This is a genomic window from Arcobacter ellisii (assembly GCF_003544915.1).
Taxonomy (GTDB): Bacteria; Campylobacterota; Campylobacteria; order Campylobacterales; family Arcobacteraceae; genus Aliarcobacter; species Aliarcobacter ellisii.
This window is the reverse complement of record NZ_CP032097.1, coordinates 1,903,156-1,960,826: the sequence shown is the minus strand read 5'-3', so window position 1 is coordinate 1,960,826 and position 57,671 is coordinate 1,903,156. Positions and strand designations below refer to the sequence as shown.

Genomic DNA, 57,671 nt, shown 5'->3' with positions numbered 1-57,671 from the left:
AAGGAATAGCAGCAGCTAGAATTTTACCTTATGAAAATGATGAAGATGAATTTTCAACTCAAGTAAAAATTGCTTTTGATGGTGATGCGGTTTTATTTTCAGAAGAATCAGAAATTATTTATAAAACACAAGGATTAAATGCATTTTTAGAATATGAAAAACAAAATGCCTCAAATCCTATGAAAAGTGGTCCTTTTGCACAATTATTAAGAGTTATTTCAAATATTCAAGCAAAATATCATGAAGAACAAACTCCAATTAGAACGGCACTTATAACAGCTAGAAATTCTCCTGCACATGAAAGGGTAATAAGAACCCTTTCTCAATGGGGAGTAAGACTTGATGAAGCTTTCTTTTTAGGAGGAGTGGACAAATATGAAGTAGTAAAAGCTTTTGGTGCAGATATCTTTTTTGATGACCAAGATGTGCATCTTGAAAATACTTCTAAAGTGACTCCAAGTGCTAAAGTACCCTATAAAAAAGAGTCAATTTTAAATAATATTTAGTTTAATTTTTATTAACTAATATTAGCTAAAATCACAAAAAATTTAGGAGAATAAAATGGAGCAAATAAAAACAGTTTTTCTACTTACATTTCTAACCGTATTATTCGTATTTATTGGTTATTCATTTGGTGGAACAAATGGAATGTTAATAGCATTTTTAATAGCTGGTGGTATGAATTTTTATGCTTATTATTATTCAGACCAACAAGTGCTAAAACATTATGATGCTACACCTTTAGAAGATGTTAGACATCCAGTTTATAGAATTACACAAAGATTAACACAAAAAGCTGGGCTTCCTATGCCAAAAGTTTATTTAATACCTGATCATACTCCAAATGCTTTTGCAACAGGAAGAAACCATGAACATGCTGCTGTTGCTGTTACTATGGGATTATATGAGATGTTAAATGAAGAAGAATTAGAAGGTGTAATTGCCCATGAATTATCACATATAAAACATTATGATATTTTAATTGGAACAATTGCAGCAGTTTTTGCAGGAGCAATTGCAATGATTGCAAATATGATGCAATTTGGTGCAATGTTTACTAATAGTAACGATAGACAAAGCTCAAATCCAATTATGATGATAGTTATGGCAATTTTACTTCCAATAGCAGCTTCAATTATTCAAATGACAGTTAGTAGAAGTAGAGAGTTTATGGCTGATGAAGGAGCTGCTAGAATGACAGGAAATCCAGCTGGTCTTCAAAGTGCTTTAGCAAAACTTGAAAATTATGCAAGAAGTGGACATCAAATACATAATGCAACTGAACAAACAGCTCATATGTTTATTATAAATCCATTTTCAGGTTTAAAATCAAATATTGGAAATTTATTTAGAACTCATCCAACAACTGAAGATAGAATTGCAAGACTTGAAGAGTTAAAATTTGAGTTAAAAAGAAGATAAATAAAAAAAGCAACCCTTGACCAAAGAGTTGCTTTTATGTTGAAATTATAATCAAAAGAAATTAAATGCTTCTTTAATTAAGAAGTTCTGGACGATATTCAAAATGCATGGTGTCATAATGATACCATCTCCCTCCCCAAATAAATCCATATTTTTCAAAAATTTCTACAATTTCCAAAGGTATTTTATTTTTATAAGTAAAATCTTTTTTGCCTTTATCCCAAAGCCAGTAATGTGAATCTTTAACATTCAAATCAATTGCAATTCCAAAACTATGAACACTTAATCTGTTTGTTTCACTAATCTTTCGCCAATTAAAAGCTCCACTTGGATATTGGGCAAAAGATTTTATATTATTTGGAAGTTGTTCTATTTCATTTGATATAGATTCTAATTTTTTATCTATGTCATTTATTTTATTAACCCATAATACTTTTTTAGAGCTTTTGGGTAACCATATAATTTTTACAAGATTTTGTTTTACTTCTTTTTGATTTGAACCATACATTTTTTTAAAAAATGGTTCATATCTTATTCTTCCAGCATCTTCATTTTTTGAAGGTATATAATCTTTATTTTCAGATAGTTTTATATATGGAATATCTAGTTGATTTTTTAATGAAGGATTATTTAGTTTTTCTTGAAAAGTTTTATTTTCAATTTTATCATCGAAAATCATTTTCTCATTATCATTCCAAATTAAGTGGTTATTTGAAACTTCTTTTATAAAATCAGGATAAGCTTGAACAAATTTATTAGCATCATTTGCTAATAAATTTGAAGAAAGAATAATAAGAAAAAGAATTTTATTTATTGTAAACTTTTTTAACATTTTCCATTTTTGATGACATATTAAGTAATACCATATCTGCAAGAACTAACGCCATCATAGATTCAGCAACAACACTTCCACGTACAGCAACACAAGGGTCATGTCTTCCTTTTAGTTTACATTCTACTTCATTATCATAAATATCAATTGTTTCTTGTTCTATAAAAATTGATGGAGTTGCTTTGAAATAAACTTTTACATTTATATCATCGCCATTTGAAATACCACCAAGAATTCCACCACTATGATTTGTTTTAAATCCAGATTTTCTTATTTGGTCATTATTATCATAACCTTTTACTCTTGAAGAAAGTGCTCCATCTCCAATTTCAACAGCTTTTACAGCATTTATTCCCATCATTGCATTTGCTATTTGAGAATCTAGTTTAAAATAAAGTGGTTCACCAAGACCAATAGGAGGATTTGTTACATTTATAAGTGCAACTCCACCAACACTATTATGTGAATTTTTAGCTTCTAAAATAGCATTTTTTTGAGCTTCTTCAACATTTTTATCTAAAGCAAATATTTCAGAATTAGAAACATTCTCAAAATCAAATGTTGAAGCTTGAATTCCATCTATTTCACAAATTCCACTTTTGATATCTATATTTAATTCTTTTAATAAAAGTTTAGCAATAGCACCAGCAGCAACTCTAGCAGCTGTTTCTCTAGCACTACTTCTTCCTCCACCTCTATAATCTCTTGTTCCATATTTATTAAAATATGTAAAATCAGCATGTCCTGGACGGAATAAATCTTTTACATTTGAATAATCACTACTTTTTTGATTTTCATTAAAAATTACCATAGAGATTGGAGTTCCAGTTGTTATTCCTTCAAAAACACCACTTAAAATTTCTACAACATCACCTTCTTTTCTAGCTGTTGCAAATTTATTTTGACCAGGTTTTCTTCTATCCATTTCGCTTTGGATAAACTCTTCATCTATTTTTATTCCAGCTGGAACTCCATCAACAATACATCCAAGAGCTTTTCCATGAGATTCACCAAAAGTTGTAAACCTAAATCTATGACCAAATGTATTCATATTGGTTATTCTCCTTTTAGTTTTTCTATAGCAATTTTTGCTGCTGCTTGTTGAGCTAGTTTTTTACTTTTCCCACTTGCATAACCATAATTTGTTCCATCAATCCAAATTGATACTTCAAACTCTTTTTTGTGGTCTGGTCCATAAGAACCTTCGATTTTATATTCTGGAATTGAAGCAAATTTAGCTTGAGTTATCTCTTGAAGAGCTGTTTTATAATCACTAAATAATACATCAAGATTAATTTTGTCATAAGATTTTTCTAATAATCTTAAAATAATAGGTTTTAAAGTATTAAGTCCTGATTCTAAATAAATTGCACCCATAATTGCTTCAAAGGCATCTGATAAAATAGAAGCTTTTGTTCTTCCTTTGTTTCTTTCTTCAGCTGTTGAAATAAAAATATAATCACCTAATCTTATTTCATTTGCAAGTCTTGTAAAACCTGTTTCATTTACTAAAGAAGCTCTAATCTTAGATAATTCACCTTCATTTGATTTTGGGAATTTTAAATATAAATATTCTCCAACAATTAGATTTAAAACAGCATCACCTAAAAACTCTAAACGTTCATTATTGTAAGGTTTTTTGTAACTTTTATGGGTAAGTGCTTCGATTATCAGATTTTTATTTTTAAACTGATAATCCAAACACTTTTCCAATTTCGAATAATCACTCATTTGTGTCCTTTGTTAAAATTTATGGAAGTATAGCACATCTTTTATTATGTTATATATTGTTATTTTTTTATTTTAAATCTTTTTTTATTGTAAAGATTGATATGGTTCATAAAAAGATTTTGTTAAATGATGTTTTACATTAAATGTTAGTATATTATGACAATGTGGACATCTTGTATCAAAAACAGGATGAGAGTGTTTACATGAACTACAAATAAATTCAAAATCTAATGTTGCATTAATTTTATGTTCATGTCTATTTATAAGCATCAAAATATCTAAATCAAAATCATGACTATGTTCTAAATTTTTTAAATGACCTTTTGCGTTATAAACTTCCAATAAAAAAGAGTTATCAAGAACTTTATTAAAATCTATATCATCAAAGTTTAAGTACCACATAATATCAATAAATTTTGAACAATCGAACTCTTTTATATGTTCCCAAAAAAATGGTTTGTTAAATTGAATTAGAAAACTTACAAATATTCTTTCAATGATTTTGTGTTCTTTAAAAATTTCATATAGAAGTTCAGTTCTTCTTTCAAATGATAAAATTGAATCATTTAAAATTATTAAAGCATCAAGATATATTTTATCGATTTTCATATCTATATCTAACTCTTCTAAACAAGAGGCAATCTCTTTTGCTTTTTTAAAGTCTTTTAGTTTTTCACTTACAAGTAATAGATATTTTAAAGCATTTTTGTTATGTGGAGAGAATTTTAGAATTCTTAAAAATATCTCTTTTGACCTTTGTAAAAAACCACCTTTAAAGTAAGTTGTTCCTAAAAGTTCTAATAACTCCTCTTTTTTTACTCTATCATTTACATGTTCAAGTAGAGTCAAATAAACAGAAATGGCTTTATTATAATCACCTTTATGTAAAAAAGATGAAGCTAAAAGTAAAATAGAGTCAAAAGGAAGATTATAAGTTTTATATAAATGTACATAATCTTCTTCTTTTAATTTTCCAAGCTCAAATCTTAAAGAGAGTTTTCTATAATCTTTTCTTGCATTTCTCTCTTTATAAATACCGTAAGAGTATGTTATAAAAGATATTATAAAAATTAGAGCAACAATAATTATTATTCCAAGTAGAGGGTCTCTATACTCTAAAACTATATTATCCACAGATAAAACCTTTATTAATTGTTTTAAAAAGTGTTGCATATTAACATAAAAGTTCATATAAACGAATAAAAGAGTATAATCCTTTTTATGATAAAAAAAGAGTCAATAGAAAATTTAAAAAATCATCTTGATGTTGTAGATGTAATTTCTCAATTTATAGAATTAAAAAAATCTGGAGCAAATTTTAAGGCTTGTTGTCCTTTTCATGGAGAAAGTACTCCATCTTTTGTAGTTAGTCCAGCAAAACAAATATATCACTGTTTTGGATGTGGGGCAGGTGGTGACTCTATAAAATTTGTAATGGAATATGAAAAAACAACATATCCAGAAACAATAGAAAAATTAGCTTCGATGTATAATTTTACATTGGATTATGAAAATACAACTGAAAAAAAACAAGATATAAGAATCTTAGAAGAAGTTAATAAATATTATCAAAAGCTTTTTGTAAATAATTCTGTAGCAAAAGAGTATATAAAAGATAGAGGAATTTCTGATTTTTCTATAGAAAAATTTGAAATAGGATATGCTCCTGTTTCTCTTGATACAATAAATTTTTTAAAATCAAATCATTTTAATTTAACAGAAGCCATAGAATTAGGTGTTATTGATACTGGAACAAATGGTTTATATTCAAGATTTATAGAAAGAATTACTTTTCCCATTTATTCAATAAATGGAAAACTAGTAGGTTTTGGTGGAAGAACAATAACTGGACATAATGCAAAATATGTAAATTCCCCTCAAACTAAACTTTTTAATAAATCAAGACTTTTATATGGTTATCATTTAGCAAAAGAGAAAATTTATAAAAATAAACAAATAATTGTTTGTGAAGGTTACTTAGATGTAATAATGCTTCATCAAGCAGGATTTAATACAGCAGTTGCAACACTTGGAACTGCCCTTACTCTTGAGCATTTACCACTTCTAAGACGAGGTGAACCAAAAGTAGTACTTGCATATGATGGTGATAAAGCTGGACTTGCAGCTGCTTTTAAAGCTTCAGTAATGCTTAGTCAAAGTGATTTTGAAGGTGGAGTTGTAATTTTTAGTGATGGACAAGACCCTGCTGATATGGTAAAAGGTAAAAAAATTGAAGAATTAAATAATATTTTTTTAAATCCAATTCCTTTTATTCCTTATGCAATTGATTATATTATTTCAAAGTACGATATAAATGAACCTAATCAAAAACAAAAAGCTTTAAATGAAGCAAATGATTATTTAAAAAGTTTAAGTTTATTAAATCAAGATGAATATAAAAGATATCTAGCTCAAAAATTAAATGTAAGAGAGAATTTAGTAAAAATTAGTTCAGATAAACAAAGAATTAATGATGTTAATTTATCAAAAATTGATATTGCAGAACTTTGTATTATAAAATCAATTCTTGAAAAACCAAAAAGGTTAGATGCTGTTTTAGATATAGTAGATGCTTCAATGTTTGAATTTCATAGAAATGAATTTGAATTAGTTTTAACAGATATAGAAAATCCATCTTTAAATTCAATTATTTTAAATGAAAAACTTGAAAATTATGATGATGAAAGACTTAATCAAGAACTTCTTACATTAGTATATAAATTTTATACAAATAAATTAACAGCAATTTCATATGATAAAAGTCTGGATTTTAAACAAAAAGCAAATTTAATTAGAAAAATTAAAGATAATATTTATCAATTAAAACAAGGAAAACTTGTAAGTTATAATCTATAAAAATTAATTTTCAAAATTTATTTTATTAGTAGTTTATTTTTTGTAGAATTCCAAAAAGTTATTTAAACTTAAGGAAAATCCAATGAAATTTATTGAAAGTGATAATTTACCTTTAGCAATAGGTCCTTATTCTCCTGCTGTTAAAGTACATGGTATGATTTATACATCTGCACAAGTTCCAGTAACTTTAGATGGTACAATGATAGAAAGAGATATTAAAATTCAAACAAGACAAGTATTGTCAAATCTTAGAACACTTTTAGAAGATGCTGATAGTGGACTAGAAAAAGTTGTTAAAGTATCAGTTTATTTAGAAAATATTGAAGATTTTGGTGTAGTTAATGTTTTATTTGCAGAAGCATTTGGGGATCATAAACCTGCTCGCACAACAATTTCAGTAAAAGGGTTACCTAAAAATGCTCTAATTATGGTTGATGCAATTGCATTAGCAAATGATTACCATTAAAATAATAGACTTAAAGAAAGTTTAAACTAAATTAAGATACTATTCCGGTTCGAAAAATAGAGTTAATATGAACGAGTATCGACTTATGCATATAGAATTGAATTAGAGGAAAAAAGATGTACGCAATTATCAAGTGTGGTGGAAAACAGTATAAAGTTTCTGAGGGAGATATCTTAGACGTAGATTATACTGGTTTAGCTGCTAAAGAAACTTTAGAAATTACTGATGTTTTAGCTGTAAACAACGGTGAGTTAAAAACTGGTGATGCAGTTGCAAACGCAAAAGTTGAAGCAGTTGTAGTATTAGATGGTACTGGTGTAAATAGAGCTAAAAAAGTAATCATTTACAAAAAAAGAAGAAGAAAAGATTCTAAATTAAAAAGAGGTTTCAGAAAAAGCTTCACAAAAATTAGAATTACTAAAATCGCTGCATAAGCATAACAAAAGTTAAGGAGAACAATTATGGCTCACAAAAAAGGTCAGGGAAGTACACAGAATAATAGAGATTCAGCTGGTAGAAGACTTGGTGTTAAAAAATTTGGTGGTGAAGTTGTAAGAGCTGGAAATATTATCATTAGACAAAGAGGTACTAAAGTACATTTAGGTCAAAATGTTGGTATGGGTAAAGATCATACAATATATTCTTTAATTGACGGTGTTGTTAAATTTGAAATTAAAGATAAAAAAAGAAAAAAAGTTTCAGTTTACGCAGCATCGTAATTCTGAATCAAATTTAGTTTCTTTAAAGGGTGTATGGCTTTTGCCTACACCCTTTTTTTATTTAAAAATCAACATAACTAATTAAAAGTTAACAGTGAAATAAGATTTTACTTTTAGTTTTTAATTATTTATTAAAAGGAAAGTTATTATGTTTATAGATAGCGCTAGATTTTCAGTTACATCTGGAAAGGGTGGACAGGGATGTGCAGCTTTTAGACGAGAAAAATTTGTTGTTAAAGGTGGACCTGATGGTGGAGATGGAGGAAGAGGTGGAGATGTTTATTTTTTAGTAGACAACAATACTGATACTTTATCAAATTACAAAGGAAGAAAATTCTTTAAAGCTGAAAATGGGAAACAAGGTTTAGGTGGAAGTATGACAGGAAAGTCAGGTGAAGCACTTGTTTTAATTGTACCTCCAGGAACTCAAGTAATTGATGATGAGACAAATGAAGTTATTTTTGATTTATTAGAAGTTGGGAAAAAAGTTCTATTTTTAGAAGGTGGAAAAGGTGGATTAGGAAATGTTCACTTTAAAAATTCAAGAAATCAAAGACCAACATATTTTCAACCAGGACTTCCAGGAACTACTAGAAAAATTAGATTAGAGTTAAAATTAATTGCAGATGTTGGACTTGTTGGTTATCCAAACGTAGGAAAATCAACTTTAATTTCAGTAACATCAAACGCAACTCCTGAAATTGCAAATTATGAGTTTACAACATTAACTCCAAAACTAGGTGTTGTTGGAGTTGGTGATTATAACTCTTTTGTGATGGCTGATATTCCAGGAATTATTGATGGAGCAAGTGAAGGAAGAGGTTTAGGTTTAGAGTTTTTAAAACATATAGAAAGAACAAAAACTCTACTTTTTGTAATTGATGTTGCAAATTATAGAACTATGATTGACCAATACAATGTTTTAAAACAAGAAGTTGCTAAGTTCTCTACTGAGTTATCAAAAAGAAATTTTGCAATAGTTTTAAGTAAAATTGATGGATATTTTGGTGAAGATTTAGAAGGTGATATTAAAAAGTTTATTAATGAAATTGGTTTAGAAGTGACTACTTCAAATGAGTTTAAATTTGAAGCTGATTATCCTTACTATATTCAAGATTTAATTTATTCAAGATTTGATGAAACTAAACCATATTTTGTTTTACCAATCTCTTCTTTAACGAAATTAAATATTAAACAATTAGGCTTTGCTTTATATAATTTATTAGAACAAGGTAAATGATGGAACATAATGTAATTTTACCTGCAAATAAAAGATTAGTAATAAAAGTTGGAACTGCTGTTTTAACTCAAGATGGTCAATTAGCTCTTGAGAGAATGAACAATTTAGTAAATTTAATCGCAAAATTAAAAAATGAAAAAAATCTTGAAGTTATTTTAGTATCTTCTGGTGCTGTTGGTGCTGGATATACTTCTTTAAAACTTGATAAAAAGATAGTTGCAAATAAACAAGCATTAGCTGCGATTGGGCAACCTTTATTACTTAAAAATTATAAAAAAAGATTTAAAGAACATAATATAACTTGTGCTCAAATGCTTTTTATTGCAGATGATTTTGATTCAAGAAAAAGATCAAAAAATGCACAAAATGTGATGGAAATTTTACTTGAAAATAATATTCTTCCAATCATAAATGAAAATGATGTAATTGCTACTGATGAGTTGGTTTTTGGAGATAATGACCAATTAGCTGCTCATGTAGCTTATTATTTTAAAGCTGATATGTTAGCAATTTTATCAGATATAGATGGATATTATAATAAAAATCCAAGAGAGTTTTCAGATGCAGTTTTACAAAAAAATGTTTATGAAATAAAAGAAGAAGAGTTAGAAATGAAACATAGTGCAAATTCTGAATTTGCAACAGGTGGAATTGTAACAAAACTTAAAGCTGCAAGTTTTTTAATGCAAAGAGGAATTCCTATGTATCTTACATCTGGATTTGATTTAAAAAATGCTTATGATTTTTTAGTTGATGGAAATCATAATAGTGGAACAATTTTCCAAACAAAAAAATAAAAAAGGATAGTTTTTGAGTAAAAGAATTCTATTTATGGGAACACCAGATTATGCTACGACAATATTTAAAGAGTTAATAAATAGCAAATATGAAGTAATAGGATTATTTACTCAACCTGATAAACCAGTTGGGCGAAAACAAGTTTTGACTCCTCCTCATATAAAACAATATTGTTTAGATGAAAATCTAAATCTTCCAATTTTTCAACCTATTAAATTAAGAGGAAATGAAGAAGCTAAAAAACAAATAGAAGATTTAAAACCTGATTTTATAATAGTTGCTGCTTATGGACAGATTTTACCAAAAGAGATTTTAGATATCGCCCCTTGTATAAACCTTCATGCCTCACTTTTACCAAAATATAGAGGTGCTAGTCCTATTCAAGAATCATTATTAAATGATGATTATTTTACAGGTGTTACATCAATGCTTATGGAAGAAGGTCTTGATAGTGGAGATATTTTAGGTTTACAATATTTAAAAATAACTTCAACTATGGAAGTATCAGAAGCTTTTGAAAAATTATCAATTATTGCAGCAACTTTAACAATAACTACGTTAGATAATTTTGAAAATATAAAACCTATAAAACAAAATGAAGCAGAAGTTAGTTTTTGCAAAAAAATTAAAAAAGAAGATGGTTTAGTAAATTTTTTAGATGCAAAAAAATTATATTTAAAATATAAAGCATACTCTTATTGGCCAGGTATTTTTTTAGAGTCAGAGCTAAAATTAAAAGATATTGAATTAGTTGAAGAAAATTCAATAAATAAAGAGGGAGAAATTTTAGAAATCTCTAAAGATTTTATTGTTATTGGATGTAAAAAAGGAAGTTTAAAAATAAAAACTTTACAAGCTCCTTCAAAAAAAGCTATTAGTTCAGTTGATTTTATAAGAGGGCAAAGACTTGAAGTAGGGAATATTTTACTATAAATCTAGCGTAAAAAATTACGCTAAATATGTAGTATACATTGTTATTGTAAATAGACTTAATAAAACACCTAATACAAGAGAATTAATTGCAATTTTCTCATCTAAACCACCTTTTATAGCTAAAACTGTTGCCATAGTCATAGGTGGCATTGCAACTTCAATTATAGTTACTTTTACCCAAGTTTGGTCTATTCCATAGAAGTATTTGAATCCAATTAATATAATTATTGGCACAACAATCATTTTTAAAATCATTGCAACTGAAACTATATGTAATCTTGCAAAAATATTCTTTAGTTCTAATTTCATACCAATAGCAATCATAGCAAGTGGCACTAAAGTTGAACCAAGTGTTTGAGTAGTCAACAATAAAAAGTTTGGTATTTCAAAATTTTTTGCAACAAGTGTAACAAAAAACATAATTGCAGGTGGGAATAAGAAAATTGATTTTGAAATAGATTTCACACTGTTTTTTTTGCCATTTCCCCACGTAATAATAAACATACCAACTGAAACTAAAAGTAGAAATGAACCAAAAATATCATAAATTAGTCCATACACAATATAATCTTGTCCATAAAATGCATCTATATATGAAAATCCTATAAATGATGTATTCCCAAATGTTGCCATAATCATAAATGTAGCAAAATATGTTCTATTTAATCTCATTAATTTACCTACAAGATATGCTAATGTTAGGTTGAATAAAATAAAACACATAAACATTAAAATTAATCCAACAATTCTTTGGTCAAGAATTAAAGGATAAATTTTTGAAAAAACAATTGAGGGAAGTGAAAAGTAGATGATAAATTCTATTAATTGTTTCGAATTATCATGCAAAAATACTTTAAATAAATATCCTATAGCTAAATATATTGCAATAGGTAAAACGGGATCTAACATAATAAACTAACACCTTTTTTTGCAAAGATTATAATTAATAAAATCTTCTATTTTAATTATGTATAATCGAAAAATGAAAATTATAAGATTAAATGAAGTTAATTCAACTCACACATATTTAAAAGAATATATTCAAACTAATGGTTATGTTGAACCATTATGTATTGTAACTGATTATCAAACAAATGGAATAGGAAGTCGTGGAAATTCTTGGACTGGGAAAAAAGGTAACCTTTTTTTCTCTTTTGTTATTTCAATAGATGAACTACCAGAGGATTTGCCTCTACAAACAATTTCCATTTATGTTTCATATATATTAAAATCTATTTTAAAAAATTTAGGTTCTAATGTATGGATTAAATGGCCAAATGATTTTTATATTAATAATAAAAAAATTGGTGGAACAATTACTAATATGTCAAAGAATTTAGTCTATTGTGGAATAGGGTTAAATTTGTTAGAAGTAGAAGAAGATTTTGGAAAACTCGATATAAAAGTAGATATAGATAATTTGTTACAAAATTATTTTTTAGAGTTAGAAAAAAAGATTTCATGGAAGCAAATATTTAGTGATTTTAAGATAGAATTTCAACTTAGCAAAAAGTTCCAAACGACCATAGATAATCAAAAAGTTTCATTAGAACACGCGATATTAAATGAAGATGGTTCAATTCAAGTAAACAATAAAAAGGTATTTAGTTTAAGATGACAGAAATTATTTCAATAGCTAATCAAAAAGGTGGAGTAGGTAAAACTACTACAGCTGTAAACTTAAGCGCAGCACTTGCCTTAGAAGGTAAAAAAGTCTTATTAATTGATGCAGATCCTCAAGCAAATGCAACTACATCTTTAGGATTTCATAGAGATACTTATGAATATAACATTTATCATGTAATGTTAGGAACAAAAGAATTAAGTGAAATTATTTTAGATTCAGAGATTGAGAATCTAAAAGTTGCACCTTCAAATATTGGACTTGTAGGTATAGAAAAAGAGTTCTATAAAAATACTAAAGAGAGAGAATTAGTATTAAAAAGAAAAATTGATCCAATAAAAAAAGATTTTGATTATATTATAATAGATTCGCCTCCAGCACTTGGACCAATCACAATAAATACTTTAAGTGCATCATCATCAGTATTAATTCCAATTCAATGTGAGTTTTTTGCACTAGAAGGTTTAGCACAGTTATTAAATACTATAAAATTAGTAAAACAAACAATAAATCAATCTTTACAAATTAGAGGTTTTTTACCTACAATGTATAGTGCACAAAATAATCTTTCAAAACAAGTATTTGCAGATTTAGCACAACATTTTGAAAATAAATTATTTAAAGTTGATGATAATTCATATGTAGTTATTCCAAGAAATGTAAAATTAGCAGAAAGTCCAAGTTTTGGTAAACCAATTATGCTTTATGATACAAATTCAAGTGGAACAAAAGCTTATACAAATTTAGCAAGAGCAATTGCAGGATAATTTTATTTTATAGGATATAGTATGGCATTAGGAAGAGGATTAGGGGAATTATTAGGTGAAGTTGAATCTGCTTATGAAAATTCAACAGGAAATAATAAATCGGGTGTAAGAAAACTAGATGTTTCGTTAATTAAAGCTAATCCTAATCAACCAAGAAAAATATTTGATGAAGAAAAATTAAGTGAATTAAGTGAATCAATTAAAGAACATGGATTATTGCAACCAATAGTTGTAGTAGAAAATGAAGATAATAGTTACACTTTAATTGCAGGAGAGAGAAGATTAAGAGCTCATAAACTTGCAAAAATTGATCAAATAAAAGCAATTATTGTTGATGCTGACGAATTAAAATTAAGAGAATTAGCTTTAATTGAAAATATTCAAAGAGATGACTTAAATATTATTGAATTAGCATACTGTTACGCACAGTTACTAAATGAACATAACATTACTCATGAAGAGCTATCAAAAAAAGTGTTTAAAAGTAGAACTTCTATTACAAATACATTAAGACTGTTACAATTAAACTCATATGTACAACAATTTTTAGCAACGGACAAAATTAGTGCAGGACATGCAAAAGTTATGCTTGGATTAAGTTCTGATGAACAAAAAATGGTTGCTGATTCAATTGTTGGTCAAAAACTTTCAGTTAGAGAAACAGAAAAATTAGTTAAAGAATTGAAAGAAAAAAATAGCGATAAACCTAAAAAAGAGAAGAGTTCTGTTGATTATAACGTAGCTCCTTTAAAAAATCTAATGACGAAATTACAAGAGAATAATCTGAAAGTTAAAGTAGAAAAAAACTATTTTAAAATTGAATTTAATTCTCAAGAAGAAATCGACAAAATATCTAGTTACTTTAATATACAATTGTAACAAAATCTAAAAATTTACAATCTAATTTTTTCATTTAATATATTTTTATACTTAGTTTTGCTAAAATATTTGAGTTTTAGTTAAACTAAACTGTAAAAAATATGGAGGAATGAATGTTAGACATAAGTCCTGTATTATTGCTTAGCTCTGGTATCATCTTTCTTTTAGTTGTTGCTAGACTAAACAGTTGTCTTTTCAAGCCATTATTAAAGCACATGGATGATAGAACAGCTTCTATAAAAAAAGATTTAGAAGATGCGAAATCAAATGGTGCTGATGTTGATGGTTTATTAGCAGAAGCAAATGAAATCATTTCTAAAGCTAAAAAAGAAGCAGCTGCAATTAGAGAACAAGCTTATAAGGAAGCAAAGGATAGTGCTGATGCAAAACTTGCAAGTGCTAAATCTAATTTAGAAGCAAAATCTGCGGAGTTTGCTAAAAACTTACAAGATGAGACTAAAGCTCTAAGAGATTCTTTAGTATCTTCAATGCCTCAATTTAATGAGAGCCTAAAAGCTAAGCTTAGCTCTATTTAATAAGGGGATTAGAGAATATGAAAAGAATTTTATTACTTGGGTTAGCTTTAGCTCCTGTTGCATTATTTGCAAGCGAAGGTGCGGTAGAAACTGATATAGTACAAAGAACCGTTAACTTTATTATATTTGCTGGAATTTTATGGTATTTACTTGCTGATAAAATTAAAGCATTTTTTGCCAATAGAACTTTATCTATTCAAGCAGAACTTGACAAAGTTCAAGAGACTTTAAAAGCTTCTCAAGATAAAGTTTCAGATGCACAAAAAAAACTTGAAGAAGCAAAAAAACTTGCTACTGAAATTATTGAAGGTGCAAAAGCTGATATTGATTCAGTTAAACAAAAAGTTGCAACTGCTGTTGATGCAGATATCGCTAATCTAAATAAAAATTTAGATGAAATGATGAAAGTAGAAACATCAAAAGCTAAAAGAAAAGTTGTTACTGAGGTTCTTGAAGAGCTATTAAGTTCTGAAAATATTCAATTAACTCAAAGTGAGTTAGCAAATATTGTTCTTAAGAAGGTAGCGTAATGAAAGATTTAGTAGCAAAAAGATATGTAAAAGCTTTAATTGATGGTAGAGATAGCCTTACTATAAATACTATTAGTGATAAGTTAAATGAAATTTCAACAGCATTTGCTGATGAAAAATTTAATTCTATTATTTCTTCACCAGAAATTTCATCAACTGTAAAAGTTAATTTAGTAACTTCGTTTGTTGATGGTATAGATAATGCTTTAAGCAATTTTATTAAAATTTTAGGTGAAAAAAGAAGATTAACTTTATTACCATATATTGCAGCAGAGTTAAGTGCTCAACTTGCAAAAAATAATAATAGTTATGTAGGTGTTGTTTATACTAATCAGGAATTATCAAGCGATTATGTATCTTCAATAGAAGAACAATTTAGTAAAAAATTTGATGTTAAATTATCATTATCGCAAAATGTTTGTGACTATGATGGTATTAAAGTAGATATTGACGGACTTGGGGTTGAAATATCTTTTTCAAAAGATAGATTAAAATCACAGTTAATTGATCATATTTTAAAAGCAGTTTAGAACTTATAAAGGAGAAATTGAATGGGTGCAAAAATTCAAGCTGATGAAATCAGTTCTATAATAAAAGAAAGAATTGATAACTTTGAATTAAGTGTAGATGTAAATGAAACAGGTAAAATTATCTCTTATGCAGATGGTATTGCTCAAGTTTACGGATTAAAAAATGTTATGGCTGGGGAACTAGTTGAGTTTGAAAATGGTGAAAGAGGTCTTGCTTCAAATTTAGAAGAGTCTTCAGTTGGTATCGTTATCCTTGGAAAAGGTGAAGGTCTAAGAGAAGGTACATCTTGTAAAAGACTTGGAAAATTATTAGAAACACCAGTTGGTGATGCTATGGTTGGAAGAGTTGTAAATGCATTAGGTGAGCCAATTGATGGTAAAGGTCCTATTGCAGCAGCTGAACATAGATTTGTTGAAGAAAAAGCTCCTGGAATTATGGCTAGAAAATCTGTACATGAGCCATTAACAACTGGTATTAAAGCAATTGATGCATTAGTTCCAATTGGAAGAGGGCAAAGAGAGCTTATCATTGGTGATAGACAAACTGGTAAAACTACAGTTGCAATCGATACAATTTTAAATCAAAAAGGTGAAAACGTTATTTGTATTTATGTTGCTATTGGACAAAAAGCATCTTCAGTTGCTGCAGTTGTAAGAACTTTAGAAGAGTCTGGTGCAATGGATTACACAATTGTTGTTAATGCTGGTGCTGCTGATTCATCTGCATTACAATTCTTAGCTCCATATACAGGTGTTACAATTGGTGAATACTTCAGAGATAATGGTAAACATGCATTAATCGTTTATGATGATTTATCAAAACATGCAGTTGCATATAGAGAAATGTCATTAATTTTAAGAAGACCTCCAGGAAGAGAAGCTTACCCAGGAGATGTATTCTATCTACACTCAAGATTATTAGAAAGAGCTGCAAAAATGTCAGATGAAAAAGGTGCTGGTTCTATGACTGCGTTACCTATCATTGAAACACAAGCTGGAGACGTTGCTGCATATATTCCAACAAACGTAATTTCTATTACTGATGGACAAATTTTCTTAGAAACTAATTTATTTAACTCAGGTATTAGACCTGCAATTAATGTTGGTTTATCTGTTTCTAGGGTTGGAGGAGCTGCTCAAATTAAAGCTACTAAACAAGTTGCAGGTACTTTAAAATTATCTTTAGCACAATATAGAGAGCTTGAAGCGTTTGCTCAATTTGCATCAGATTTAGATGAAGCAACAAGAAGAGAATTAGAACTTGGTCAAAGAATGGTTGAAGTTTTAAAACAAGGTGTTAATAAACCACTTGTTATTGAAAAACAAATCGTTATTATTTATGCAGGTACTAAAGGTTATTTAAATGATATCGCAGTTAAAGATGTTGTAAGATTTGAAAATGAATTACATGCATTCTTTGAGCAAAAATATTCAAATATTTTAGAATCAATCAAAACTAAACAAAAATTAGATGATGATAATGAAGCTGAATTAAAAGCTGCATTAGAAGAGTTCAAAACTGTATTTAATGCAAAATAAGGATTAGCAAATGGCTAATTTAAAAGAGATAAAATTAAAAATAGGTAGTGTTAAAAATACTCAGAAGACAACAAAAGCTATGAAGCTAGTTTCTTCTGCTAAACTTACTAGAACTAGACAATTGTCAGAACAAGCTAGAAGTTATGCAGCGAAAATTAATGATGTTCTTTCTGATATTGCTGCTAGAGTGAGCACTGCTCATGAAGGTGGAAACATTAGTAGAGCTTTTGTTAGCAATGATAATCCAAAAACAGTTGATATTGTTTTTGTAACTGCTGATAAAGGTCTTTGCGGTGGATTTAATATGTCAACAATTAAAACTGTAAGTAGATTAATTGCTGAATATAAATCTAAAGGAATTAATGTAAGATTGAGAGCAGCTGGTAAAAAAGGTGTTGAATATTTTACATTCCAAAAGTTTAGTTTAGAACAAAAAGTAAGTGATTTAAGTTCTGCTCCTGATTATGATAGAGCTGCAGATTTTATAAATGCTGTTGTAGAAGATTTCAGAAATGAAGTTACTGATAAAGTAGTTTTAGTTTACAATGGATTTTTAAATATGCTATCTCAAGAAATTAGAGTTAGAGAATTATTACCAATTGGTTTAGACAATATTGAAGCTAAAAAAAGTGATTCAATGTTAGAAATTGAACCAGATGATGATGAAGAAGTATTAAATGAATTAACTGATAAATATATTGATTTCAATATGTATTATGCATTAATTGACTCTTTAGCTGCTGAGCATTCTGCAAGAATGCAAGCAATGGAAGCTGCAACTAAAAATGCAAAAGAAAAAGTTAATAGTTTAACTGTTGAATATAATAAAGCTAGACAAGCTGCAATTACAACTGAGCTGATAGAAATTATCAGTGGTGTTGAAGCATTAAAATAATTTAAAGGAGCTGCCCGTATGAAAGGTAAAATTATTCAGGTAATGGGTCCTGTTGTTGACGTAGAGTTCGACGGATACTTACCAGAAATTAACGAAGCTATTGAAGTTGTATTAGCTGATGCTAATAAAGATAGATTAGTATTAGAAGTTGCTGCTCACATTGGTGATAGTAGAGTTAGAACTATTGCAATGGACATGACAGAAGGTTTAATTAGAGGTCAAGAGTGTAACGCTACTGGTGGACCAATTAAAGTTCCTGTTGGTGAAGCAGTTTTAGGAAGAATTTTCAACGTTATTGGTGATCCAATTGACGAAGGTGACGCAATTGCTGCTGATGCACCAAAATGGTCAATTCACAGATCTGCTCCTTCATTTGAAGAGCAATCAACAAAAACTGAAATGTTCGAAACAGGTATCAAAGTTGTTGACCTTTTAGCTCCTTATTCAAAAGGGGGAAAAGTTGGACTATTCGGTGGTGCTGGAGTTGGAAAAACAGTTATTATTATGGAATTAATCCACAACGTTGCATTTAAACACTCTGGATACTCTGTATTTGCTGGTGTTGGTGAAAGAACAAGAGAAGGAAATGACCTTTACCATGAGATGAAAGACTCAAACGTTCTTGATAAAGTTGCATTATGCTACGGACAAATGAGTGAACCACCAGGTGCAAGAAATAGAATTGCATTAACAGGTCTTACAATGGCTGAGTACTTTAGAGATGAAAAAGGTCTAGACGTTTTAATGTTTATCGACAACATCTTTAGATTTGCACAATCAGGATCTGAAATGTCAGCATTATTAGGAAGAATTCCTTCAGCTGTTGGATACCAACCAACACTTGCTTCAGAAATGGGTAAATTACAAGAAAGAATTACTTCAACTAATAAAGGTTCTATTACTTCTGTTCAAGCTGTTTACGTACCAGCGGATGACTTAACTGACCCAGCTCCTGCTTCAGTTTTTGCTCACTTAGATGCTACAACAGTTTTAAATAGAAAAATTGCTGAAAAAGGTATTTATCCTGCAGTTGATCCACTAGATTCAACTTCAAGAATTTTAAGTGCTGATATCATCGGTTTAGAACATTATGATGTTGCAAGAGGTGTTCAATCTGTATTACAAAAATATAAAGATTTACAAGATATTATTGCAATTCTTGGTATGGATGAGTTATCAGAAGCTGACAAACTTGTAGTTGCAAGAGCTAGAAAAATCGAAAGATTCTTATCTCAACCATTCTTCGTTGCAGAAGTATTTACAGGATCTCCAGGTAAATATGTTGAATTAAAAGATACTATTGCTGGATTCAAAGGAATCTTAGATGGTAAATATGACAACATTCCTGAAATGGCATTCTATATGGTTGGTGGAATCGACGAGGTTCTAGCTAAAGCTGAGAAAATGAAATAACAAAAAACCATAAGGCATAACATGGATACAATTAGATTATCAATCGTTACACCTAATGGAGAAATATTTAATGATGATGTGAAAACTGTAACTCTTCCTGGAAAAGAGGGAGAGTTCGGTGTTCTACCAGGACATTCATCATTAGTTTCTTCATTAACTGTTGGTGTTATCGTTATTGAAAAAGCAAACTCTACTGAAGCTGTTGCTATTAACTGGGGACATGTTAAAGTAGATGAAAAATCAGTTGATGTATTAGCAGATGGAGCTATTGCATTAACAGCTGGAAAAGATTCTGAAATTGCTAAAAATATTGAGGCTGCAAAGGTATTAGTTAACTCTGTAAAAGATTCTAATATTTCTTTAGCATCAGTTGAAGCAAAAATTAACTCATTTGCATAAAAGCGCATGATTACTACATTACTAAATTATTTGGCAAATAGTAGTGCTATAACTTATATAGTTTTAGCACTATTGTCAATATATATAATTATCACTTTTTGGGTTTTCTTTTATAGAAGAGGTATTCTTAATACACTAATTAACAACGAAAAAAAATCATTAGAAGCATTAACTTCAAGAGAAACAAGATTTTCACCATTATCCGCACTTAATAAATGCTCAAATAATATAACTTCAAAAGAGTTATTACATGCTTGTGAAATTAATATTATGAAAGATGCAAGTTCTGGTTTATCATGGTTGGCAATAATTTCTTCAACTTCTCCATTCATTGGTCTTTTTGGTACAGTTGTTGGTATATTAGAATCTTTTGCAAAATTTGCAAATCAGTCAAAAGTTGCGTTTTCAATAATTGCTCCAGCTATTAGTGAAGCGTTAGTTGCAACAGCAGCAGGTATATTAGTGGCAATTTTTGCCTATACTTTCCATCAAATTCTTACAAGAAAAGTTTATGAATTAAATGTTTTTCTTAAGGCACAATCGCAAATTTTAATTGCTAAAGGGTAATAGAGTGTATGATTTTAATCAAAAACCAGATCTGAATATTACTCCTTTAGTAGATATTATGCTAGTATTACTAGCAATACTTATGGTAACTGCTCCAGTTATCGAATTTGAAGAGCCAATAACACTTCCAACAGGAAGTAGATCTCAACAAACACAAGATGTTCAAAAAATTGATATTATTATTACAAAAGATAGAATCGTAACATTAAATAAAAATAAAGTTGAAATAGGAAATTTTGCGGATAGTTTTTTACAATTCGTAAATGGTAAAGATCAAAATACACCCGTTTATATACGTGCAGATAAAAGTTTAAAATATGATGATATTATTTTTGTTTTAAAATCAGTAAAAGAGGCTGGTTTTTTCAAAGTGGCATTAGTAACAGATGGATAATAAATGCAAAATAATTCTTCATTTATAGTTTCAGGTATAATTGCATTTTCTTTATATCTCTGTTTATGCTTTTCTGTACTTTTTTATATTATGAGTCCAGAGCAAAATATGATTAATATTACTCCAACTTCAACTTCAATTGAACTTGATATGATAGTAGAAAAAGCAGAAAAGAAAATGGTCGAAAGAAAGGTTGAAAAAATCATTGAAGAAAAAGAGGTTGTTGAAAAACAGACTTCAGCTCAACAAGAAAAAAAACCAGATTTAAAATCTTTATTTGCAAATGTTAAAGAAACTGCTAAAACAGTTACAAAAGAAGAAGTTAATAATATTCAAAAATCAATTGATCCTAAAAGATTTAAGTCTAAATTTGAGAAAGAGAAAAAATCTTCAAATATTAAGATTGATAGATTGTTAGAAGATGAAAAAACTGCTAGCAATACTAAAAGTACTAATGCAGCTAAAGGTGTTGAAACAGATGAATACTTTTCACAAATTAGTGAAATGTTATCTGCTTGGGTACCAGTTGGTTCTGGACTTAAAGCAGTTGTTTTAATTATGATTGATTTAGAAGGTAGATTTGATTATAGTTTCGTAAAAAAATCAGGTGATAGTACTTTTGATACATCACTAGAAGCTTTTTTAAATGAGCAAAAAAATATTGCTTATCCTAAGCCAACAAAGGGTAAAGCAGTGAAAATAAATGTTGATTTCAAATCAGAAGGATAAAATTATGTTTAGAATATTTTTGTTAATATCAATGATATTAAGTTCAGTTTTTGCAGAAGTTGATGCAAATTTAGAAATTATTAAAAAAGCAAATTCTGTACCTAAAATCTTAGTATCAGTTGCAACTGACACAATGGAAGTTGAAACTCTTAACAAGATAAAAAAAGGTATAGCAGATGACTTAAATGTTAGTGGTCATTTTGAAATAGCAAATGTTAATAGTCAAACAGCTTATGATAGTATACCTGATATTTTGAGTTTGTCTAATCAAGGTGTTGGATTATACTTAAATATATCAGCAAAAAAAGAAGCTTCAGGTGATTTTACACTTATGACAAAACTTTATAATGTAGGTGCAAGAGCTTTAATTTTAGAAAAAAATTTTACTACTTCTCAAGAAGATAGATATATATTTTTAGCTCATAAAGCTGCTATTTCAATAAATGATTTTTTCAAAGCACCAAGTATTGCATGGATGGATAAATTTGTTGTTTTCTCTACATATAAAGGGGCTGGTAAAGCTGATATTATGATTGGAGATTATACTCTAACTTATAAAAAAACTGTTGTTACTGGTGGTTTAAACATTTTCCCAAAATGGGCTGATAAAGAACAAAAAACAATTTATTATACTTCTTACAACTATAAAAAACCTACTTTAGTAAAGTTGAATATTTATAACAGAAGTAAAGACATAATAATGGATTCTGATGGAATGTTAGCTTGTTCAGATGTAAATGAAGATGGTACTAAACTTTTAGTTACAGCTTCTCCAACAGGGCAACCTGATATTTTCTTATATGACACAAGAACTAGACAAAAAAGTCAAGTTACAAGATATAGTGGAATTGATGTTGGTGGACAGTTTATTGAAAATGGTTCAAGAATAGTTTTCGTATCTGATAGATTAGGAAATCCAAATATTTTTGCTCAAGGGATTAACTCTACAGCTGTTGAAAGATTAGTATATCATAGTAATAATAATTCATCAGCTACGGCACATGAAAATAATATTGTTTACAGTAGTAAAGATTCAGATAATGAATTAGGTGGAAAAAGTTTCAATTTATATTTAGTTTCTACTAAAACAGATAGTTTAAAAAGATTAACTTCAAGTGGTGTTAATCAATTTCCAAAATTCTCTACTGATGGTGAAACATTATTATTTATAAAAACATATGCAGGAGAGAGTTCTGTTGGTATAATTAGATTAAATTATAACAAATCATTTCTATTCCCTTTAACAGGTGGAAGAATTCAATCTATTGATTGGTAATTTTTTAAAGTATGGTTTTACCCATACTTTAATTTAAGTTTTTCTTTAAATCTGTAATAAATTCTGTAATATCATCGTGAAGAGTTTGTAAATCTTCTTCATGTTCAACTTCATCTGCTAATATTTGACTTACAATATCATATGTAACAATATCTTTATTTCTTGTTATTTCAACAATTGTTGAATATGTATTAATTGCACATTGTTCACCTTTTATAGCATCTTTTAATATTGCAACTACATCAAAATTATTTGGTGCATCATAACCACAATTAGTATTTTTTATCCAATCATTCGGATGAAGTAAAGGAGTTCCTCCTAGTTGAAGAATTCTATCTGCTAACATATTTGCATGTCTTAATTCATCTGTAGCATGTTGTGTTAATTCAACAATTGCAGCATCTTTCATAATACCTTTAACAACTTTTGCTTCAATAAAGTACTGATAGTATGCTAACCACTCATCTGCATATGCTTTATTTAGAAGTTTAATGATTTCATTAATTTCAATACCTTTTATGATTGAATTGCCTATTCTAGCCATTTTTTCTCCTTTATTTTGATCTAAATTTAATATTACAAGGAAAATTCTTAATTTAAAATTACAATTGATAATAAGATTTTTAAAATATAAACAATAATTAAGGTTCAATTTAATATTATTTCAGGAAATTTTATTTCAAGGAAAAAATATGAAAAAGTTAGGTATTTACTCGGTTTTAGTTGCAGCATTATTATTCACTACTGGTTGTAGCGAAAAAAATGTTGATATGAATGTTGATAACGGTGCTACTGCAGATGTTGCTCCAGCTACTGATACAAATTTAGCTGATGGAAGCTTTTCTGCATTAGAAAAAGCTGGAAACGGTAACTGGTATATGATCAATGGTCAAAAAGTTTTAATTGAGCACGTTTACTTCGGATTTGATAAATACGATTTAACTGCTGAAAACAAAGAAAAAGCTACTTCAAATGCTTCTAAATTATCACCATTAACTGCTGATACAACTGTAAAAGTATTCGGTAACACAGACGAATGGGGAACTGATGAGTATAACTACGCATTAGGTTTAAAAAGAGCTAACTCAGTTAAAGACGTTTTAGTTGCAAACGGTGTTTCAGCTAACATTTCTTTAGTATCTTTAGGTGAAAGTAACCCAGTTTGTACTGAAAAAACTAAAGATTGTTGGGCAAAAAACAGAAGAGTTGAACACGAATTAAGTAAATAATTCTGATGAATAAGTATCTTCTACCTCTATTAGTAGTAACTTCATTAACCGTAGCCGAAGAGGTTTCGGTTTATGGAGCTGGTGGTTCTTCTGATAGTCCTTATGGACTAAGTTCATCAGAAAAACATATTTTAAAAAACCAGACAAATATAAGTAATTTATCTTCAAAAATTGGAGATATAAATACTTTAGTGGAGTCTATTAACAGAAGGTTAGAAGGCTTAGAATCTACATATGAAGGTGATTCTGCAAAATTAAATTCAACTTCAAGAAAAGTTGATGAATTAATGCAAAAAATCGGTGGATCTTCAGATTTAGCTTCTAACAATAACACATCTTCTACAAATCAATCATCAGATCCTCAATTAGCAGAAACTGTTAATAATCTGAAAACAGCCCTTACTAAGTTAACTACATTAGTTAATAAAATAAATTCAGAATATGTTTCTTCTACAGAACTTGAAAAAAACATGCAACAGTTTATTACAAGAGAAGAGTTTGAGGCCTTGAAAAAAGCAATGGGTGTTAAAACATCACAAGTAAATCCTACAAAAACAACTGAAAAGAAATCTGCTGATGTAGAAGGTAGTGCTGAAATAAAAAAAACTTTAACAGCTGAGGATAAGCCAAAATTATTATCTGAAGCAAAAAAAGATTTCGACGCAAAAAAATATGATAGTGCTATACCTAAATATGAAAAATTAGTTGAAGTTAATTATAAACCTGCTGAAAGTAATTATTATCTAGGTGAAATGTGGTATATAAGAAAAAAATATGATGTTGCAATAAGTCATTTTAAAAAGTCTGCAATTCTAAATGATAAAGCAGCTTATATGCCAACTTTATTATTGCATAGTGCTATTTCATTTGAAAATATAAAAGATAAAGATAATGCAAAAAGTTTTTACTCTACTTTAATAGACCTTTATCCTGATTCAAATGAAGCAAAAGTAGCCAAAAAAAATTTAGCTAAGTTATAATATATAATATAAAATAAGGAAAAATAATGTCAAATAAAGTAATAGGTATAGAATATACATTAAAAGATGCAAAAACAGGTGAACAATTAGATTCAAATGTTGGTCAAGCGCCATTAGAATTTATTTCTGGAAAAGGACAAATTATTCCTGGTTTAGAAGTTAAATTAGTAGAAATGTCTGCAAATGAAGAAGCAGATGTATTAGTTGAAGCTAAAGATGCTTATGGTGAATATAATGAAGAAGCTGTACAAACTTTACCAAAAGAGCAATTTGCTGGTATTGAATTAGTTGAAGGTATGTCATTATATGGAACAGGTGAGCATGGTGAAACTGTACAAGTTGTAGTTAAATCTTTTACTGATTCTGATGTAACAATTGATTACAATCATCCAATGGCTGGTAGAACATTAATGTTTACAGTTTCTATTTTATCTTTAAGAGATGCAACTGATGAAGAAGTTCAAACAGGTGTTGTTGGTGGAATGGCTGCTATGGGTGGTGGTTGTTGTGGTGGCGGAAGTCACTCTCATGGTGGAGGTTCTTGTGGAACTGGTCATGACCATGGACACGGACATTCTCACGGTGGTTGTGGTTGTCACTAATCTTTTTTATATAAAAAGTTTTTTTCTTTGCCCAGATGTATTTATACATTTGGGCAAAATTATTTTTTAGGGTTATGAAATTTAACTTTAAAAAATGATTTTAATAAATTTGAAACTTATATAATAAAGAGGTATTTAAAATGAAAAAAGTTGCTTTTATATTTCCAGGACAAGGTAGTCAAACAGTTGGAATGGGAAAAGATTTTTTTGAAAATAGTGAAATTGCAAAAGATATGATTTCAAAAGCAAGTGATAGATTAGGTATTGATTTTGAAAAACTTTTATTTGAAGAAAATGAAAATTTAGGAAAAACTGAATTTACTCAACCTGCAATTTTACTTGTAAGTTCTATTGCAAATGCAATTTTTAAAGAAAAATTAAATATTACACCTGAATTTGTTTTAGGTCACTCTTTAGGAGAATTTTCAGCTCTTGTTGCGGCTGGTGCTATTAATTATTTAGATGCTGTTGAATTAGTTCATAAAAGAGGTTTATTTATGACTGAGGCTTGTGCTGGTGGAAATGCTGGTATGATGGCTTTAGTTGGAATCGATGATGCAACAGTTGAAAAAGTATGTGCTGAGCAAAGAGAACTTGGTAAAAAAGTATGGCCAGCAAATTACAATATAGATGGTCAACTTGTACTTGCAGGTATTAAAGCTGATTTAGAATCTTTAGTTGATGTATTTAAATCTGCCGGTGCAAAAAGAGCAATTGTTTTAGATATGTCAGTTGCATCTCATTGTGAATTATTAAAAAGTGCAGTTGAGAATTTAAAACCTTATTTACAAGAGTTTTTAAAAGATGAATTTTTACCTGTGATTTCAAATGTAAGTACTCAAGCTTATACAACAAAAGATGAAGCAATTGAATTATTAGCTTCTCAACTTACAAGTCCAGTAAAATATAAACAATCAATTACAGCTTGCGAAGATAAAGTTGATTTATTTATTGAATTTGGAAATGGAATAGTTTTAAAAGGTTTAAATAAAAAAATCACAGAAAAACCAACTTTAAATGTTTCTGATATGAAAACATTAGAAACAGTAATAGGTGAATTAAATGACTAAATTAGCAATTATGGGAGCAATGGAAGAGGAGATAGAACCTCTTTTAGCTCATTTTGAAAATGTAAATGTTGTTGAATTTGCGAACAATAAATATTATGAAGTAAATTATAATGGTTTAGAAATTGTAATTGCCTATTCAAAAATTGGAAAAGTTTTTGCAAGTTTAACAGCTGCAACTATGATAGAAAAATTTGGTTGCGATACACTTTTATTTTCTGGAGTTGCAGGTGGAATAAATCCTGAACTTAAAATTGGTGATTTAATTGTTGCAGACAAATTATGCCAACATGATTTAGATATTACAGCATTTGGTCATCCAAATGGATATGTTCCAGGTGGAAAAGTTTTTGTTGAAACTACAAAAAGCTTAAGAGAAATTGCAATTAAAGTTGCAAATGAAAATAATCTTAAAGTGATTGAAGGAACAATTGCAACTGGAGATCAGTTTGTTCATTCAACTGAAAGAAAAGATTTTATTCAATCTACTTTTAATGCAGATGCTTTAGAAATGGAAGGTGCAAGTGTTGCTGTTGTTTGTGATGCTTTAAATGTTCCATTCTTTATATTAAGAGCTATTTCTGATACTGCTGATATGGATGCAGGATTTGATTTTGATGAATTTTTAAAATCAAGTGCTAAAAATTCTGCTGATTATTTAATTAAGATTGTAAAAGAATTAATTAAATAAAATTTTAAAAAAATAGAGTTGAAATTAAATAAATATTTCAACTTTATCTTTTTTGTCTATTTTTTCTCATTTAAAACCCTCTTTTAACACTCTTAGCAATGATAAAGTTTTCTAATATAAAAAGGAGACAAGATGTTAGCTGAAATAAATACATTTTTAAGTGATCTGATTTGGGGTTCTATATTAATTTATTTACTACCAATATTAGGATTGTTTTTTACAATTAGTTCTAGATTTGTACAATTTAGATATTTTTTTAAGATGTTTCATATTTTAAGAGAAACAGTTAGAGATAAAGAGGGACATATCTCTTCTTTTCAAGCTTTAATGCTTAGTGTTGCTGGACGTGTTGGTGGTGGAAATATTGCCGGTGTTGCAGTTGCTATAACACTAGGTGGTCCAGGTGCTGTTTTTTGGATGTGGGTTATTGCTCTTGTAGGAATGGCAACAAGTTTCTTTGAATGTTCTTTAGCTCAATTATATAAAGAAAAAGATGGTATAGATTCTTGTGTTTATAGAGGTGGACCAGCATATTATGCAACAAAAGCATTAAAACAAAGATGGTTAGGTGTTGTTATTTCTGTTTTATTAATGTTTACTTTTGGTTTTGCCTTTAATGCGACTCAATCATTTATTATTTCAACTTCTTTTGAAGCTTCATTTAATCTTCCAACTTGGATAACTGGATTAGCATTAACTTTAGTTTTTGGTGTTACTATTTTTGGTGGAGTAAGAAGAATTGCAAGAATGTCTGAGGTTATTGTTCCAATTATGGCTTTAGGATATTTACTTATTGCTTTAGTTGTTATAGTTTTAAATCTTGATAAAATCCCTTCTTTAATCGTTATGATTATAACTGAAGCATTTAATCCAAGTTCTGCAATTGGTGGAGGAATTGGTGCTGTTATTATTCAAGGTGCAAAAAGAGGAATGTTTTCAAATGAAGCAGGTCTTGGAAGTGCACCAAATGTTGCAGCAGTTGCTTATGTAGCTCATCCTGTTCAACAAGGAATAGTACAATCTTTTTCTGTATTTATTGATACAATAATTTTATGTTCTTGTACAGCATTTATTATTCTTTTATCTGGTGCTTATACTCCAGGAATTAGTGGTGTTCAAGGGGTTTTATTAACTCAAAATGCTTTAATTGAACATATTGGACCATTTGGTGGAGTTTTTGTAACTCTTGCATTATTCTTATTTGGTTTCTCATCTATGATTTATAACTATTATTTAGCTGAAAATAGTTTAAATTTCTTTAGCAAAGGAAATGTAACAGTATTTAATATTTTTAGAACATTATGTATTTTACTTGTTATTTGGGGTTCATTCCAAGATTTAAGTTCTATTTTCGCATTCTCTGACTTATCTATGGGATTATTAGCAATCATCAATATGATAGTTATTGCAATATTATATAAACCAGTACTTCAATTAATTAGAGGTTATGAAAGACAGTTAAAAGAAGGAAAAGTTCCAGTTCTTAGATACAATGATTATACAGAATTTAATTTTGACAAAGAAACATGGAAAGAGATTGTTGATAATATCAACGATAAAAAAGATTAAGAGTTAACTCTTAATCTTTTAAGCAATTTTTAGACATCATACAGACTAAAAGATATAAGCAAAGGTTTTTTATGTTTAATAAAGAAGGAATACCATTTTTTATTATAGTTATACCTTTTTTATCAATATTATTTGTATCTTTTCTTTCAATCTCATACTATTTAAAACTATCAAATGAAACTTATCAAACTGAAATAAATGAGTATAAAAGACTTCATTTAGAAAAATTAAGTGATACTCAAATTATTAATAAATTTTTAGAAATAAAGATAAAAGAGCATGAAGAAGAGGAAAAAAAATTTAAAAGATTTTTACTTACAGCAACAGCAGTAATTTTAGTTTTTATGATACTTTTCACTTTTTTGATGTTGTCAATTATAAAAGATGTTATAAAAAAATATAAGTTACAAGTTCAAAATAGAGAAAATGCCCTTGAAAGTTTGAATGAAAATTTATCTTTAAAAGTAAAACAAGGAATTGAAGAAGCAAAACAAAAAGATAGAAAAATTTTAGAACAAGCTAAGTTAGCAAGAATTGGTTCTATGATTAGTATAATTGCTCATCAATGGAGACAACCTTTAAGTCAATTATCTGGAATTTTAATGGAGTTGGAAACTACAACAAGATTTAAAAAAGTAGATAATGATTATATTTTAAATGCTATTGATAAAAGTGATAAGATGATTGAATTTATGTCAAATACAATAGATGATTTTAGAAATTTCTATAAACCAGATAAGAAAAAAGAGGATTTTTATGTTTCTGATGCTTGTAAAAAAGCGATAAATATTATAGATGCAACTTTAGAAAATCTTGGAATAAATCTTATTTTGGATATAAAAGAGGATAAAAAGATTTTTGGTTATCCAACAGAATTTTCTCAAGTTATCTTAAATATTATAAGTAATGCAAAAGATGTTTTAATTGAAAAAAATATAAAAAATCCAAAGATTGAAATAAATATAGAATCAAAAGGTATTTTATCAATTATCACTATAAAAGATAATGCAGGCGGGATTGAAGAGAAAAATTTAGAACAGATTTTCGACCCATATTACAGCACTAAAGATTCATCAAAAGGAACAGGTCTTGGTCTTTATATCTCAAAACTAATAATTGAGAGAAATATGGGTGGAGAGTTAAGTGTATCAAATGACAGTGAAGGTGCTGTTTTTAAAATAGTTGTAGCAGGATAAAAAATGAAACCAGAATTAATTGAAGAGTTAAAAAATATATCCGTTTTATGTGTTGAAGATGAAGATGGAATAAGACAAACAATTGTAAATACTTTAAATTACTATTTTAAAGATGTTTATGAAGCAACAAGTGGAAATGAAGGATTTGAACTTTACGAGTATTATAAACCAAAAATTGTAATAACAGATATTCAAATGAGAGATGGAAATGGTGTTGAATTAGTTAAAAGAATTAGAGAAAATGATTTTGAAACGATGATTATTATGTTAACTGCTCACTCAAATGAAGAGTATTTGATGGATTTAATAAATCTAAATATAAATCACTATATTTTGAAACCTTTAAATCTAAAAAAATTATCACAAGCTTTAGAAAAATATCTTGTAAAATCTTCAAAACCAGTTATGTTAAGTGATGACTTACTTTTTGATTTACAAAAAAGAGAGTTGATTTATAAAGGTAGTGAAATTATACCTTTGCGAAAGAGAGAAAAGGATTTTTTATATCTTTTATATGAAAAAAAAGGTTCTATTTTAAAATATGAAGAGATAGAGTTTGAACTTTGGAATGACAAAGAGATGACAACCCATGCTTTAAAATCATTTATAAAAGAGTTAAGGAATAAATTGCCAGTAAATGTAATTAAAAATGTACCTCAAGAAGGGTATACTTTACAAAAATAATAAAAGACACTTTTTGCATACTTTTATTTTATAAGATTTTAAAAATAATTAATCATAAGGATTTTTATGGAAAAGCAATACAGAATTGAAAAAGATTTTTTAGGTGAAAAAGAGATAGAAACAAGTAAATATTATGGAATTCAGACTTTAAGAGCAAAAGAGAATTTTGATATTACAAAAACAAGTTTATCTTTATTTCCAAATTTTATAAAATCCCTAGCAAAAGTTAAAAAAGCTTGTGCTTTAACTAACTATGAACTAGGAGATTTAACTGATGTTCAAAAAGATGCAATTATTCAAGCTTGTAATGAAATAATTGATGGAAAATTTAGAGACCAATTTATAGTAGACCCTATTCAAGGTGGAGCAGGAACTTCAACAAATATGAATGTAAATGAAGTTATAGCTAATCGTGCTTTAGAAATTCTTGGAAAACCAAAAAGTTCTTATGATATCATTCATCCAAATAATCATATAAATATGAGTCAATCTACAAATGATGTTTATCCAACAGCGATTAAACTTACTTTACATGAATTAATTTTTAAATTAAAAGATAGTTTGAGATTTTTAAGAGATTGTTTTGAAGAAAAATCTATTGAATTTAAAGATATTCTAAAAATGGGAAGAACTCAGCTTCAAGATGCTGTTCCTATGACTTTAGGACAAGAGTTTAAAACTTTTGCTGTAATGATTGATGAAGATATTTTTAGATTAAGAGAGTGTCAAGCACTTTTAAAAGAGGTAAATTTGGGAGCTACTGCTATTGGTACTGGAATTAACACAAAAGCTGCATATCAAAGAAAAGTAATCTCAAATCTTAGAGAAGTTACGGGTGTTGATTATATAAGTGCTGGAGACTTAATCGAAGCAACTCAAGATACTGGAGCTTTTGTTCATATTTCTGGTGTTTTAAAAAGAGTTGCTATTAAAATTTCAAAAATTTGTAATGACTTAAGACTTTTGAGTTCAGGACCAAGAGCTGGATTAAATGAGATTAATTTACCACCATTACAACCAGGAAGTTCAATCATGCCTGGAAAAGTAAATCCTGTTATTCCAGAAGTTGTAAATCAAGTTGCTTTTGATGTGATTGGTGCAGATACTACTATTTCAATAGCTAGTGAACATGGACAATTACAATTAAATGTATTTGAGCCATTAATTGCATATAAACTATTTAACTCGATAAATATGATGAGAAGAGCATTTTACTCTTTAGGTGAAAAATGTGTAAAAGGAATAACTGCAAACGAAGAGGTTTGTATGAATAATATTTTAAATTCTGTGACACTTGTTACTTGTTTAAATCCAATTTTAGGATATGAAAAAAGCTCTGCAATAGCAAAAGAGGCTTTAAAAACAAACAAAAGAGTTTATGACATCATATTAGAACAAGAATTATTCACAAAAGAAGAGTTAGATGAACTATTACAACCTAAAAATATGGTTCACAATTATGATAAAGGGATAAAATGAAAATAACAGTTTTAAATACAGGTGGAACTTTTAATAAAAGATATAATCCACTAAAAGGAGAACTTGAAGTTCCAACAGATAATATTGCTTTAAATGAGATAATTGAAAGTTGTTTTAATATTGATTTTGAAATTAAAAATGTAATTTCAAAAGATAGTTTAGAAATAGATAACGATGATAGAGATTATCTTGTAAAAATTATAAATGAAAGTAGTGAAAATATTATCATTGTTCATGGAACAGATACTATTGATATTACTTCAAAATATATTGATGAAAGAGTAAAAAATAAAAAGATTGTTTTAACAGGAGCAATGGTTCCAATGAGTATAAAAAAAGTTGAAGCAACACTAAATTTTGCACAGGCAATTGGATTTTTAAATGCACCAATATCAAATGGAGTATATATTTCAATGCATGGTTGTGTTACAAATTATGATAAACTTTTGAAAAATAGAACTTTAGGACAATTTTTAGTTTCAAAGGAATAAAAATGAAAGAGCTTTTAGAAGTTTTGAAATCATGTGGTCATGAAGCCTTTTTTGTAAAAGATAAAAAAGAGGCTTTAGAGTTAGCAAAAACGTATATTAAACCAAATATGAGTGTTGGACTTGGTGGAAGTGAAAGCGTAAAAGAGATAGGTTTACTTGACTTTTTACTAAATAACAAAGAGATTACTTTATACAATCAATATGAAGCTGGTATTTCTATGGAAGAGAATATCAAGAGAAGAAAAATGGGTTTGATAAGTGATATTTTTGTTACAAGTACAAATGCTTTGACACATGATGGAAAACTTGTAAATGCTGATGGAAGTGGAAATAGGGTGGCTGCTTTTTGTTATGGTCCAACAAATGTTTTAGTAATTGTTGGAATTAATAAAATAGTTGAAGATGTGGAAGCTGGATTCAAAAGAGTTATGGAAGTTGCTGCTCCTAAAAATATAAATAGAATAAATAATAAAGCAATAGAGATGGGAAAAGAGCCAAGATATAACCTAGATAATATTGCAAATAAATTCTCTTGGATTAAAGGTGATGATGAAAAAGGAAGAATAATCATCATTTTAGTTGATGAAGAGTTGGGATATTAAGAGTAATTTTTTTATTTAAAAGTAACATAACTTCTTTTTAGATAAAATGCCCAAAAATAAAAAATAGGACTTTATAAAATGGCATTATATACATGTGGACATATTATTCCAGATTCTGACTCAATTTGTTCAGCAATCTCTTTAGCTTACCTTTTAAATAAAATTGGACGACCAGCAATTCCAGCAAGACAAGGTGAACCAAATCCTGAAACAAAATTTATTTTAGAAAAATTTGGATTTGAATTACCAGTTTTAAAAACTTCTTTTGCAGGTGATGAACTGTTTATCACTGATTATTCAGATGTTGCTCAAGCTCCTCAAGAACTTGACAAAACTACAATCGTTGGAATCGTTGACCACCACAAACTTGGTGACATCACAACTTCTGCTCCGTTAGAGTGTTGGATTAGACCTGTTGGTTGTACAAATACAATCGTAAAAGAGATGTATGATTTCCATAAAGTTGAAATTCCTGCAAATATTGCTGGAATTATGATGTGTGCAATTTTATCTGATACAGTTATTTTTAAATCACCAACTTGTACTGAAACAGATATTAAAGCTGTTAGAGAATTAGCAGCTATTTGTGGAATTGAAGATTTTGGAGCTTTAGGTATGGAAATGTTTAGAGTAAAATCAGCAGTTGCTGGAACACCAGTTAGAGAACTTGTAATGAGAGATTACAAAAACTTTGATATGCACGGAAAAAAAGTAGGTGTTGGACAACTTGAAGTTGTTGATGGAAGTGTTTTTGATGCAATCAAAGATGAATTAATGGCTGATATCAAAAAAGTAAAAGAAGAGCAAGGATTACATACAGTTGCTTTACTTTTAACTGATATTATGAAAGAAGGAAGTGAAGTATTAGTTACTTCTGATGATGCAACAATCTTTGAAAAAGCATTTAACTGTAAACTTGAAGATGGAAAAGTTTGGTTAGATGGTTGTTTATCAAGAAAAAAACAAATTATTCCTTTCTTAGAACCTGCATTCGCTTAAAAATTAAAAGATAGCTTTTAGGCTATCTTTTTAACGAAACTTCAATTGCACCTATAAAAAATAGGAGCAAAAATGAACCAAATAATCAATCAACAAAATATAAAATTAGATAACAAACTTTTAGCATCTAGTTTAAATCATATAATAAACGAATTTTTTGAGGAGTCTTATACTTCAAAACTGAAAGAGAAAATATTAATAAAACTATAAAAGTAAGAGCTAATTTTCTGTGGTGTTGATATTTTTACCTTTGAAAATGAGTTATAACTAAAATCTACAAATAAGCCTAAAATGGATAAAATCCCATTTCAAAATTTATCAAGTGAATTTTTTATTCATGGGAAATAGGTGAAAATCCTATACTGCCCCCGCAACGGTAATCGCATATATAATAAAATTTTTATTATGCCAATTTTTTTAAACCACTGTCATTTTGATGGGAAGGTAAAAATTGGTTTGAAAAAGTATGCTAAGTCCGGAGACCGACTTGATAGATAAAATGCAAATCAGGCGGGGTGACCTGAAAAAAGCCATAAATTTATTATTAGTTTATTCTTCAAACCCTAAATGATTCTTGTATTAATTTTTATTAATAGGGAGTTTCATGCTTTTATTTCGACATTTTTTAGTGTTGTTTTTTATGTTTTTATTTAGTACAAATTTAATTGCAAAAGAAAATAAAACAATCTTTTCAATAGTTTCAGATAGGTCAGCAACAACCTTAAATAGTGGTGCAAATACATATCTAAAAAATTCAAATGATAAAATAATCATAAGAACAGTAAGTCAAGTATCTTTGATGAAAGATGATGAGTTGGATAACTATTTGAAAAATTCAGATGTAGTTCTTTTATGTGCTGTATTTGGTGATGTTGTTGATAGATTATTATCAAAAAAATATCTAGCTTCACAACTTAGAATTTCAATTCAAGGAGATAGAAGACTTCTTAGTTTAAATAATGATTTTTTAGGAAATTCTTATGATAATAACATAGATACTATTCTTGAAAAAGATAAAGAAAATCTAGGTTATATAAATTTTTTAGAGAAAAAACAAAAAGAGTTTTCTTCTTATGCTTTTTATCTACAAGCAAGAGCTTATTGGGATAATAGAGGAAATGAAAATATCTCAAATCTTTTCTCTTTTTTATCAAATCCAAATTTACAAAAAAACTCATGGCCAAAAGTTGTTGAATTAAAATCTGTAAGATATTTTTTAGATGCAGATGATTCAAAAACATATTTTGGTGCAGATGAAGTAATCAAAAAAATAGATTCTTCAAAAGATATTTTATTTGTTTTAGATAATGATAGAGCAGATAGTTTAAATGAGTGGAAAATACATCAAGAGTTAGTAAAAAAATCAAACTTTCAAGTAATATCTATCTTATCTTCTTGGGGAAAATCAAGTTTTGAAGCAGTAAAAAGTGTTGAAGATATTGTTTTAAAATTAGATAAAAATCAAGCTTATTCAATAATCTCATTACATGATTTTGTAATTGGAAGTGGTTTAGGTAAAGATGAAGTAAGTAGTGTATTAGAAAGATTAAATGTACCAGTTTTAAAAGCTCTTAGAGTTTTAGATTTATCATATTTAAACTACTCTTTATCAAGTGAAGGTTTACAAAAAAATTCCGTTCATTATAGAGTTTCAATGCCAGAACTTCAAGGAATAGGGCAAGTTCATATTCTCTCTTTAAATGAGGATTATATAACTGATGAAAAAACAGGAGTAACTCTTTTTTCTGTGAAAATTTTAGATGATGAGATAAAAAATATTATTGAAAAAGCAAATAATTGGATAAAACTAAAAAAGAAAAATAATAAAGATAAAAAAATTGCTATCATTTACTATAACCATCCTCCAGGACGACATAATATTGGAGCTGATAATCTAAATGTGCCAAAATCACTTTTTAATATTTTAACTTCTTTAAAAGCTCAAGGTTATGATGTTGGAACTTTACCTGCTAATGATGAAGAGTTATTAAAAATTCTTCAAGAAAAAGCTGTAAATTTGCCCAATGATAAAAAAGCATTAAAACAAATGAGCCCAAATATAAACAAAGTTGATGGAACTGAGTATAAAAATTGGTTTAAAACTTTGCCAAATTATATTCAAGAAGAGATGCAAGATGGACCATTGGCTTTACTTCATGTTGAGATTAGAAATTTTTTAACAGATGAAATTAAAACAATATCTCCAACAAACAAAGCTTTAGCTTATGGTTCAATGAAAGATTATATGCATAAAACTATGGATAATCTTCACCATGCAATGGATGGAGTAAGAAGTGAAAGTAGACAAAGAGCTGTAAATCTATTAGCACAATTAAAAGAAGAATATGAAAATATTTTAACTCTATCTCAAGAAGAAAAAGAGTTTTCATTTGAGACTATGGAATCTTTAAAAAAAGCTGTTATTGATTTAGGAATTGAAGGGATAAAAGGTTGGGGTGAAGCACCTGGAAATGTGATGGTTTATGAAGATAAACTTTTACTTCCAAGTGTGGAGTTTGGAAATATTCTTTTAGCTCCACAACCACCTCGTGGTTGGGAATTAAATGAAGAGTTACTTCATGCAAACTTATCATTTCCTCCAACTCATCAATATTTAGCTTTTTATCATTTTATAAAAGATAGTTTTAAAGCTGATGCTGTTGTTCACGTGGGAAGACACTCAACCTATGAGTTTTTACCAAGAAAAAGTGTAGGGCTTACTTCAAAAGATTATCCATATTTGATGATTGGAAATATGCCAAGTATTTATCCATATATTGTTGATGGAGTTGGTGAAGGAATTCAAGCAAAAAGAAGAGGTCAGGCTATTATGATTGACCATTTAACACCACCTTTATCAATTACAAAACTTTATGATGATTTATTACAAATTAGACAGTTAATTGAGAGTGCTGAATCTGCAACAGATGAAATAGTTAGAAAAAACTCTATTAAAAAGATAAAAGAATCAATAGATAAAGCAAACCTAAAAGATGAACTTATTAAAAGTATGGATGAAGAGTTAAAAATTCGTGGTATTGGATTTGATGAGGTTGATGATGAGTTTTTACTTCATGAAGTTGGGCATTATTTAACTCATTTACAAGAAGAGTTTATGCCTTTAGGACTTCATACTTTTGGGCAAGATTGGAATAATGAAGCAGTAAATATCATGCTTAAATCAATGGGTGAAGAGAACAATGAAGAAGTAAAAGCAAATCTTATAAAATCTCCAAAAAATGAGATGACTTCTTTACTAAATGCGTTAAATGGTGGATATATAATTGCAGGAAAAGGAAATGACCCAATTAGAACTAAAGAGGCACTTCCAACTGGAAAAAACTTTTATGCCCTTGATGGAAGTTTGATACCAAGTAGTATTGGATATGAGATTGGTGTTAAGTTAGCTCAAAAGGTTCGTGAAAATAAAAATTATGATATTAGGAAAAAAGAAGCGATAATCTTATGGGCATCTGATACAGTAAGAGATGAAGGTGCGATGATAGCTTTTGGACTTGATTTATTAGGTTTAAAACCTGTGTGGAATAGTAGAGGAATTTTACAAGGGTTAGAACTTTTACCTTTAGATGAAAAAAGAGTAAGAAGATATGATGTAATTTTCACTGGTTCTGGATTGTTTAGGGATTTATACTCTTCACAATTGGCTTTACTAGATAAGGCAGTTTTATTGACTTTAGATGCTAGTTATAATGACATAGTTTCAAAATATCCAGCTTTAACCCTTGCATTAAATAAAGCATTAGAACCATTGGGAGATTTGAAAAAAGGTGGAAATGAAGCACTTGAGACAAATAGTGTTGCTTTAAATTGGGTAGATGAAGCAAGGGAAATTTTAAAACAAAATCCAAATATAGATGCAAATGAATTAGGAAAAATATCAAGTAAAAGAGTTTTTGCAACTGCACCTGGTGCTTATGGAGCAGGAATAAATAGATTAGCAGAGCGTTCAAGTGCATGGAATGATAGAAAAGAGTTAGCTGATGTTTTCATAAAAAGAATGGGATATTCATATTCAGAAGATGGTTATGCACAGTTATCAGTTGATAGTTTTAAAAGACAACTTCAAAAAGTTGAAAATACATATTTAGGAAGAGCTAGTAATTTATATGGATTAATGGATAATAACGATACTTTTGATTATCTTGGAGGATTGAATTTAGCTATTGAAAAAGTAACTGGAAAACAGCCAAATAGTTTTGTAATAGATAATTCAAATACAAGTAACCTAAAAATCACACCACTTGAAACTGCACTTTTAACTGAGTTAAGGGGAAGATTTTTAAATCCACAATGGATAAAACCACTTATGAATGAAGGATATAGTGGTGCAAGAACTATGGGAAGTGAGTTTGTAGAGTATTTATGGGGATGGCAAGTAACAAGTCCTGAGATTATAAAAGATTGGGTTTGGGAAGAGGTTAAAGCTGTTTATATTGATGATAAGTTAAATCTAAAACTTGATGAGTTTTTATCTTCAAACTATCAAGTTCAAGTTCAGACAAATATGTTAGCTGTGATGCTTGTAGCAATTCAAAAAGATTTTTGGAAAGCAGATGAAAAAACACAAAAAGAGCTTTCAGAAAAATTTGCAAAAAATATAATAGAACATGGAATTCCAGGAAGTGGGCATAGCCATGCAAATCATCCGATATATGATTTTGTAAAATCAAAAATATCTAAAGAAGAAGCTAATAAATTAGAAGAAGTTTTAAGTGAAAGTAGAATAGAAAAAGAGAAGAAAAATGATAATGTAACTTCTATCCAAGAGATAAAACTAGAAAATCAAAAAAATAAAAATGAAGAAAAAACAGAAGAGTTAAGTGAAAATAAAAATAGTAATAAAGATGATTCTTATATGAAATATTTATTGGGTATTGCTTTTTTAATTTTGTTTGTTGGTTTAGGTAAATCAATATTTTTTAATAAGATAAAAGGATAAAAATGTTTTCATCAATTTCAGTTGGTTTGATGCACCAAATCTCATCACTTCTTTTAGAACCAGTCTCTTGGGCTTTGATTTTTTTTGTGGTTTTTTCACTTTATGAAATAGGAATAACAATAGGTGAAAGAGTTATCGAAATCAAAAGATTGACAAATACAAAAGATAAAACTTTGGTTTTAAATGTTGCAAAAAAAAGAATAGAAAGAGCAGATTTTATCACAAGACTAGCTCCAATGCTTGGACTTATGGGAACTTTGATTCCTTTGGGTCCTGGGCTTGCTGCACTTGGTGATGGTGATGTAAAAATACTAAGCACTGCAATGAGTGTTGCTTTTGATACAACAGTTTTAGGATTACTTTGTGGAATGGTAGGTTTTGTAATAGCAAGACTAAGAAGAAGATGGTATGACAAAGCTTTAAGCATAATGGAGAGTGAAGATGAAAAATAGATTTTCAAGTGAACATTTTTCAAAAGAAGATGATGAACCACTTGGTCCTTTAGCAAATTTAGTTGATATTATTTTAGTTTTTGCTTGTGGTTTAATAGCTGCTTTAGTTGCTCTTAGTCCTAATTTACAAGAGCATTTTAAAGTGTCAACAGATACAAAAGTTATAACTCAAGGAAAAGAGTTGGTTGAAATTCCAAAAGAAATAAAAGAAAATATGGAAACAAAAGAGGGATATAAATCTTTAGGACAAGTTTATAAAGACCCAAAAACTGGGAAATTGATATTAATTTCTGAATAATTTCAAAGTTATATTAAAAAAATAACAAAATTAGATTATAATGAACTTGTTAAGATTTAAACTAATAAAGGATATAAAATGAAACATGAATTAATGACTTTACCTTATGCTTTAGATGCCTTAGAACCGCTTATGTCAAAAGAGACTTTAGAGTTTCATTATGGAAAACATCACCAAACTTATGTAAATAACTTAAATAATTTAATTGCTGGTACAAAATTTGAAGATTTATCTTTAGTAAATATAATTTTAGAATCAGATGCTGGTATTTTTAATAATGCTGCACAAGTATATAACCATGACTTTTTTTGGAATGGTTTAACTCCAACTCAAGGTGAAATTCCAGCTTCTGTAGAAGAATCTTTAACAAAAGCTTTTGGAAGTGTTGATAAATTTAAAGAGGAGTTTACAGCAAAAGCTGTTGGACATTTTGGTTCTGGTTGGGCTTGGTTAGTTCAAGACGAAAATCAAGATTTAAAAATCGTAACAACAATAAATGCACAAAATCCTCTAACAAATAATCTAAAACCTATTTTAGTATGTGACGTTTGGGAACATGCTTATTATATTGATGTAAGAAATGCAAGACCTAAGTTTTTAGAAAACTTTTGGAAACTTGTAAATTGGGATTTTGTAGCTAAAAATCTAGGATAAAAGAGTTAAAAGTAAGTTTTAAAACTTACTTTTAATTTTATTTGTATTCGATTTTTCCTTGACTTGCAAGTAATGCACCACATAATTGGTATAAAACTCTTGAGCCAACATTTGCATCCCAACCATCAGCACTATCACCAACTTCACAAAGGTCAAATCCTATGATATTTTTACCACTTTTTACAATCATAAAAATAAGATGTTCAAGTTCTCCATATCTTAATCCACCTGGAACTGGAGTTCCTGTATTTGGACAGTTTAATGGCTCTAATCCATCAATATCTATTGATAAATAAACATTTTGTGGAAGTTGATTTATATAAGTAGCAAAAACTTCTTCAAGTGATTTTCCACTAGCAAGCTCTGATTGCATTAACGTATCATATAAACATGCACCTTTTACCCCATAATCAATCATTCTTGTAGCTTCTTCTTTACTATAATCTCTAATACCTACTTGAACTAGATTTGAAACTTTGTCACACTCTTTCATAACGTTATAAAAAATTGAAGCGTGAGAGTAAGTAAAACCTTCATAAGCTTCTCTTAAATCATGATGAGCATCAACGTGTAAAATTCCAAAAGATTCAGTTTGAGTATCGCTTAAAGCTTTGATTAGTCCAAGTGGGCAAGAGTGGTCACCACCAACAACAGCTACGAATTTCCCTTTATTTAATTGCTCAAGAGATTTTTCATAAACTGATGAGTTTAATATAGCTGAAGCTTCATTTACATATTTTAGGGCTTTTTTATTTGTTTTTCCATCTTCAAGAGCTTCGATTACTTTTAAAGCTTTTTTTCTAGCTTTGTTGCTTAGTTTATGTAAACTTTTATCAGTTTCAAGCATAGCAATACCAGCAGTATATGGCTTGATATAGTGATAATTTTCCACATCTAATTGGTGGCTTGAAGTTCTAATCGCATCAGGAGCATTTGCAGTTCCTTGCCCAAATGAAACTGTTGCTTCCCAAGGAACTGGAACTAAAACTAAACTTGCTTCTTCAGGATTTAGTCTTCCACCAATAAAACCATCTCCCTCTTGTGGAGGAAGTCCAAGTTCTAATACTTTTATCTCTTCTTCTAAAGTTCTGTATGACATGGCTTTTCCTATTATTTTAATATATTTTTTGATTCTGAATTATAGAATAATTAAGGAAATAATAAAGTTAATTTTAATTATAAATATAAAATTGTGATAATATTAAAAGATTAAAATAGAAAGTAGAAATATGAGTAAATGTAGTTGTGAAAATTGTAATTTAGAAGTTTTTGAAAATAGTGATAAATGTATTTTACATTGTGATAAAACAAAATATCATAAAAAAGAAAACACAATTTTGGGTTTAATTGAAAAGTGTGAAGATTCAGTGTATTATAAATTTTATGAAACTTTAATTCAAAGATATAAAATTTTTAATAAAAAATTATTGCAATTAATAGATATACATTTCCCTTCAAATATTTTAGAATTTAAATTTTCTGAATTTATATCTCAGGTTATGCCAAATGAAATTTCTATAATAGGTGGAAAATTTTATGGTAGAGAAATATTTAATGTTGGTGATAAAAATTATGTAAAGTTTGATAAATTGAATTTTTTTAAAGTTGAAACAAAATACGAATTTAATATTTTTAATTCAAGTATAAAAGAAGTTAAATTATCTTGTTGTTCATTTGAATTATTTAAGATACAAAATTCATATATTGAAAATTTGAATATTTTTGGAAGTTTATCAGTAATAGATTATTGGAATACTAAAAATGTATTTTTGTTTGATTCAAATATAAATTATTTTAAAATAACTAATTTAAATATGAATGTAATGAGTATTAAATTAGGAGAAATAAAGAATGCAATTTTTAAAGATTTAATTATTAATAATGCTAACTTTGAACAAAATGTATTTTTAGATAAATTAGATTTTTTAGATATAAAAATAAAAAATAAAATAGATTTACAAAATGCAATTATTCCTGAAATTAGTACCTTCTTGGGTCTAGAATTTGAAAATGATAGTGGAGTGTCAAATAGAGAAACAGCAAGAAAGATAAAAAACTCTTTTGAACAACAAAATAATATTATCGAGGCAAATAAATTTTATGCTTTAGAGATGAAAAAAAGAGAAGAAGAACTTGAAGAGGATATTAAAAAGGGCAAAAACTTTTTTGAATGGTTAGTTTTTAAAATTCATGGAATATCTTCAAATCACTCTCAAGATTGGACTTTAGCTCTATTTTGGATTATTTCACTAACTTTTCTAACATCATTTATAAAAACAATAGATAGTAACTTTTCTCAAACTATTGAGAAAATAGGTTTATCGTTTATTTTAATTTCAATAATCTTTTTTATTAATATCAATATCTCAAATTCAAAAAAATTATATTATCTAATTTGTGGTTTAGTTTACTATTTAATATATGCAGTATTTACAAAAGATTTTTCACTTACAATTTTTTCAAATCTAATTAATCCATTTTCGATAATGACAGGAAAAGAAGAGCTAAATTTTGGAATATTACTTTATAAAATAACAATTGCATATCTAATCTATCAATTGATTATTTCAATACGTCAAAATACAAGAAGAAAATAAATGATAATAAAATCTTTCAAAATGAAATATATTTTATTTGAAAAACTATTTTATACTACAATAAAATAAATTTAAAAAGGAAAAATTATGTTCGGAGTAATATTTGAAGTTGAAATTAAAGAAGATAAAAAAAATGAATATTTACAAATTGCAGCTATTTTAAAAGAGCAGTTAATAAATGAAAAAGGTTTTATAAGTATAGAGAGGTTTCAATCATTAGTAAATGAAAATAAGCTTTTATCTTTATCTTTTTGGGAAGATGAAAAATCTATTTTAAATTGGAAGAAAAATCTTGACCATTTTGCTGCACAAAAAAAAGGTAGAGAGTCGATATTTGAAGATTATAGAATAAGAGTTGTTGAGGTAAAAAGAGATTACACTTTACAATCAAGTGATTTTGAAGATAGATAGAAAAATATGGCAGAACAATTAAAAAATTTATATTCAAAAAAGTTTATTGAAAAACTTGCAAATAAAATAGTTTTCATTTATTCAGATTTTCAAAAAAAAGATTTTATAAACTCTATTTTTGATAATACTTGGCAAGATTTAGAACTAAAAGCAAGGATGAGACATATAGCTTTTACTTTGCATAAATTTTTACCTTTTTCATACGATAAACAAATTGAAATCTTAAAAGAAGTAAAAGAGGATTTTGGTGGACTTGAGGCTATGATTTTTCAAGATTTTGTAGAAGTTTTTGGACTTGAGGATTTTAAAGAGTCATTAAAAGCTTTGGAAGTTTTTACTATAAATTCAAGTAGTGAATTTGCAATTAGACAGTTTATTTTGAAATATGAAGATGAAACTATGAAGCATATGAAAATTTGGGCAAAATCATCAAATGAACATATAAGAAGATTAGCAAGTGAAGGGTGTCGTCCAAGACTTCCTTGGGCTGTTGCTTTACCAAAATTTAAACAAAATCCAACAAAAGTGCTTGAAATAATTGAACTTTTGAAAAATGACAAATCAAAATATGTTCAAAAATCTGTAGCAAATAATCTAAATGATATTTCAAAAGATAATCCACAAATAGTGATAGATTTTGTAAAACAAAATCTAGGAAAAACAAAAGAGTTAGATTGGATTTGTAAACATGGAAGTAGAACTTTGCTTAAAAAGGCAGATAGAAATATTTTAAAACTTTTTGAGTTTGAAAAATCACATCATATAAATCTCACAAATTTTTGTTACGATGAAACTCTTAATTTGGGAGATGATTTTAATTTCTCTTTTGAATTAAATTCTGATGAAATATTGGGAAATATAAGAGTTGAATATGTTATTCATTATCTAAAATCAAATAAAAGTCATACAAAAAAAGTTTTTATGGTAAGTCAAAATGAGATAAAATCAAGTTCTAAAAAATTTATCAAAAAACATAAATTTAAAGATATGACAACAAGAAAACATTATATTGGAATTCATTATATATCTTTGATGATAAATGGTGAAGAGTTTATAAAAAAGGAGTTTTTCTTAAATGACACCAGCAATTAATTTGCTTAAAAAAAATAAGTGTGATTTCAAAATACACAAATATGACCATGACCCTGAGTGTACGAATTTTGGAGAAGAGGCTGCTTTGAAATTGGGTTTAGATGAAAATCAAGTATATAAAACTTTACTTGTAGAATTAACTCCAAAAGAGTTGGTTGTTTGTGTTTTGCCTGTTGCAAATCAGCTTTCATTAAAAGAAGTAGCATCTGCTTTTGATGTTAAAAAAGCTGTTATGGCAAACAAAGATGAAGCACAAAAAGTAACTGGTTATTTACTTGGTGGAATTTCTCCATTAGGGCAAAAAAAATTACTTCGAACAGTTTTAGATGAAAGTGTAAATAAGTTTGAAACTATATTTGTAAGTGGTGGGAAAAGAGGGCTTGATATAGAGGTTATTCCAAAAGATTTACAAAATCTATTAAAAGCAAAAATTCAAAGAATTACATCTTAAAAACATAAATAATTTACAAATTATTTTTTAACAAAAATTTAAGATATAAAAGGTAGTATCATATATAAAATCATTTTAAGGACTTATATATGGCTATACCTGATATTAATGCAATTTGTTCACAAATTCTGACATCTGATGATTTAATAGTTGAAGAAGAGCTTTTTCAACAAGTTCTAAAAGATAAAATCGTAACTAAACTTTTAGATAATAAAGGTTCAAAATATATTAAAATTTTTTCAAAAGAACAACTTTTTTTATCTCATATAACACCTCTTTTACATAATATTGGTTTTGAAATTATTGATGAAGTGACATATAATGTTATGAGTCAAAAAGAGCTTATTTATATTTCACGATTTAACTTAAATAATCCAAATTTAGAAAAAATAAATATTGCAAAAAATAATATTGAAGATATCATAACTTATACTTTACAAGATTGCTCTGTAAAACACTCAAAAGCTTTTTCTTTAGTTTATGAAGAAAATTTCAACCTAAAAAAAATAAATATTTTAAGAGCATTTATTGAATATATTGGGCAAGCTGTTTTGACAATAAATACAGGTGCGATTTTAAATACTTTAACAATTCACCACGAAATTACGGCACTTTTTGTTGATTATTTTTTGACTAAATTTAACCCAAAAATAAAAGATAGAGAAACTCAACTTGAAAAAACAGAAGAAAAAATCAAAGAGAAAATCAAACTTGTACCACAAATTTTAGATGACAGAATTTTAAATATTATGATGACATTTTTAAAATCACTGTTAAGAACAAACTATTTTTTAGATAAAGAGACAATTTCTTTTAAAATTGATACAAAAAATTTCTCAAAAGATTTAAAAGGTTTACAACCAAATATTGAAAACTTTATTTATCATAGTGATTTTTATGGAGTTCATTTAAGAATGACAAAAGTTTCAAGGGGAGGTCTTAGATGGTCTGATAGACATGATGACTATAGACAAGAGATAAAATCACTAATGATTACACAAGAGGGGAAAAACTCTATAATTATCCCTGATGGAGCAAAAGGTGGTTTTGTAATAAATAAAGATTCAAGTGAAGTTACAAAAGAGTATTTTAAAGAGATTTATTCACTTTTTATAAATGCAAATCTTGATTTAGTTGATAATATGATAGATGGAAAAGTTGTAAAAAATCCAGAAATGGTTTGTTATGATGGAGATGATGCTTATTTTGTAGTTGCTGCTGATAAAGGAACAGCTGCTATGAGTGATGTAGCAAATGAGATAGCAAAACAAAGAAATTTTTGGTTAGGAGATGCCTTTGCTAGTGGTGGAAGTAATGGTTTTGGACATAAAGATTTAGGAATTACTGCACGAGGTGCAATGGTTTCAACTCAAAGATTTTTTATTGAAGAGGGAATTGATATTCATAAACAAGAAATAACAGTTGTTGGAATTGGTTCTATGAGTGGAGATGTTTTTGGAAATGGAATGATGGAATCAGAAAAATTCAAACTTCTTGCTGCTATTTCTCAAAAAGAGATTTTTATCGACCCAAATCCAGATGTGAAAATTGCATATAAAGAGAGAAAAAGACTTTTTGAATCAAGAGATGGTGGTTGGGCAAATTATGATTTATCACTTATTTCAAAAGGTGGTGGAGTTTTTAAAAGAAGTGATAAACAAATAGAGTTAAGTAGCGAAATTCAAAAGCTAATAAAATGTAGTAGAAAAACAATTTCGGGAGAGGAATTATGTAAAAAACTTCTAACTTTAGATGTTGATTTATTGTTTAATGGTGGAGTTGGAACTTATGTAAAAGCAAGTGATGAAAATAATCTTGATTTAGGTGATAAACAAAATGAAGCAGTTAGAGTTGATGCAAGTGAATTAAAAGCAAAAATTGTTTGTGAGGGTGGAAATCTTGGATTCACTCAAAAAGCAAGAATTGAATATGCTTTAAATGGTGGAAGAATAAATCAAGATGCTATAGATAATGCAGCGGGGGTTAATACTTCAGACCATGAAGTTAACTTAAAAATTTTATTAAATATCATAAAAAATCAAGGTATTTTAAATGAGAAACAAGCAAATGAAACACTTCATTCATTAAAAGAACAAGTAGTTCAACTTGTATTAAAAAGTAATTATGACCAAGCTTGTGTAATTTCAATTGATGAGCAGTTTTCAAGAAAATATCCAAATGATTATATAAAATCAATTGAAGTTTTAGAAAATAATATTGAGGCTTTTAACAGAAGAGATTTTTATATTCCAAAAAATGAAAATATAAGTGATATAGTAGATATAAATGGTTCAATTGTAAGACCTGTTTTAGGTTCACTTTTATCTTATAGTAAAATTTTTATCAAAAAAATTATACTTGATTCATCATTGGTTGATGAACAATTCTCTTTACAATATCTATTTAGATATTTCCCTCAATCATTTGTGGGAGCATATGAACAACAAATTGTAAATCATCCTTTAAAAAGAGAAATTATTGCAACAATGATGGCTGATATTGTAATAAATCATCAAGGTATAACTTTCCTTTCAGATTATGCAAAACTTGGAAATGAGAAATTTTTATTAAAAATAAAATCATATTTAGTTGCAAAACTTCTATTTGGTTCAAGAGAAATTAGAGAAAAAATTTATGCTCAAGATTCAAAAATGAGAGTAGAACAACAATATAAACTAATAAATAAATTAGAGTATATTTTATATGCAAGTACAAAATGGATGGTGAAATATCTTCAAAAAAATCAATTAGATTCAGTTCATATTTTAGACCATAAAGCAGAACTTTTTGCATTGCTTTCTGAAGTTCATAAACAAAAAGTAGAGATATTAATCGAAAATGATGATGAATTTAATAAATTTTATAGTGTAATAGATTATCTAAGATTTGCAATTGCTGCAATCATCATAAAAGAAAACACTCCTCACTCATTTAAAGATGTAATAGTTTTATTTTATTCATTAATTCACGAATTTAATATTTTAGAGATAATTGTTGAATTAAATAGAGTAACAATAATAAATTCAACTGATATGGCTTTAAGAAATCAGATATTACAGTTTATTGAATATATTGTAGTACACTATACAAAGAAGATTTTAGAGTTCCAAAGGGTAAATGAAGCCCCAGATTTAGCCTTTTCAAATTATATTGCAAATGAAAAAGATAAGTTTTATAAAATAAGAGATCATTTAGATGTATTTATGGTAAAAGAGAACAAAGATATTAAAGATATAGCTATTACAGTAAATCAGTTAATGGTCTCTTTAATATAAGTTGAAGTTATGATTTGTATATTAAATTTTTATTAGATATACTTATCAAAATATTACAAAGGAGTTTATTATGAGTAAATTAAATAATGGTGAACCAAGTTTAGATAAAATTGATGATTATAATGGAAATGAATCAAAACAAAAAAGAAATACTGTAAGGCTAGTAATAATTTTTTGTTTAGTTGTTGGAGCTTTAATAGCTTATTTCAAAGCTACGTCTGTGCCAGATGATTATGTTGGAACAAAAGAGCAGCCAGGAATTTCAACTACAAAATAATATTTAAGTTATGATTATATATACTGCTGAAATTTTTATAGAAATATAAAGGAAAAAAATAATGAAAAAAAGATATTTAGCCCTTTCTTTAGTGGCTAGTTTTGTTACTTTATTAAATGCAAATGACTTTGATACAAAAGTATCAGTTGGTGCAACTTCAGCAAAACTTGATGGTGAAACTTATACACAATATGGTTTAGGATATACAGCAAATACAGCCTTAAATAATGGAATTATTTTAGGTTTTGGAAATAGTTTATATTATGGAAATGTAGATAGTGGAAGAGAAGTTACAACACTTGATTTAGATTTAAGAGCTGGTTATGAGATTTATCAAGATTTAACAGCTTTTGGATTAGGAACAGGAGTATATCAATACTTTGATGATAACTCTGCAACAGGAGTTGGTTATGGTGCTTCTTTAGAGTATAAAATTAATCAAAATGTTGCTGTTGAAGGAACTTATAAAACAACTAACATGAGATATAAAACAGATGATTATGATTATAGTACATCAAATGTTGCAATAAAGTTCAATTACTAAGATTTAGTTTTTATCTTTATAAAATTTTTATATTTATATTTCAATATTGATAAATTATTGATTTATTTTGGTTTAGAATAGGGCAAATTAAAACAAAGGATTATTTTGCCTTATTCTACTATTACGATGTTAATAATTTTAGCGGTTTTAGTCATCATACTTATTTTAAAAATGATTGATTATAATAGTGATGAGTCATAATTATTATTTAATCAATTTTTGAACTAACATTCTTCCTGCAATTTTTTCAGGGTAAATCACTTTAAAAGCTCCAATTTTAGAAAGTATTTCTCCATGGGTAGAGGTAATTGCTTTTGCTATAATATTTTTATTATTCAAATCTTTTAGTGCCATAACAGTTAAGATACTAGCTTCAATATTTTCTCCAATACTTACTATTACTGTTTCAAGATTATAAATTCCAACTTCTTCAAGTGCTTGTTTATTTGTACTATCTATTACAAAAGCATCATCAACAAATTCACTTATTTCTTGAACTTTTTTTTCATCATTATCAACAGCAATTACTCTTGTATCAAGTCTTGATAAACTTTTTGCTATATAAAATCCAAATTTTCCTAAACCAATAACGGCGATAGTTTTCATATAATAATCCTTCCTACTGGGTATTTAAAATGTCTTGTTTTTGCTTTTCCAATAAGTATTAAACCAAATGCAAAAACTCCTAATCTTCCTGCAATCATTAATACAATGATTAAACTTTTTCCAAAATTATCAAATTGAGCTGAAAAACTTAAAATATCTCCATTTCCTGTTGAAACTCCAACTGTTCCAAATGCAGAAACCACTTCGAATAAAATTTTTATGAAAGGTAAATTTTGTGTTTCGACTAAAAGTAAAATTGCACAAAGAACAAAAAATGATGAAGAAATAATTATTGCAAGGGCTTTATTTATAACTTTTTGTTCAATTGTTCTTTTAAAAATATTTGGTTGTTGATTTGATTCTTTTAATATATAAATTACTGTAATAATCAAAATTGCAACAGTTGTTATTTTCATACCTCCTGCTGTACTTCCTTGTCCAGCTCCTGTCATCATAAACAGAGTTGAAAAGAATAAAGAAGACTCTTTTAATGAAGCAATATCTATGCTATTAAATCCACTTGTTCTAAAGTTTATTGATAAAAAAAAGGCATTTAAAAATTTTTCATAAAGATTTAATTCACCAAAAGTTTTTGGATTATTCCACTCAATTGATAAAAATAGAATCATTCCACCTACTATTAAAATAAGTGTTCCATAAAGCATAATTCTTGTATGAATTGTAAAACGTTTTGAGAACTTTCTATTTTCATAAATTTCTATTAAAACAAAATAACCAAGTCCTCCTAAAATAACTAAAAAACTAATAGTAAATAAAGATATAGAATCACTTTGATAAGACATCAAACTATCTGTAAAAAGTGAAAAACCAGCATTATTAAAAGCACTAATACTATGAAAAATTCCAAACCAAATAGCATCTAAAAAAGAGTATTTATCTAAAAATTGATAAGTTAAAATGATTGCACCTATTAACTCTATACTCAATACAAAAAATAAAATTCTTTTAGTAAAGACTCCAACATGAAGTGTTGGTAATTCAAGGGATTGTTTCATAGCTCTTTTTTCATCAATACTTAATTTTTGTCTAACAAAAAGAAAAAAGATAATTACTAAAGACATATAACCAATTCCACCTATTTGAATGAGTGTTAAAATAATAAATTCTCCCCAAAAAGTGAAATTTTCAGAAGTACTTGTAACAATCAATCCAGTTACACAAGTAGCACTAGCTGAGGTAAATAGTGCATCAATAAATTTTAATTCTTTAATATGACAAATTGGTAAAGATAAAAGTATTGCACCAATAAAAATAATTAATACATAGCCTAAAAATATAGACCTTACATATTTGTGTTGCATCTATTTTATTCCTAATTTTGATTGCAAGAGAATCTATAACCAATTCCAGATTGGGTTTTGATATATTTTGGTCGTGTAGAATTTTTTTCAATTTTTTTTCTTAAAGTATTTACATAAGTTCTTAAATATTGCATTTCTTTTTGATATCCAGTTCCCCAAACTTCTTGCAGAATCTGATTATGAGTTAGGGTTTTATTTGTATTTAACATAAAATATTTAAGTAATTCATACTCAATTGGAGTAAGTTTTAGTTTTTCATTTTTTAAAGTTATATCCCTTGAAACAATATTTAGTTCTAGTTCATCACAAATAATAGATGAAGTAATATTTTCAGGTTCTATTTTTCTTCTTAAATTTGCTCTTATTCTTGCAAGTAATTCATTTACAGAAAAGGGTTTTGTAATATAATCATCAGCTCCTGCATCTAAAGCAGCAACAATCTCTTTTTCATCATGACGTGCTGTTAAAACAATAATTGGGACTTTTGATATTTCTCTAATTTGTTTTATAAAATCTTTTCCATCTCCATCAGGAAGACCTAAATCTACTATTAATAAATCAGGATTATGACTTAAAAACATCATCATTGCATTTTTTTTGCTATCACTTGAAATAGAGTTAAATTCATACTCTTTAAAAGTTATTTCTAAAAGTTTTTTTACTGATAAATCATCTTCGATTATATGTATCAATTTTTTCATTTAATATCAATCCTTTTTATTATTGGTAGCTCAATTTCAATAGTTATTCCATCATTTTGAGCAATAGCTTTTATCTCTCCATGGTGTAATTTGACAATACTTTTACAAATAGCCAAACCAATTCCACTTCCAGAAATATCATTTGTATCTTCAAATCTATAAAATTTATCAAAGATATTTTTTAGTTTTTGTTTATCTATATATTCAGTTTCATTGAAAATTTTAATTTTTGTATAGTTGTTTAAATTATCTATTTCTAAATGAATTTTTGTATTTGGTTTTGAATATTTAAAAGCATTATCTAAAAGATTTATAATTAGTTGAGTTAAAAGTGTATTGTCTCCCCAAAATAGAGCTAATTCATCAATTTTTATATCTAACTTTTCATCATTTTGTGTTTGAGAAAATTCATTTAAAGCAACACCAACAATATCTTCAAAATCACACCATTCAAGTTTTAAATCAAGATTTCCACTTGAGAGTCTTGTACTATCTAATAGATTTGTGATTAATCTTTTCATTCTAAGTGAAGCGTAGTTTATATCTTCTAAAAGATTATTTTTATTTTTTTCATCTAAATTATTGTTTGATAAAATCAGGTTTATACTTCCATGAATTGTAGAAAGAGGTGTTCTTAAATCATGGGAAATTATATGTAATAAACTCTCTCTTAATTCGTTTTGTTTTGTTTGAGTGTTTAGATTTTTGGCTTGAATTGTAATTATCCAACCAACAATCCCAAATATTAAAAAACTCCAGATATAAAGTTCATTATGAACTGAAAAACTATAAACAGGTGGAATGTATAAAAAATTTAAAAATACAACACTAAGCAATGTTATAAATATTGTTGCTTTGATATTTCCATAAATTGCAATAATAACAACAGGTATTATATGAATTAATGATATATTTATAATATCAAGATTCTCTTTGAATAGATGACTTATTATAGTAATAATAAATAAAATAATTAAAGCTTTTAAAATGTAACTATACTCTTTGTATTTGATTAATAAATTTTTCATTTTAAGCTTTTGGTAGTTTGAATAATAGAATTAAGGTTAAAATATCTAAAATTGAAAGCATTAAAATATTGGAAATAGACATAATATTTTCCTTGTAAGTTTGTTATGTCATTATATTTCATATCTTGTAAAGAGAGAATCAAAATTTTTAAGAAAAAATCAAAATTTTATAAAAATGAATAGGAAGATTAGATGTTATATGAATTAAACCAATACCATCAAAACACAAAACACTCATACCTTTCAGTAAGAAACAATCCAAATAGAGTTGATTGGAATAATCCTCCAAATAGATTTAAAAATTATCCAGATAGTTATAAACGAATAGCTTTAGATTCTTCAAATGAAAATTACAATTTTTTATATCTAATCTCTGGAATAACAGCAAAAAAAACCTATCCAGGAATTGAATACTATTTAAGAGTAAATCCAAGTGCAGGAGCTTTGTATCCAAATGAAGTATATTTTCAAGCAAGAAATGTAGATGGTTTTGAAGATGGAATTTATCATTTGGAAGTAGCAACTTCAAGTGCTGTAAAACTTCAAAAAATTGAATCAAATCAAGGGGTGGAAACTCTTTTAGGTTTAGATTTTAGTGTTGATGGTTTTATCTTTTTTATCTCTTCTTTGTATTTTAGGTCTTCATGGAAATATAAAAATAGAGCTTTTAGATACTGTTTACTTGATGCTGGACATTTGCTTGGAAGTATGGAAGCTAGTTCATATTTGTTTGATAAAGAGTTTGAGATTTTGTATGATTTTCCAAAACAAAAATTAAATGATTTTTTTTGTTTTGATGAAAAAGAGTTTTTTACTGCTGTTTGTTTAGTTGGAACAAAAAAAGATGATAAAAAAGAGAGTTTTTCTTTAACTCTTTCTACTCTAGATGGAAGTTCATATGAAGAAGGGAAAATCTCATTTTTTGTAAAAAATGAACTAATCGAAAAAGCTTATGAAGATACGTTAGAGATAAAAAACAAAAATAATGAAACAAAAAAAGCTCTATTTAATTTTCAAAAACAAAGATTTAAAGATGTGATTTTTAAAAGAAGGTCAATAAGAGAGTTTACAAAACAAAGTATCTCAAAAGTTCAATTTGAAGCAATATTAAATGTATTAAATCAACCAATAACAAATGATTGTGATGAACAAGTTGATATTTTTTACACTATAAATAGAGTAGAAGGTTTACAAATAGGACTATATAAAAATGGAGAACTTTTAAGAAATGGAGATTTTTCATCAAAAGCTGGATATTTATGTTTAGAGCAAGAGTTAGGAAAAGATAGTGCTGTTACATTTTTTTTAACAACAAAAAGTAAAAACTATCAAGAAGCTTATCAAAAGGCTGGAATAATTGGTCATAGATTGTATTTGGCTTCAAACTATTTAGATATTGGTTGTAGTGGAATAGGGGCTTATTATGATGATGAGGTTTGTGAGTTTTTACAAGAGCAAACAATGGTTTTATATGCTTTGGCTATTGGAAACTAAGTCTCTTATTTAAAAGAGACAAAGTTTTGCGATGGTTTTCCTATGTGGTAACCTTGATAGTAATCTATTTCTAATTCATCAAGAACTTTTACAATCTCTTCATTTTCTACAAACTCTGCGATTGCTTGAACTTCTAACTCTTTAGCAAGAGTAACAATACTATTTACAAAGGCTTTATCTTTTGCGTCTTTGTTGATATTTACAATAAAATCACCATCAATTTTTACATAATCAATTGGGAATTTTTTGATATAGTGGAAAGATGAGAAACCTGCACCAAAATCATCAATTGCAAATTTATAACCTTCTGATTTTAAAATATGAACAAATTTTTCAAGTAAAGAGAAGTTTTTAACTGTTTCTCTCTCTGTTATTTCAAATACAATTTTTTCTTTTTGAATATTATATTTTTCTACAAAACCATTTATTTTATTTATAAAATCACCCATAATAAGAGATTTAGGAGAAAGATTAATAAATAAAATTCCTTCATAAGAACTCTCTTGGATTTTTCTAAATGCTTTTTCAATAACCATTAAATCCATAGTATTTATAAGTCCTCTTGCTTCTGCAATTTCGATAAATTCAAAAGCTGATACAACTTTTCCATCTTGATGAATTCTCATTAGAAGCTCATGAATTACTAAACCATTATGATTTGAAGAAGATGGTTTAATTGGTTGGAAATAGGCTTCTATTTGGTCATTTTCAATTGCTTTTATTAAAAGTGAAGATTTTTCTTGTTTTTGTTTTAAAATAGAAGAAACATCTGTTTGATTTGGAATTTTTATAGAGTTTTTCCCTTCCTCTTTTGCTTGATACATCATTGAATCAGCAATTATAAACATATCTTTTTGAGATAAACTGTGAGTTGGATAAACTGAAATTCCTATTGAAATTGTAATTCCTACTCTTGTTCCATCAGGAGCGATTAATTTTTCTTGTTCAATTCTTTTTGAAATTCTATTTGCAACAGCCATTGCCCCATTTTCATCACATTCAGGAAGAATAATTGTAAATTCATCTCCTCCATATCTTGCAACTATATCTTCAGGACGTTTTTCTTTTTCTAAAATATCTGCAACAGTTTGTAAAAATTTATCTCCAAAAGAGTGTCCAAAGTTATCGTTTATTGGTTTAAAATTATCACAATCAATAACCATAAGTGCAAAAGGATATTTATGTCTTTGAGCTCTTTTAATCTCATAAGCCATCATATCATTAAATACTCTTTGATTAAATAAATCTGTAAGTGGATCACGTGCAGCATAATATTCTAAATCTTGAGTATATTTATGAATAGCTTTAACTGAACCAACTAAGTTAGCCATAGTTGTTAAAATCGAGTCAATTACAATATATCTAACTGGGTCATTTGAAAATACTGATTGAAGACCAATTCCTACAATTCCTCCAATTTTTGGAGTATCTAAAAATAGTGATTTTGTTCTATATTCAATAGAATCTTCTTCTAATTCAGATAAACAGATATTTTTATTTGCAACGATATGTTTTATTGTAAAATCTGTCATACCTTGGAAATATTCAGCCTCTTTTACGATATTATTAATATATCTATCAAACATCTCTTTTTGATGTTGTTTAGGAAGAGCTAACCAGAAAATATCAACTTCAAATTGGTCTTCTCCAACTCTAAAAATTGTCATTAAAGTATATGTTTCCATAATTTTATTAATTTCTATCAATAAATCACAAATATACTCTTTCCAATCTTTTACAACATCTGAAGTAATTATAAATTTATCTAAAAGTTTTATTTCAAACTCTAATAACTCTTTATCAACAGCAATACCTTTTAGTTTTCCTGCCATTGAATCAACATTTTTTATAATTTGGTTAAATTCTTTAAAGTATAAATCAATATCTTTTGAGTCAAAATCTCTAAAGTCTTGAATTGAATTTATATTTTCAACTTTATTGTTAAATAAATCTAAATTATCAGTTATTTTTCTTGTTGTATTTCTTGAAGATATAAATGCAATTAGGTAAAAAATAGGAATAATTATTAGAAAAAATGCAATAAATTGATATTTTGATTCTTTAAATATTGAGTTAAGATTTTGTTTTACTTCTAAAACTCCTAAAACATCACCTTCATTTACATTTACGTGACAGGCTTTACAATCTGTTGTTGCTTTTAGGGGTAAAATATTTCTAACAATGTTATTTTCAAAACTATCTAGTTGTTCAATTTTTCCATTTAAAACATCAACTAAAGTAGCATCTTTTTGTTTTTCTTCAATTTCTCCAAAAAGTTGTTTTACTTTTTCTCCTCTATAAATATTTATCTCATAATTACTACTTTGAAAATTATCTTCTAAAGATTTTGTAAACATCATCACATCATCTCTACTCCAACCTTTACGCATAACTTGATACATTGAAGAAAAGATTTGATTTGATATAGCTTTTGAATGATTTAAAGCTTCTTCTTTTGTAAGTTTTGTGTGAATATAAGTACTAAAGATAAAACAGAGTAAAAAGATAATTGATACTAAAATAATTTGTCGAGAGAATATATAGTTTTTAAAAGTTTTTTTCATTTTTAATCCTGAGAAATTTATCTGTTATATTATCAAAAAAAAGATATATATTAGAGAAAAATAGGTACTAATTGTTATTAAATTGTCAAAAAACTTTATAAAAAGGGATAGAATAAGTTATTAATTATTAAAAGAATGGTTATTAACCACTCTTTTAGTCTTGAGGTGTATTAACCATCCAAATAGAAAAAATATCTAAATAATTCCAAAAAGATTGTTTTAAATCATCAGGCATATCAAGTTTATTTAAAATAATAATATATGATTCAAGCCAAATTTTT

General features: G+C 27.6%; 60 protein-coding genes, 1 pseudogene and 1 riboswitch (2 of these 62 only partly in view). Of the genes and pseudogenes, 48 read left to right on the top strand and 13 right to left on the bottom strand.

Annotation, left to right across the window (positions count from 1 at the left end):
* Together AELL_RS09970 and htpX are read left to right on the top strand one after the other, a co-directional pair.
* Nucleotides 1-506: the 3' portion of a 5'-nucleotidase gene (locus tag AELL_RS09970; RefSeq protein WP_118917819.1), read on the top strand. Its footprint begins 409 nt before the window's first position; 506 of the gene's 915 nt are visible here — the last part of the coding sequence; its start codon lies off the left edge, out of view; the stop codon is at nucleotides 504-506.
* Nucleotides 507-561: 55 nt separating this feature from the next.
* The gene (gene htpX / locus AELL_RS09965) at nucleotides 562-1,422 is read left to right on the top strand and encodes a zinc metalloprotease HtpX (RefSeq protein ID WP_118917818.1); all 861 of its coding nucleotides are present in this window, start codon (nucleotides 562-564) and stop codon (nucleotides 1,420-1,422) included.
* 73 nt (nucleotides 1,423-1,495) lie between these two features.
* On the opposite strand, the gene AELL_RS09960 is transcribed toward htpX, so the two are convergent.
* The 4 genes from AELL_RS09960 to AELL_RS09945 all read right to left on the bottom strand — a co-directional run bounded on the left by AELL_RS09960 (nucleotide 1,496) and on the right by AELL_RS09945 (nucleotide 5,119).
* A complete protein-coding gene (locus AELL_RS09960; RefSeq protein WP_118917817.1) occupies nucleotides 1,496-2,254 on the bottom strand; it encodes a M15 family metallopeptidase in 759 nt (252 codons plus the stop codon).
* A complete protein-coding gene (aroC, locus tag AELL_RS09955) occupies nucleotides 2,229-3,305 on the bottom strand; it encodes a chorismate synthase (protein ID WP_118917816.1) in 1,077 nt (358 codons plus the stop codon). Before aroC ends, AELL_RS09960 begins: the two co-directional genes overlap by 26 nt.
* Nucleotides 3,306-3,310: 5 nt before the next feature.
* On the bottom strand, nucleotides 3,311-3,985 hold the full coding sequence (gene rnc, locus AELL_RS09950; RefSeq protein WP_118917815.1) for a ribonuclease III: 675 nt from the start codon (nucleotides 3,983-3,985) through the stop codon (nucleotides 3,311-3,313).
* A gap of 84 nt (nucleotides 3,986-4,069) precedes the next feature.
* A complete protein-coding gene (locus AELL_RS09945) occupies nucleotides 4,070-5,119 on the bottom strand; it encodes a tetratricopeptide repeat protein (RefSeq protein WP_118918650.1) in 1,050 nt (349 codons plus the stop codon).
* 87 nt (nucleotides 5,120-5,206) lie between these two features.
* Here AELL_RS09945 and dnaG point away from each other — a divergent pair, with 87 nt between their 5' ends.
* From dnaG to fmt, 7 genes are all read left to right on the top strand, one after another.
* Nucleotides 5,207-6,841 (top strand): DNA primase, encoded by a 1,635-nt coding sequence (dnaG, locus tag AELL_RS09940; protein ID WP_118917814.1) that lies wholly within the window; start codon nucleotides 5,207-5,209, stop codon nucleotides 6,839-6,841.
* An 82-nt stretch (nucleotides 6,842-6,923) separates the two neighbouring features.
* On the top strand, nucleotides 6,924-7,307 hold the full coding sequence (locus AELL_RS09935) for a RidA family protein (RefSeq protein WP_118917813.1): 384 nt from the start codon (nucleotides 6,924-6,926) through the stop codon (nucleotides 7,305-7,307).
* Nucleotides 7,308-7,423: 116 nt separating this feature from the next.
* Nucleotides 7,424-7,741: a 50S ribosomal protein L21 gene (gene rplU, locus AELL_RS09930; RefSeq protein WP_118886870.1), complete on the top strand. Its 318-nt coding sequence runs from the start codon at nucleotides 7,424-7,426 to the stop codon at nucleotides 7,739-7,741.
* 27 nt (nucleotides 7,742-7,768) lie between these two features.
* Nucleotides 7,769-8,026 carry a 50S ribosomal protein L27 gene (gene rpmA, locus AELL_RS09925; RefSeq protein WP_014474792.1) on the top strand — a complete coding sequence of 86 codons (258 nt, stop codon included), beginning with the start codon at nucleotides 7,769-7,771 and terminating at the stop codon, nucleotides 8,024-8,026.
* 148 nt (nucleotides 8,027-8,174) lie between these two features.
* Nucleotides 8,175-9,266, top strand: coding sequence for a GTPase ObgE (gene obgE, locus AELL_RS09920; protein WP_118917812.1), 1,092 nt, complete (start codon nucleotides 8,175-8,177; stop codon nucleotides 9,264-9,266).
* On the top strand, nucleotides 9,266-10,063 hold the full coding sequence (gene proB, locus AELL_RS09915) for a glutamate 5-kinase (protein ID WP_118917811.1): 798 nt from the start codon (nucleotides 9,266-9,268) through the stop codon (nucleotides 10,061-10,063). Before obgE ends, proB begins: the two co-directional genes overlap by 1 nt.
* A gap of 13 nt (nucleotides 10,064-10,076) precedes the next feature.
* Nucleotides 10,077-10,997 carry a methionyl-tRNA formyltransferase gene (fmt, locus tag AELL_RS09910; RefSeq protein ID WP_118917810.1) on the top strand — a complete coding sequence of 307 codons (921 nt, stop codon included), beginning with the start codon at nucleotides 10,077-10,079 and terminating at the stop codon, nucleotides 10,995-10,997.
* Nucleotides 10,998-11,012: 15 nt separating this feature from the next.
* Here the strand turns inward: fmt and AELL_RS09905 are convergent, their stop codons facing one another.
* Nucleotides 11,013-11,906: an AEC family transporter gene (locus tag AELL_RS09905; protein WP_118917809.1), complete on the bottom strand. Its 894-nt coding sequence runs from the start codon at nucleotides 11,904-11,906 to the stop codon at nucleotides 11,013-11,015.
* 73 nt (nucleotides 11,907-11,979) lie between these two features.
* Between AELL_RS09905 and AELL_RS09900 the strand changes: the two genes are divergently transcribed.
* The 14 genes from AELL_RS09900 (at nucleotide 11,980) to tolB (ending at nucleotide 23,075) form a co-directional block, all read left to right on the top strand.
* A complete protein-coding gene (locus AELL_RS09900) occupies nucleotides 11,980-12,615 on the top strand; it encodes a biotin--[acetyl-CoA-carboxylase] ligase (RefSeq protein ID WP_118918649.1) in 636 nt (211 codons plus the stop codon).
* On the top strand, nucleotides 12,612-13,388 hold the full coding sequence (locus tag AELL_RS09895; RefSeq protein ID WP_118917808.1) for a ParA family protein: 777 nt from the start codon (nucleotides 12,612-12,614) through the stop codon (nucleotides 13,386-13,388). The genes AELL_RS09900 and AELL_RS09895 overlap by 4 nt, the downstream gene beginning before the upstream one ends.
* A gap of 21 nt (nucleotides 13,389-13,409) precedes the next feature.
* Nucleotides 13,410-14,267 (top strand): ParB/RepB/Spo0J family partition protein, encoded by an 858-nt coding sequence (locus AELL_RS09890; protein WP_118917807.1) that lies wholly within the window; start codon nucleotides 13,410-13,412, stop codon nucleotides 14,265-14,267.
* 113 nt (nucleotides 14,268-14,380) lie between these two features.
* Nucleotides 14,381-14,803 carry a F0F1 ATP synthase subunit B family protein gene (locus AELL_RS09885; RefSeq protein WP_118917806.1) on the top strand — a complete coding sequence of 141 codons (423 nt, stop codon included), beginning with the start codon at nucleotides 14,381-14,383 and terminating at the stop codon, nucleotides 14,801-14,803.
* Nucleotides 14,804-14,820: 17 nt separating this feature from the next.
* Complete coding sequence (locus AELL_RS09880) at nucleotides 14,821-15,333, top strand: F0F1 ATP synthase subunit B (RefSeq protein ID WP_118917805.1); 513 nt, start codon at nucleotides 14,821-14,823, stop codon at nucleotides 15,331-15,333.
* Complete coding sequence (locus AELL_RS09875) at nucleotides 15,333-15,863, top strand: F0F1 ATP synthase subunit delta (RefSeq protein ID WP_118917804.1); 531 nt, start codon at nucleotides 15,333-15,335, stop codon at nucleotides 15,861-15,863. The genes AELL_RS09880 and AELL_RS09875 overlap by 1 nt, the downstream gene beginning before the upstream one ends.
* Before the next feature lie 21 nt (nucleotides 15,864-15,884).
* Nucleotides 15,885-17,402, top strand: a complete 1,518-nt coding sequence (gene atpA, locus AELL_RS09870) for a F0F1 ATP synthase subunit alpha (RefSeq protein ID WP_118917803.1) — start codon at nucleotides 15,885-15,887, stop codon at nucleotides 17,400-17,402.
* 10 nt (nucleotides 17,403-17,412) lie between these two features.
* Entirely contained in the window at nucleotides 17,413-18,297 is an 885-nt protein-coding gene (gene atpG / locus AELL_RS09865; RefSeq protein WP_118917802.1) for an ATP synthase F1 subunit gamma, read from the top strand.
* An 18-nt stretch (nucleotides 18,298-18,315) separates the two neighbouring features.
* Nucleotides 18,316-19,710 (top strand): F0F1 ATP synthase subunit beta, encoded by a 1,395-nt coding sequence (gene atpD, locus AELL_RS09860; RefSeq protein WP_118917801.1) that lies wholly within the window; start codon nucleotides 18,316-18,318, stop codon nucleotides 19,708-19,710.
* A 21-nt stretch (nucleotides 19,711-19,731) separates the two neighbouring features.
* Nucleotides 19,732-20,109, top strand: coding sequence for an ATP synthase F1 subunit epsilon (atpC, locus tag AELL_RS09855; RefSeq protein WP_118917800.1), 378 nt, complete (start codon nucleotides 19,732-19,734; stop codon nucleotides 20,107-20,109).
* 6 nt (nucleotides 20,110-20,115) lie between these two features.
* Nucleotides 20,116-20,676, top strand: a complete 561-nt coding sequence (locus AELL_RS09850; RefSeq protein ID WP_118917799.1) for a MotA/TolQ/ExbB proton channel family protein — start codon at nucleotides 20,116-20,118, stop codon at nucleotides 20,674-20,676.
* Nucleotides 20,677-20,680: 4 nt separating this feature from the next.
* Entirely contained in the window at nucleotides 20,681-21,070 is a 390-nt protein-coding gene (locus AELL_RS09845) for a biopolymer transporter ExbD (protein ID WP_118917798.1), read from the top strand.
* Nucleotides 21,071-21,073: 3 nt separating this feature from the next.
* Entirely contained in the window at nucleotides 21,074-21,799 is a 726-nt protein-coding gene (locus AELL_RS09840) for a TonB C-terminal domain-containing protein (protein ID WP_118917797.1), read from the top strand.
* 4 nt (nucleotides 21,800-21,803) lie between these two features.
* Nucleotides 21,804-23,075, top strand: coding sequence for a Tol-Pal system protein TolB (tolB, locus tag AELL_RS09835; RefSeq protein WP_118917796.1), 1,272 nt, complete (start codon nucleotides 21,804-21,806; stop codon nucleotides 23,073-23,075).
* A 28-nt stretch (nucleotides 23,076-23,103) separates the two neighbouring features.
* Here tolB and AELL_RS09830 read toward each other — a convergent pair whose 3' ends face one another.
* Nucleotides 23,104-23,619 carry a ferritin-like domain-containing protein gene (locus tag AELL_RS09830; protein WP_118917795.1) on the bottom strand — a complete coding sequence of 172 codons (516 nt, stop codon included), beginning with the start codon at nucleotides 23,617-23,619 and terminating at the stop codon, nucleotides 23,104-23,106.
* A gap of 148 nt (nucleotides 23,620-23,767) precedes the next feature.
* Here AELL_RS09830 and AELL_RS09825 point away from each other — a divergent pair, with 148 nt between their 5' ends.
* The 17 genes from AELL_RS09825 (at nucleotide 23,768) to AELL_RS09750 (ending at nucleotide 41,028) form a co-directional block, all read left to right on the top strand.
* On the top strand, nucleotides 23,768-24,304 hold the full coding sequence (locus AELL_RS09825) for an OmpA family protein (protein WP_118917794.1): 537 nt from the start codon (nucleotides 23,768-23,770) through the stop codon (nucleotides 24,302-24,304).
* 5 nt (nucleotides 24,305-24,309) lie between these two features.
* The gene (locus AELL_RS09820; RefSeq protein WP_118917793.1) at nucleotides 24,310-25,284 is read left to right on the top strand and encodes a tetratricopeptide repeat protein; all 975 of its coding nucleotides are present in this window, start codon (nucleotides 24,310-24,312) and stop codon (nucleotides 25,282-25,284) included.
* Between the two features lie 26 nt (nucleotides 25,285-25,310).
* Nucleotides 25,311-25,886: an FKBP-type peptidyl-prolyl cis-trans isomerase gene (locus tag AELL_RS09815; RefSeq protein WP_118917792.1), complete on the top strand. Its 576-nt coding sequence runs from the start codon at nucleotides 25,311-25,313 to the stop codon at nucleotides 25,884-25,886.
* Between the two features lie 140 nt (nucleotides 25,887-26,026).
* Nucleotides 26,027-26,956, top strand: a complete 930-nt coding sequence (gene fabD, locus AELL_RS09810) for an ACP S-malonyltransferase (RefSeq protein ID WP_118917791.1) — start codon at nucleotides 26,027-26,029, stop codon at nucleotides 26,954-26,956.
* Complete coding sequence (locus AELL_RS09805; RefSeq protein WP_118917790.1) at nucleotides 26,949-27,644, top strand: 5'-methylthioadenosine/adenosylhomocysteine nucleosidase; 696 nt, start codon at nucleotides 26,949-26,951, stop codon at nucleotides 27,642-27,644. Before fabD ends, AELL_RS09805 begins: the two co-directional genes overlap by 8 nt.
* Nucleotides 27,645-27,776: 132 nt before the next feature.
* Nucleotides 27,777-29,213 carry an alanine/glycine:cation symporter family protein gene (locus AELL_RS09800; RefSeq protein ID WP_118917789.1) on the top strand — a complete coding sequence of 479 codons (1,437 nt, stop codon included), beginning with the start codon at nucleotides 27,777-27,779 and terminating at the stop codon, nucleotides 29,211-29,213.
* A 71-nt stretch (nucleotides 29,214-29,284) separates the two neighbouring features.
* Nucleotides 29,285-30,409 carry a sensor histidine kinase gene (locus AELL_RS09795; protein WP_118917788.1) on the top strand — a complete coding sequence of 375 codons (1,125 nt, stop codon included), beginning with the start codon at nucleotides 29,285-29,287 and terminating at the stop codon, nucleotides 30,407-30,409.
* A gap of 3 nt (nucleotides 30,410-30,412) precedes the next feature.
* Nucleotides 30,413-31,093: a response regulator transcription factor gene (locus AELL_RS09790; protein ID WP_118917787.1), complete on the top strand. Its 681-nt coding sequence runs from the start codon at nucleotides 30,413-30,415 to the stop codon at nucleotides 31,091-31,093.
* Nucleotides 31,094-31,159: 66 nt separating this feature from the next.
* The gene (aspA, locus tag AELL_RS09785; protein ID WP_118917786.1) at nucleotides 31,160-32,572 is read left to right on the top strand and encodes an aspartate ammonia-lyase; all 1,413 of its coding nucleotides are present in this window, start codon (nucleotides 31,160-31,162) and stop codon (nucleotides 32,570-32,572) included.
* Complete coding sequence (locus tag AELL_RS09780; RefSeq protein ID WP_118917785.1) at nucleotides 32,569-33,063, top strand: asparaginase domain-containing protein; 495 nt, start codon at nucleotides 32,569-32,571, stop codon at nucleotides 33,061-33,063. Before aspA ends, AELL_RS09780 begins: the two co-directional genes overlap by 4 nt.
* A gap of 2 nt (nucleotides 33,064-33,065) precedes the next feature.
* Nucleotides 33,066-33,665 (top strand): lactate utilization protein, encoded by a 600-nt coding sequence (locus AELL_RS09775; protein WP_118917784.1) that lies wholly within the window; start codon nucleotides 33,066-33,068, stop codon nucleotides 33,663-33,665.
* Nucleotides 33,666-33,743: 78 nt separating this feature from the next.
* Nucleotides 33,744-34,664: a manganese-dependent inorganic pyrophosphatase gene (locus tag AELL_RS09770; protein WP_118917783.1), complete on the top strand. Its 921-nt coding sequence runs from the start codon at nucleotides 33,744-33,746 to the stop codon at nucleotides 34,662-34,664.
* Nucleotides 34,665-34,736: 72 nt separating this feature from the next.
* Nucleotides 34,737-34,874, top strand: a complete 138-nt coding sequence (locus AELL_RS14300) for a hypothetical protein (RefSeq protein ID WP_164967219.1) — start codon at nucleotides 34,737-34,739, stop codon at nucleotides 34,872-34,874.
* Nucleotides 34,875-34,967: 93 nt separating this feature from the next.
* Nucleotides 34,968-35,169: riboswitch (cobalamin riboswitch) on the top strand.
* 99 nt (nucleotides 35,170-35,268) lie between these two features.
* Nucleotides 35,269-39,624: a cobaltochelatase subunit CobN gene (locus AELL_RS09765; protein ID WP_118917782.1), complete on the top strand. Its 4,356-nt coding sequence runs from the start codon at nucleotides 35,269-35,271 to the stop codon at nucleotides 39,622-39,624.
* Nucleotides 39,625-39,626: 2 nt separating this feature from the next.
* Nucleotides 39,627-40,076, top strand: coding sequence for a MotA/TolQ/ExbB proton channel family protein (locus tag AELL_RS09760; protein ID WP_118917781.1), 450 nt, complete (start codon nucleotides 39,627-39,629; stop codon nucleotides 40,074-40,076).
* Nucleotides 40,066-40,374 (top strand): DUF2149 domain-containing protein, encoded by a 309-nt coding sequence (locus AELL_RS09755; protein WP_118917780.1) that lies wholly within the window; start codon nucleotides 40,066-40,068, stop codon nucleotides 40,372-40,374. Before AELL_RS09760 ends, AELL_RS09755 begins: the two co-directional genes overlap by 11 nt.
* A 78-nt stretch (nucleotides 40,375-40,452) precedes the next feature.
* Entirely contained in the window at nucleotides 40,453-41,028 is a 576-nt protein-coding gene (locus AELL_RS09750) for a superoxide dismutase (RefSeq protein WP_118917779.1), read from the top strand.
* Nucleotides 41,029-41,065: 37 nt separating this feature from the next.
* Here the strand turns inward: AELL_RS09750 and AELL_RS09745 are convergent, their stop codons facing one another.
* A complete protein-coding gene (locus tag AELL_RS09745) occupies nucleotides 41,066-42,127 on the bottom strand; it encodes an agmatinase family protein (protein WP_118917778.1) in 1,062 nt (353 codons plus the stop codon).
* Between the two features lie 130 nt (nucleotides 42,128-42,257).
* On the opposite strand from AELL_RS09745, the gene AELL_RS09740 reads away from it, so the two are divergent.
* The 7 genes from AELL_RS09740 (at nucleotide 42,258) to AELL_RS09710 (ending at nucleotide 49,675) form a co-directional block, all read left to right on the top strand.
* Entirely contained in the window at nucleotides 42,258-43,625 is a 1,368-nt protein-coding gene (locus AELL_RS09740; protein ID WP_118917777.1) for a hypothetical protein, read from the top strand.
* A gap of 87 nt (nucleotides 43,626-43,712) precedes the next feature.
* A complete protein-coding gene (locus AELL_RS09735; protein WP_118917776.1) occupies nucleotides 43,713-44,036 on the top strand; it encodes an antibiotic biosynthesis monooxygenase family protein in 324 nt (107 codons plus the stop codon).
* Between the two features lie 6 nt (nucleotides 44,037-44,042).
* Nucleotides 44,043-45,128, top strand: coding sequence for a DNA alkylation repair protein (locus tag AELL_RS09730; protein ID WP_118917775.1), 1,086 nt, complete (start codon nucleotides 44,043-44,045; stop codon nucleotides 45,126-45,128).
* Complete coding sequence (gene ybaK / locus AELL_RS09725) at nucleotides 45,112-45,579, top strand: Cys-tRNA(Pro) deacylase (RefSeq protein WP_118917774.1); 468 nt, start codon at nucleotides 45,112-45,114, stop codon at nucleotides 45,577-45,579. The genes AELL_RS09730 and ybaK overlap by 17 nt, the downstream gene beginning before the upstream one ends.
* A gap of 89 nt (nucleotides 45,580-45,668) precedes the next feature.
* Nucleotides 45,669-48,854: an NAD-glutamate dehydrogenase domain-containing protein gene (locus AELL_RS09720; RefSeq protein WP_118917773.1), complete on the top strand. Its 3,186-nt coding sequence runs from the start codon at nucleotides 45,669-45,671 to the stop codon at nucleotides 48,852-48,854.
* A 70-nt stretch (nucleotides 48,855-48,924) separates the two neighbouring features.
* On the top strand, nucleotides 48,925-49,131 hold the full coding sequence (locus AELL_RS09715) for a hypothetical protein (protein ID WP_118917772.1): 207 nt from the start codon (nucleotides 48,925-48,927) through the stop codon (nucleotides 49,129-49,131).
* Nucleotides 49,132-49,192: 61 nt separating this feature from the next.
* The gene (locus AELL_RS09710; protein ID WP_192941189.1) at nucleotides 49,193-49,675 is read left to right on the top strand and encodes an outer membrane beta-barrel protein; all 483 of its coding nucleotides are present in this window, start codon (nucleotides 49,193-49,195) and stop codon (nucleotides 49,673-49,675) included.
* 210 nt (nucleotides 49,676-49,885) lie between these two features.
* Here AELL_RS09710 and AELL_RS09705 read toward each other — a convergent pair.
* The 4 genes and pseudogenes from AELL_RS09705 to AELL_RS09690 all read right to left on the bottom strand — a co-directional run.
* A pseudogene (locus tag AELL_RS09705) lies at nucleotides 49,886-50,281 on the bottom strand (potassium channel family protein); the annotation flags it as partial.
* Entirely contained in the window at nucleotides 50,278-51,603 is a 1,326-nt protein-coding gene (locus AELL_RS09700) for a TrkH family potassium uptake protein (RefSeq protein WP_118917770.1), read from the bottom strand. The gene AELL_RS09700 and the pseudogene AELL_RS09705, both read right to left, overlap by 4 nt.
* Nucleotides 51,604-51,614: 11 nt before the next feature.
* Nucleotides 51,615-52,304, bottom strand: coding sequence for a response regulator (locus tag AELL_RS09695; protein ID WP_118917769.1), 690 nt, complete (start codon nucleotides 52,302-52,304; stop codon nucleotides 51,615-51,617).
* A complete protein-coding gene (locus tag AELL_RS09690; protein ID WP_118917768.1) occupies nucleotides 52,301-53,332 on the bottom strand; it encodes a sensor histidine kinase in 1,032 nt (343 codons plus the stop codon). The genes AELL_RS09695 and AELL_RS09690 overlap by 4 nt, the downstream gene beginning before the upstream one ends.
* Before the next feature lie 192 nt (nucleotides 53,333-53,524).
* Between AELL_RS09690 and AELL_RS09685 the strand changes: the two genes are divergently transcribed.
* Nucleotides 53,525-54,826, top strand: a complete 1,302-nt coding sequence (locus AELL_RS09685) for a SagB family peptide dehydrogenase (protein WP_118917767.1) — start codon at nucleotides 53,525-53,527, stop codon at nucleotides 54,824-54,826.
* 5 nt (nucleotides 54,827-54,831) lie between these two features.
* Here AELL_RS09685 and AELL_RS09680 read toward each other — a convergent pair whose 3' ends face one another.
* Together AELL_RS09680 and AELL_RS09675 are read right to left on the bottom strand one after the other, a co-directional pair.
* Entirely contained in the window at nucleotides 54,832-57,390 is a 2,559-nt protein-coding gene (locus AELL_RS09680; protein ID WP_118917766.1) for a putative bifunctional diguanylate cyclase/phosphodiesterase, read from the bottom strand.
* A gap of 154 nt (nucleotides 57,391-57,544) precedes the next feature.
* A protein-coding gene (locus AELL_RS09675; protein WP_118917765.1) for a globin domain-containing protein crosses the window boundary here: on the bottom strand, nucleotides 57,545-57,671 show its 3' portion. Its footprint extends 308 nt past the window's final position; 127 of the gene's 435 nt are visible here — the last part of the coding sequence; the start codon falls outside the window, past its right edge; its stop codon occupies nucleotides 57,545-57,547.

Bases quoted from the DNA above. Each gene is read 5' to 3' on its own strand.
- htpX (WP_118917818.1), top strand. From the start codon at position 562: ATGGAGCAAATAAAAACAGTTTTTCTACTTACATTTCTAACCGTATTA.
- AELL_RS09960 (WP_118917817.1), bottom strand. From the start codon at position 2,254: ATGTTAAAAAAGTTTACAATAAATAAAATTCTTTTTCTTATTATTCTT.
- aroC (WP_118917816.1), bottom strand. From the start codon at position 3,305: ATGAATACATTTGGTCATAGATTTAGGTTTACAACTTTTGGTGAATCT.
- rnc (WP_118917815.1), bottom strand. From the start codon at position 3,985: ATGAGTGATTATTCGAAATTGGAAAAGTGTTTGGATTATCAGTTTAAA.
- dnaG (WP_118917814.1), top strand. From the start codon at position 5,207: ATGATAAAAAAAGAGTCAATAGAAAATTTAAAAAATCATCTTGATGTT.
- AELL_RS09935 (WP_118917813.1), top strand. From the start codon at position 6,924: ATGAAATTTATTGAAAGTGATAATTTACCTTTAGCAATAGGTCCTTAT.
- rplU (WP_118886870.1), top strand. From the start codon at position 7,424: ATGTACGCAATTATCAAGTGTGGTGGAAAACAGTATAAAGTTTCTGAG.
- rpmA (WP_014474792.1), top strand. From the start codon at position 7,769: ATGGCTCACAAAAAAGGTCAGGGAAGTACACAGAATAATAGAGATTCA.
- obgE (WP_118917812.1), top strand. From the start codon at position 8,175: ATGTTTATAGATAGCGCTAGATTTTCAGTTACATCTGGAAAGGGTGGA.
- proB (WP_118917811.1), top strand. From the start codon at position 9,266: ATGGAACATAATGTAATTTTACCTGCAAATAAAAGATTAGTAATAAAA.
- AELL_RS09905 (WP_118917809.1), bottom strand. From the start codon at position 11,906: ATGTTAGATCCCGTTTTACCTATTGCAATATATTTAGCTATAGGATAT.
- AELL_RS09900 (WP_118918649.1), top strand. From the start codon at position 11,980: ATGAAAATTATAAGATTAAATGAAGTTAATTCAACTCACACATATTTA.
- AELL_RS09895 (WP_118917808.1), top strand. From the start codon at position 12,612: ATGACAGAAATTATTTCAATAGCTAATCAAAAAGGTGGAGTAGGTAAA.
- AELL_RS09890 (WP_118917807.1), top strand. From the start codon at position 13,410: ATGGCATTAGGAAGAGGATTAGGGGAATTATTAGGTGAAGTTGAATCT.
- AELL_RS09885 (WP_118917806.1), top strand. From the start codon at position 14,381: ATGTTAGACATAAGTCCTGTATTATTGCTTAGCTCTGGTATCATCTTT.
- AELL_RS09880 (WP_118917805.1), top strand. From the start codon at position 14,821: ATGAAAAGAATTTTATTACTTGGGTTAGCTTTAGCTCCTGTTGCATTA.
- AELL_RS09875 (WP_118917804.1), top strand. From the start codon at position 15,333: ATGAAAGATTTAGTAGCAAAAAGATATGTAAAAGCTTTAATTGATGGT.
- atpA (WP_118917803.1), top strand. From the start codon at position 15,885: ATGGGTGCAAAAATTCAAGCTGATGAAATCAGTTCTATAATAAAAGAA.
- atpG (WP_118917802.1), top strand. From the start codon at position 17,413: ATGGCTAATTTAAAAGAGATAAAATTAAAAATAGGTAGTGTTAAAAAT.
- atpD (WP_118917801.1), top strand. From the start codon at position 18,316: ATGAAAGGTAAAATTATTCAGGTAATGGGTCCTGTTGTTGACGTAGAG.
- atpC (WP_118917800.1), top strand. From the start codon at position 19,732: ATGGATACAATTAGATTATCAATCGTTACACCTAATGGAGAAATATTT.
- AELL_RS09850 (WP_118917799.1), top strand. From the start codon at position 20,116: ATGATTACTACATTACTAAATTATTTGGCAAATAGTAGTGCTATAACT.
- AELL_RS09840 (WP_118917797.1), top strand. From the start codon at position 21,074: ATGCAAAATAATTCTTCATTTATAGTTTCAGGTATAATTGCATTTTCT.
- tolB (WP_118917796.1), top strand. From the start codon at position 21,804: ATGTTTAGAATATTTTTGTTAATATCAATGATATTAAGTTCAGTTTTT.
- AELL_RS09830 (WP_118917795.1), bottom strand. From the start codon at position 23,619: ATGGCTAGAATAGGCAATTCAATCATAAAAGGTATTGAAATTAATGAA.
- AELL_RS09825 (WP_118917794.1), top strand. From the start codon at position 23,768: ATGAAAAAGTTAGGTATTTACTCGGTTTTAGTTGCAGCATTATTATTC.
- AELL_RS09820 (WP_118917793.1), top strand. From the start codon at position 24,310: ATGAATAAGTATCTTCTACCTCTATTAGTAGTAACTTCATTAACCGTA.
- AELL_RS09815 (WP_118917792.1), top strand. From the start codon at position 25,311: ATGTCAAATAAAGTAATAGGTATAGAATATACATTAAAAGATGCAAAA.
- fabD (WP_118917791.1), top strand. From the start codon at position 26,027: ATGAAAAAAGTTGCTTTTATATTTCCAGGACAAGGTAGTCAAACAGTT.
- AELL_RS09805 (WP_118917790.1), top strand. From the start codon at position 26,949: ATGACTAAATTAGCAATTATGGGAGCAATGGAAGAGGAGATAGAACCT.
- AELL_RS09800 (WP_118917789.1), top strand. From the start codon at position 27,777: ATGTTAGCTGAAATAAATACATTTTTAAGTGATCTGATTTGGGGTTCT.
- AELL_RS09795 (WP_118917788.1), top strand. From the start codon at position 29,285: ATGTTTAATAAAGAAGGAATACCATTTTTTATTATAGTTATACCTTTT.
- AELL_RS09790 (WP_118917787.1), top strand. From the start codon at position 30,413: ATGAAACCAGAATTAATTGAAGAGTTAAAAAATATATCCGTTTTATGT.
- aspA (WP_118917786.1), top strand. From the start codon at position 31,160: ATGGAAAAGCAATACAGAATTGAAAAAGATTTTTTAGGTGAAAAAGAG.
- AELL_RS09780 (WP_118917785.1), top strand. From the start codon at position 32,569: ATGAAAATAACAGTTTTAAATACAGGTGGAACTTTTAATAAAAGATAT.
- AELL_RS09775 (WP_118917784.1), top strand. From the start codon at position 33,066: ATGAAAGAGCTTTTAGAAGTTTTGAAATCATGTGGTCATGAAGCCTTT.
- AELL_RS09770 (WP_118917783.1), top strand. From the start codon at position 33,744: ATGGCATTATATACATGTGGACATATTATTCCAGATTCTGACTCAATT.
- AELL_RS14300 (WP_164967219.1), top strand. From the start codon at position 34,737: ATGAACCAAATAATCAATCAACAAAATATAAAATTAGATAACAAACTT.
- AELL_RS09765 (WP_118917782.1), top strand. From the start codon at position 35,269: ATGCTTTTATTTCGACATTTTTTAGTGTTGTTTTTTATGTTTTTATTT.
- AELL_RS09760 (WP_118917781.1), top strand. From the start codon at position 39,627: ATGTTTTCATCAATTTCAGTTGGTTTGATGCACCAAATCTCATCACTT.
- AELL_RS09755 (WP_118917780.1), top strand. From the start codon at position 40,066: ATGAAAAATAGATTTTCAAGTGAACATTTTTCAAAAGAAGATGATGAA.
- AELL_RS09750 (WP_118917779.1), top strand. From the start codon at position 40,453: ATGAAACATGAATTAATGACTTTACCTTATGCTTTAGATGCCTTAGAA.
- AELL_RS09745 (WP_118917778.1), bottom strand. From the start codon at position 42,127: ATGTCATACAGAACTTTAGAAGAAGAGATAAAAGTATTAGAACTTGGA.
- AELL_RS09740 (WP_118917777.1), top strand. From the start codon at position 42,258: ATGAGTAAATGTAGTTGTGAAAATTGTAATTTAGAAGTTTTTGAAAAT.
- AELL_RS09735 (WP_118917776.1), top strand. From the start codon at position 43,713: ATGTTCGGAGTAATATTTGAAGTTGAAATTAAAGAAGATAAAAAAAAT.
- AELL_RS09730 (WP_118917775.1), top strand. From the start codon at position 44,043: ATGGCAGAACAATTAAAAAATTTATATTCAAAAAAGTTTATTGAAAAA.
- ybaK (WP_118917774.1), top strand. From the start codon at position 45,112: ATGACACCAGCAATTAATTTGCTTAAAAAAAATAAGTGTGATTTCAAA.
- AELL_RS09720 (WP_118917773.1), top strand. From the start codon at position 45,669: ATGGCTATACCTGATATTAATGCAATTTGTTCACAAATTCTGACATCT.
- AELL_RS09715 (WP_118917772.1), top strand. From the start codon at position 48,925: ATGAGTAAATTAAATAATGGTGAACCAAGTTTAGATAAAATTGATGAT.
- AELL_RS09710 (WP_192941189.1), top strand. From the start codon at position 49,193: ATGAAAAAAAGATATTTAGCCCTTTCTTTAGTGGCTAGTTTTGTTACT.
- AELL_RS09700 (WP_118917770.1), bottom strand. From the start codon at position 51,603: ATGCAACACAAATATGTAAGGTCTATATTTTTAGGCTATGTATTAATT.
- AELL_RS09695 (WP_118917769.1), bottom strand. From the start codon at position 52,304: ATGAAAAAATTGATACATATAATCGAAGATGATTTATCAGTAAAAAAA.
- AELL_RS09690 (WP_118917768.1), bottom strand. From the start codon at position 53,332: ATGAAAAATTTATTAATCAAATACAAAGAGTATAGTTACATTTTAAAA.
- AELL_RS09685 (WP_118917767.1), top strand. From the start codon at position 53,525: ATGTTATATGAATTAAACCAATACCATCAAAACACAAAACACTCATAC.
- AELL_RS09680 (WP_118917766.1), bottom strand. From the start codon at position 57,390: ATGAAAAAAACTTTTAAAAACTATATATTCTCTCGACAAATTATTTTA.